At 34.7% G+C, this 48,069-nt stretch carries 49 protein-coding genes and 1 riboswitch; of the genes, 28 read left to right on the top strand and 21 right to left on the bottom strand.

Annotation, left to right across the window (positions count from 1 at the left end; genetic code table 11):
• Together ACEWK1_RS16520 and ACEWK1_RS16515 are read right to left on the bottom strand one after the other, a co-directional pair.
• The coding region (locus ACEWK1_RS16520; RefSeq protein WP_416636488.1) for a protein-glutamine gamma-glutamyltransferase at positions 1 to 537 on the bottom strand (537 nt) is incomplete at its 3' end.
• Positions 538 to 674: 137 nt separating this feature from the next.
• A complete protein-coding gene (locus ACEWK1_RS16515) occupies positions 675 to 1,472 on the bottom strand; it encodes an MBL fold metallo-hydrolase (RefSeq protein WP_231309788.1) in 798 nt (265 codons plus the stop codon).
• 182 nt (positions 1,473 to 1,654) lie between these two features.
• Between ACEWK1_RS16515 and ACEWK1_RS16510 the strand changes: the two genes are divergently transcribed.
• Complete coding sequence (locus ACEWK1_RS16510; protein WP_121663243.1) at positions 1,655 to 1,960, top strand: antibiotic biosynthesis monooxygenase family protein; 306 nt, start codon at positions 1,655 to 1,657, stop codon at positions 1,958 to 1,960.
• The gene (locus tag ACEWK1_RS16505; RefSeq protein ID WP_121663242.1) at positions 1,957 to 2,325 is read left to right on the top strand and encodes a hypothetical protein; all 369 of its coding nucleotides are present in this window, start codon (positions 1,957 to 1,959) and stop codon (positions 2,323 to 2,325) included. Before ACEWK1_RS16510 ends, ACEWK1_RS16505 begins: the two co-directional genes overlap by 4 nt.
• Before the next feature lie 23 nt (positions 2,326 to 2,348).
• On the opposite strand, the gene ACEWK1_RS16500 is transcribed toward ACEWK1_RS16505, so the two are convergent.
• Positions 2,349 to 2,585 carry a hypothetical protein gene (locus ACEWK1_RS16500; protein ID WP_121663241.1) on the bottom strand — a complete coding sequence of 79 codons (237 nt, stop codon included), beginning with the start codon at positions 2,583 to 2,585 and terminating at the stop codon, positions 2,349 to 2,351.
• A gap of 196 nt (positions 2,586 to 2,781) precedes the next feature.
• Between ACEWK1_RS16500 and ACEWK1_RS16495 the strand changes: the two genes are divergently transcribed.
• From ACEWK1_RS16495 to ACEWK1_RS16485, 3 genes are all read left to right on the top strand, one after another.
• Positions 2,782 to 3,243 carry a MarR family winged helix-turn-helix transcriptional regulator gene (locus ACEWK1_RS16495; RefSeq protein ID WP_121663240.1) on the top strand — a complete coding sequence of 154 codons (462 nt, stop codon included), beginning with the start codon at positions 2,782 to 2,784 and terminating at the stop codon, positions 3,241 to 3,243.
• A gap of 2 nt (positions 3,244 to 3,245) precedes the next feature.
• The gene (locus tag ACEWK1_RS16490) at positions 3,246 to 6,368 is read left to right on the top strand and encodes an MMPL family transporter (RefSeq protein ID WP_416636487.1); all 3,123 of its coding nucleotides are present in this window, start codon (positions 3,246 to 3,248) and stop codon (positions 6,366 to 6,368) included.
• A 161-nt stretch (positions 6,369 to 6,529) separates the two neighbouring features.
• Positions 6,530 to 8,170 carry a diguanylate cyclase domain-containing protein gene (locus ACEWK1_RS16485; protein WP_212137731.1) on the top strand — a complete coding sequence of 547 codons (1,641 nt, stop codon included), beginning with the start codon at positions 6,530 to 6,532 and terminating at the stop codon, positions 8,168 to 8,170.
• A 32-nt stretch (positions 8,171 to 8,202) separates the two neighbouring features.
• Here ACEWK1_RS16485 and ACEWK1_RS16480 read toward each other — a convergent pair whose 3' ends face one another.
• Positions 8,203 to 8,766 carry a CBO0543 family protein gene (locus tag ACEWK1_RS16480; protein ID WP_121663237.1) on the bottom strand — a complete coding sequence of 188 codons (564 nt, stop codon included), beginning with the start codon at positions 8,764 to 8,766 and terminating at the stop codon, positions 8,203 to 8,205.
• A gap of 274 nt (positions 8,767 to 9,040) precedes the next feature.
• Here ACEWK1_RS16480 and ACEWK1_RS16475 point away from each other — a divergent pair, with 274 nt between their 5' ends.
• From ACEWK1_RS16475 to ACEWK1_RS16450, 6 genes are all read left to right on the top strand, one after another.
• Entirely contained in the window at positions 9,041 to 9,238 is a 198-nt protein-coding gene (locus ACEWK1_RS16475; RefSeq protein ID WP_026558957.1) for a cold-shock protein, read from the top strand.
• Positions 9,239 to 9,507: 269 nt separating this feature from the next.
• Positions 9,508 to 10,398: a peptidylprolyl isomerase gene (locus tag ACEWK1_RS16470; RefSeq protein WP_212137733.1), complete on the top strand. Its 891-nt coding sequence runs from the start codon at positions 9,508 to 9,510 to the stop codon at positions 10,396 to 10,398.
• 157 nt (positions 10,399 to 10,555) lie between these two features.
• The gene (locus ACEWK1_RS16465; RefSeq protein ID WP_212137735.1) at positions 10,556 to 11,197 is read left to right on the top strand and encodes a hypothetical protein; all 642 of its coding nucleotides are present in this window, start codon (positions 10,556 to 10,558) and stop codon (positions 11,195 to 11,197) included.
• A gap of 6 nt (positions 11,198 to 11,203) precedes the next feature.
• A complete protein-coding gene (locus tag ACEWK1_RS16460) occupies positions 11,204 to 11,863 on the top strand; it encodes a response regulator transcription factor (protein WP_231308152.1) in 660 nt (219 codons plus the stop codon).
• Between the two features lie 28 nt (positions 11,864 to 11,891).
• The gene (locus tag ACEWK1_RS16455) at positions 11,892 to 13,220 is read left to right on the top strand and encodes a PAS domain-containing sensor histidine kinase (RefSeq protein WP_121663234.1); all 1,329 of its coding nucleotides are present in this window, start codon (positions 11,892 to 11,894) and stop codon (positions 13,218 to 13,220) included.
• 141 nt (positions 13,221 to 13,361) lie between these two features.
• Positions 13,362 to 14,081: a Crp/Fnr family transcriptional regulator gene (locus ACEWK1_RS16450; RefSeq protein ID WP_212137737.1), complete on the top strand. Its 720-nt coding sequence runs from the start codon at positions 13,362 to 13,364 to the stop codon at positions 14,079 to 14,081.
• A gap of 452 nt (positions 14,082 to 14,533) precedes the next feature.
• Here the strand turns inward: ACEWK1_RS16450 and ACEWK1_RS16445 are convergent, their stop codons facing one another.
• The 4 genes from ACEWK1_RS16445 to ACEWK1_RS16430 all read right to left on the bottom strand — a co-directional run bounded on the left by ACEWK1_RS16445 (position 14,534) and on the right by ACEWK1_RS16430 (position 17,265).
• Complete coding sequence (locus ACEWK1_RS16445) at positions 14,534 to 16,189, bottom strand: b(o/a)3-type cytochrome-c oxidase subunit 1 (RefSeq protein WP_251399095.1); 1,656 nt, start codon at positions 16,187 to 16,189, stop codon at positions 14,534 to 14,536.
• Positions 16,189 to 16,659: a cytochrome c oxidase subunit II gene (locus ACEWK1_RS16440; protein ID WP_251399098.1), complete on the bottom strand. Its 471-nt coding sequence runs from the start codon at positions 16,657 to 16,659 to the stop codon at positions 16,189 to 16,191. The genes ACEWK1_RS16445 and ACEWK1_RS16440 overlap by 1 nt, the downstream gene beginning before the upstream one ends.
• 15 nt (positions 16,660 to 16,674) lie before the next feature.
• Positions 16,675 to 16,797, bottom strand: a complete 123-nt coding sequence (locus ACEWK1_RS16435) for a cytochrome c oxidase subunit 2A (RefSeq protein ID WP_306821488.1) — start codon at positions 16,795 to 16,797, stop codon at positions 16,675 to 16,677.
• A 150-nt stretch (positions 16,798 to 16,947) separates the two neighbouring features.
• Positions 16,948 to 17,265, bottom strand: coding sequence for a winged helix-turn-helix transcriptional regulator (locus ACEWK1_RS16430; protein ID WP_121663229.1), 318 nt, complete (start codon positions 17,263 to 17,265; stop codon positions 16,948 to 16,950).
• Positions 17,266 to 17,430: 165 nt separating this feature from the next.
• On the opposite strand from ACEWK1_RS16430, the gene ACEWK1_RS16425 reads away from it, so the two are divergent.
• From ACEWK1_RS16425 to ACEWK1_RS16415, 3 genes are all read left to right on the top strand, one after another.
• Positions 17,431 to 18,378, top strand: coding sequence for an aldo/keto reductase family protein (locus tag ACEWK1_RS16425; RefSeq protein ID WP_251399101.1), 948 nt, complete (start codon positions 17,431 to 17,433; stop codon positions 18,376 to 18,378).
• 13 nt (positions 18,379 to 18,391) lie between these two features.
• Complete coding sequence (locus tag ACEWK1_RS16420; RefSeq protein WP_416636486.1) at positions 18,392 to 19,243, top strand: NAD-dependent epimerase/dehydratase family protein; 852 nt, start codon at positions 18,392 to 18,394, stop codon at positions 19,241 to 19,243.
• A gap of 322 nt (positions 19,244 to 19,565) precedes the next feature.
• Complete coding sequence (locus ACEWK1_RS16415; RefSeq protein ID WP_416636485.1) at positions 19,566 to 20,456, top strand: 50S ribosomal protein L11 methyltransferase; 891 nt, start codon at positions 19,566 to 19,568, stop codon at positions 20,454 to 20,456.
• 62 nt (positions 20,457 to 20,518) lie between these two features.
• On the opposite strand, the gene ACEWK1_RS16410 is transcribed toward ACEWK1_RS16415, so the two are convergent.
• Both ACEWK1_RS16410 and ACEWK1_RS16405 read right to left on the bottom strand, forming a co-directional pair.
• Positions 20,519 to 21,199: a response regulator gene (locus tag ACEWK1_RS16410; RefSeq protein WP_416636484.1), complete on the bottom strand. Its 681-nt coding sequence runs from the start codon at positions 21,197 to 21,199 to the stop codon at positions 20,519 to 20,521.
• A gap of 22 nt (positions 21,200 to 21,221) precedes the next feature.
• A complete protein-coding gene (locus tag ACEWK1_RS16405) occupies positions 21,222 to 22,799 on the bottom strand; it encodes an ATP-binding protein (protein WP_416636483.1) in 1,578 nt (525 codons plus the stop codon).
• Positions 22,800 to 22,919: 120 nt separating this feature from the next.
• On the opposite strand from ACEWK1_RS16405, the gene ACEWK1_RS16400 reads away from it, so the two are divergent.
• The 4 genes from ACEWK1_RS16400 (at position 22,920) to ACEWK1_RS16385 (ending at position 27,692) form a co-directional block, all read left to right on the top strand.
• The gene (locus tag ACEWK1_RS16400; protein WP_212137745.1) at positions 22,920 to 23,981 is read left to right on the top strand and encodes a DctP family TRAP transporter solute-binding subunit; all 1,062 of its coding nucleotides are present in this window, start codon (positions 22,920 to 22,922) and stop codon (positions 23,979 to 23,981) included.
• Positions 23,982 to 24,155: 174 nt separating this feature from the next.
• A complete protein-coding gene (locus ACEWK1_RS16395; RefSeq protein WP_416636482.1) occupies positions 24,156 to 25,454 on the top strand; it encodes a dicarboxylate/amino acid:cation symporter in 1,299 nt (432 codons plus the stop codon).
• A gap of 130 nt (positions 25,455 to 25,584) precedes the next feature.
• A complete protein-coding gene (locus tag ACEWK1_RS16390; protein WP_416636481.1) occupies positions 25,585 to 26,661 on the top strand; it encodes an NAD(P)H-dependent flavin oxidoreductase in 1,077 nt (358 codons plus the stop codon).
• Positions 26,662 to 26,762: 101 nt separating this feature from the next.
• The gene (locus ACEWK1_RS16385) at positions 26,763 to 27,692 is read left to right on the top strand and encodes a manganese-dependent inorganic pyrophosphatase (RefSeq protein ID WP_121663221.1); all 930 of its coding nucleotides are present in this window, start codon (positions 26,763 to 26,765) and stop codon (positions 27,690 to 27,692) included.
• Between the two features lie 46 nt (positions 27,693 to 27,738).
• Here the strand turns inward: ACEWK1_RS16385 and ACEWK1_RS16380 are convergent, their stop codons facing one another.
• Positions 27,739 to 28,926: a YhgE/Pip domain-containing protein gene (locus ACEWK1_RS16380; protein ID WP_416636480.1), complete on the bottom strand. Its 1,188-nt coding sequence runs from the start codon at positions 28,924 to 28,926 to the stop codon at positions 27,739 to 27,741.
• A 181-nt stretch (positions 28,927 to 29,107) separates the two neighbouring features.
• Here ACEWK1_RS16380 and ACEWK1_RS16375 point away from each other — a divergent pair, with 181 nt between their 5' ends.
• The 4 genes from ACEWK1_RS16375 to ACEWK1_RS16360 all read left to right on the top strand — a co-directional run bounded on the left by ACEWK1_RS16375 (position 29,108) and on the right by ACEWK1_RS16360 (position 35,481).
• Positions 29,108 to 29,740, top strand: coding sequence for a TetR/AcrR family transcriptional regulator (locus tag ACEWK1_RS16375; protein WP_416636479.1), 633 nt, complete (start codon positions 29,108 to 29,110; stop codon positions 29,738 to 29,740).
• Between the two features lie 147 nt (positions 29,741 to 29,887).
• Positions 29,888 to 31,483: a histidine kinase N-terminal 7TM domain-containing protein gene (locus ACEWK1_RS16370; RefSeq protein ID WP_416636478.1), complete on the top strand. Its 1,596-nt coding sequence runs from the start codon at positions 29,888 to 29,890 to the stop codon at positions 31,481 to 31,483.
• A 210-nt stretch (positions 31,484 to 31,693) separates the two neighbouring features.
• On the top strand, positions 31,694 to 32,266 hold the full coding sequence (locus tag ACEWK1_RS16365; protein ID WP_121663217.1) for a TetR/AcrR family transcriptional regulator: 573 nt from the start codon (positions 31,694 to 31,696) through the stop codon (positions 32,264 to 32,266).
• 140 nt (positions 32,267 to 32,406) lie between these two features.
• A complete protein-coding gene (locus ACEWK1_RS16360; protein WP_416636477.1) occupies positions 32,407 to 35,481 on the top strand; it encodes an efflux RND transporter permease subunit in 3,075 nt (1,024 codons plus the stop codon).
• Positions 35,482 to 35,777: 296 nt separating this feature from the next.
• Here ACEWK1_RS16360 and ACEWK1_RS16355 read toward each other — a convergent pair whose 3' ends face one another.
• The 4 genes from ACEWK1_RS16355 to ACEWK1_RS16340 all read right to left on the bottom strand — a co-directional run bounded on the left by ACEWK1_RS16355 (position 35,778) and on the right by ACEWK1_RS16340 (position 37,855).
• A complete protein-coding gene (locus ACEWK1_RS16355; RefSeq protein ID WP_251402725.1) occupies positions 35,778 to 36,050 on the bottom strand; it encodes a YkvA family protein in 273 nt (90 codons plus the stop codon).
• A 27-nt stretch (positions 36,051 to 36,077) separates the two neighbouring features.
• Positions 36,078 to 36,470: a sporulation protein gene (locus ACEWK1_RS16350; protein ID WP_232273834.1), complete on the bottom strand. Its 393-nt coding sequence runs from the start codon at positions 36,468 to 36,470 to the stop codon at positions 36,078 to 36,080.
• Positions 36,467 to 36,610: an FbpB family small basic protein gene (locus ACEWK1_RS16345; RefSeq protein WP_121663213.1), complete on the bottom strand. Its 144-nt coding sequence runs from the start codon at positions 36,608 to 36,610 to the stop codon at positions 36,467 to 36,469. The genes ACEWK1_RS16350 and ACEWK1_RS16345 overlap by 4 nt, the downstream gene beginning before the upstream one ends.
• Before the next feature lie 309 nt (positions 36,611 to 36,919).
• Positions 36,920 to 37,855, bottom strand: a complete 936-nt coding sequence (locus ACEWK1_RS16340; RefSeq protein WP_251402723.1) for a LysM peptidoglycan-binding domain-containing protein — start codon at positions 37,853 to 37,855, stop codon at positions 36,920 to 36,922.
• A 321-nt stretch (positions 37,856 to 38,176) separates the two neighbouring features.
• On the opposite strand from ACEWK1_RS16340, the gene ACEWK1_RS16335 reads away from it, so the two are divergent.
• Positions 38,177 to 38,347 (top strand): hypothetical protein, encoded by a 171-nt coding sequence (locus tag ACEWK1_RS16335; RefSeq protein ID WP_162987447.1) that lies wholly within the window; start codon positions 38,177 to 38,179, stop codon positions 38,345 to 38,347.
• 93 nt (positions 38,348 to 38,440) lie between these two features.
• Here ACEWK1_RS16335 and ACEWK1_RS16330 read toward each other — a convergent pair whose 3' ends face one another.
• From ACEWK1_RS16330 to ACEWK1_RS16320, 3 genes are all read right to left on the bottom strand, one after another.
• Complete coding sequence (locus ACEWK1_RS16330) at positions 38,441 to 39,040, bottom strand: response regulator transcription factor (RefSeq protein ID WP_121663210.1); 600 nt, start codon at positions 39,038 to 39,040, stop codon at positions 38,441 to 38,443.
• A 12-nt stretch (positions 39,041 to 39,052) separates the two neighbouring features.
• Entirely contained in the window at positions 39,053 to 40,171 is a 1,119-nt protein-coding gene (locus ACEWK1_RS16325; protein ID WP_121663209.1) for a sensor histidine kinase, read from the bottom strand.
• A gap of 138 nt (positions 40,172 to 40,309) precedes the next feature.
• Positions 40,310 to 41,308, bottom strand: a complete 999-nt coding sequence (locus tag ACEWK1_RS16320) for a fatty acid desaturase (RefSeq protein ID WP_416636476.1) — start codon at positions 41,306 to 41,308, stop codon at positions 40,310 to 40,312.
• Between the two features lie 383 nt (positions 41,309 to 41,691).
• Positions 41,692 to 41,788: riboswitch (yybP-ykoY riboswitch) on the top strand.
• 108 nt (positions 41,789 to 41,896) lie between these two features.
• On the opposite strand from ACEWK1_RS16320, the gene ACEWK1_RS16315 reads away from it, so the two are divergent.
• The 3 genes from ACEWK1_RS16315 (at position 41,897) to ACEWK1_RS16305 (ending at position 44,360) form a co-directional block, all read left to right on the top strand.
• Positions 41,897 to 42,595 (top strand): TerC family protein, encoded by a 699-nt coding sequence (locus tag ACEWK1_RS16315; protein ID WP_212137766.1) that lies wholly within the window; start codon positions 41,897 to 41,899, stop codon positions 42,593 to 42,595.
• 364 nt (positions 42,596 to 42,959) lie between these two features.
• On the top strand, positions 42,960 to 43,484 hold the full coding sequence (locus tag ACEWK1_RS16310) for a hypothetical protein (RefSeq protein ID WP_416636475.1): 525 nt from the start codon (positions 42,960 to 42,962) through the stop codon (positions 43,482 to 43,484).
• A gap of 150 nt (positions 43,485 to 43,634) precedes the next feature.
• A complete protein-coding gene (locus tag ACEWK1_RS16305; RefSeq protein WP_416636474.1) occupies positions 43,635 to 44,360 on the top strand; it encodes a TIGR02206 family membrane protein in 726 nt (241 codons plus the stop codon).
• Positions 44,361 to 44,442: 82 nt separating this feature from the next.
• Here ACEWK1_RS16305 and ACEWK1_RS16300 read toward each other — a convergent pair whose 3' ends face one another.
• Positions 44,443 to 44,628, bottom strand: a complete 186-nt coding sequence (locus ACEWK1_RS16300; RefSeq protein ID WP_098798226.1) for a hypothetical protein — start codon at positions 44,626 to 44,628, stop codon at positions 44,443 to 44,445.
• A gap of 380 nt (positions 44,629 to 45,008) precedes the next feature.
• Between ACEWK1_RS16300 and ACEWK1_RS16295 the strand changes: the two genes are divergently transcribed.
• Entirely contained in the window at positions 45,009 to 45,863 is an 855-nt protein-coding gene (locus ACEWK1_RS16295; protein ID WP_416636473.1) for an AraC family transcriptional regulator, read from the top strand.
• Between the two features lie 49 nt (positions 45,864 to 45,912).
• Here the strand turns inward: ACEWK1_RS16295 and ACEWK1_RS16290 are convergent, their stop codons facing one another.
• Complete coding sequence (locus ACEWK1_RS16290) at positions 45,913 to 46,608, bottom strand: 3D domain-containing protein (protein WP_212137772.1); 696 nt, start codon at positions 46,606 to 46,608, stop codon at positions 45,913 to 45,915.
• Between the two features lie 208 nt (positions 46,609 to 46,816).
• Positions 46,817 to 47,146, bottom strand: coding sequence for a hypothetical protein (locus ACEWK1_RS16285; RefSeq protein ID WP_251402715.1), 330 nt, complete (start codon positions 47,144 to 47,146; stop codon positions 46,817 to 46,819).
• A gap of 145 nt (positions 47,147 to 47,291) precedes the next feature.
• Between ACEWK1_RS16285 and ACEWK1_RS16280 the strand changes: the two genes are divergently transcribed.
• Positions 47,292 to 47,882, top strand: coding sequence for a nitroreductase (locus tag ACEWK1_RS16280; RefSeq protein ID WP_251402712.1), 591 nt, complete (start codon positions 47,292 to 47,294; stop codon positions 47,880 to 47,882).
• Positions 47,883 to 48,069: the final 187 nt, after the last annotated feature.

Raw genomic sequence — 48,069 nt, 5'->3', positions numbered from 1 at the left:
ATTAAATTGAGGATTATCAAAATACAAGCAATCTCCTGGTAAGTAATCATTTCCCCGTCTCGTATAAATTGGCAAATCATTATCTGATTGCCAGTCGCGAAGGTAAATGCCCTGATAAATACGGTTGAATTGAGCGTTATTAATGGAATCTAAAACAGCTTTATAAAAGATGATCACCATCGCAGTAGCACATTCAAATCCATACTCTACACCATTCTGGAAAATATCGTTAATGGCATCAGCCGGATTAATTCCTTGCTTTAGTTTAAATCCACCTTGCTCTGTTAAATGCCAAAAACGTTCATTACAGTGAGCACGTTCAAACGTCGTAAATTTAGCCTTACTAGCTAATAAGTCGCGAGCAGCCTGGATGGTTGCATATCGTATTTGAAGTGTGAATTGAAAATGTTGCCTATTCATAAAAGAATAGGTTTCTTGATAACGATCCATTTTGTCGATCATTTCAATTTGTTCTGCCTTAAAAGCGGAGGATTTTAATTCGTTTCCATTCACTTCTCTGTTTCCTATGATAATCATGATGTCCCCTCCTTAATTTGTCATCATTTAAGTGTATGGTGAAAATTATGAGGTTAGAAATACATTATCAAGATTTTGTCGTGAAATCAGGCCATAAAAAAACGCAATAGCAGGAAACGCTAATGCGTTATAGACATTTATTTCTTATTTTCAGGTACTTCAGTTTCAGCAAACGTATCAACAAGTTTTTTTAAATTTGTTGTTAATTCATCATCAGCTATTGGAAGACCATGGCCTGATATAGCGATAGAAGGATTAACGGACTGTAGTTTTTTTACCGATTCTTCAGCAGCTTTCCAATCTGTTGTAAAGTATGCAGGTGGACCATGCATTTCTTGTTTTTGGGTCATCACGTCGTATAAGGATTCTTGTTCAACTGTTGTAAAAGCATCTCCGACAATTAGAGCTCGATCGGATTCTCTGAACAAAGAAATGTGACCAGGCGTATGTCCAGGTGTATGGATGAACCTCCAGTCTGCTAAAGAAGGAATAAAACCCTCCTCATTTAGCTGTTCAAGATTTGAGCTAACATCTATACTATGTCTTGGAAACATCGGTGACATTTTAGCAACCAGTCCTTCAGCCTCTTGGTTTGGTGGTGGATAGTCACTTCTTCCAGACAAATAAGGTGCTTCTAAAGGATGGGCATATACCGGAACATCCCATTTATTTAATAATTCTTTTAACGCTCCTACATGGTCAAAATGTCCATGCGTTAAAACGATACTAGTAGGTTTGCAGCCCTCCCCGAATCGCTTTTCAGCTTCAGATATAATGAGCTCGTGTGATCCAGGCATTCCTGCATCAACTAAGACAAATTCATTAGACTTCTTAGGATCTCCAATAAATACGACATTTACGATTTGAACAGATAAACAAAAAACATCTGGTACTACTTCAATTCCCATTCCACTAGTAACCGAAGTCATTGGCATTTTTTTCACTTTCTAACCCCCACTGTTTCAAATTCTATGATAGTATTTCAAAAAAAAGGAGAGAGTATGATATAGAGATACAATTTTCATTAAAAGGTAGGATAGTTTCCAGGTGGACCTATCTTCATCTATAATAGTGAAGGAAAGCATCATACACTATCTACGCGGGGAGAGAGTTTTACATGTATATTGTTCATTCAACCTTTAATGTCCCAATAGAGAAGGTGGAAGAGGTTATAGGAATATATCAGACACGTTCTAAACTTGTCGATACATATGAGGGGTTTGAATCGTTTCAGTTATTACAAAACGAAGTAAAACCTAATGAATTAACCGTTCAAATTAATTGGAAAACAAAGCAAGATTATCTAAATTGGGTAACAAGTGATGCTTACAAAAAAGTACATGAACTTGAGAAAAATTACCCTGATCAAGAACTTGCATCTATTAAACCAATTGTTCAAAGATATGAAGTGGTGGCAGAATGAAGCAGGAAGTCATTGCCTCTATGATTGATGAGATTGTTGAAGGAATATATGAAGCCTATCCAATTTTAGAAGAAAAATATGGAGAACTAGGTAGAAAAAAATGTGTTGAAGATAATTATCATCATTTTAAGCATTTAGATACGGCCTTTTCTCTTAATGAGGAAAAGTTGTTTATTGACTATGCACTTTGGCTAAATAATATTTTAACTTCACGTGGAATGAAGGAAGATCATTTGATTGATAATTTTGAAAGAATCATCAAAGTATTACATAATGAACAAACAGAGGAAGCAGAGAAATATAAGATGTATCTAAAGTCTGCAATCGTAACATTAAAGAGTGAGAAACAGAGGAAGGGGCAATAGTTGCTCCTTCTTTTTGTATTGGACTACCTTTTTGGTGTTAAAACAATTTTCCTTTCACCTTCACCTTTACTTTTAAGCTTGTAAACAATTCCGAGAAAAAGCGGAGCAAGAGAGGTGACATATAAAAATGACCAATCCTGAAAAACAAGATAATCTACGAAATAACCAACACAAAGTAAACCAAAAATAATAAAGAAAAGCAACGAAATGTGTTGGTATTCTTTATAAATGAATCGTCTACGTCCTATGAAAGATCTCATCTATACCTCTCCTTTTATTTTACTCCTATGTTTCCCTTTATTGGTAACTATATGCTAAATATAACTTGTTAGATGTTATGAATGATTTTTTTTAGAAAGAATAAGCATTATTTATTGACAGAAGAAGATAAAAAAATTATAGTTAAACACGTTAATAGTTAAATAGTTTAATTACTTTGAAAGGGTGGCTCCTTTTATGAAGGAAAAACAAATAGAAGAATTAATTAATCGGTATCTTGCAGTAAGCTTTTCTGTTACCAAAAAGGGGGAAAGCCTTGTTAAGGATAGTATAGGGGACTTTATAACGAACGATCAGCACTATACGCTCAGATATATACATAAAGTTGGTACGTGTACCTCTACTGAGCTATCTGAGATCTTTGATGTGAAAAAAAGTGCCATTACAGCAATCATTAATCGACTAACAGAAAAGGAGTTAATTAAACGAACAAGGGATGAAAATGACCGTAGGGTTATTTATTTAACCTTAACGGAAAAGGGAACAGAATTGTTTGAAAAAACAGAAGAGAAAATTCATAGGCTAGTTGAGTCGATCATTACCAGCTTTGATGAAGATGAAATAGTCTCATTTATTGAAACATATGAGAAATTAAACACTCTGTTGGATAATTTAAAAGACTGTAAAATGGAGGAGTAGTTGTGAACGCAATTATAAAAGGCAAATGGCTTGTTATCATTGGATGGGTAGCAATCGTTGTAGGACTATTTTTAGTTGCTCCTAACATGGCGGACCTAGTAAAGGAAAAGGGCCAGGTTAGTGTGCCAGATGGTTATTCATCATCGTTAGCCGACGAAATCATGAATGAAGTCCAGGAGAAAGAAAGTGTAGGAGATGAAATTTCAGCAGCACTCGTTTTTCATAATGATAATAAATTAACGAATGAAGAAATAAAGGAAGCTGAAAAAGCGATTCACTTGTTAGAAGAAAATGAAGAATTAGATGTTACGGATATTTTAACTCATTTTAATGAGGAAGCATTAGAAGAGCAGTTAGTTTCGGAAGATGGAAAAACGATTCTTGCTAATGTGACGATTAACAGAAATGATCGTGAAGCAAAAGAGATATCTGCATTACTCTATGAAACAATTGAAGATGTAAATGTTGAACATTATTATACAAGTGGCTGGATGATTGATCAGGATGTAATGACAAGCTCACAGGAAGGCTTAAAGAAAACTGAGGGAATTACAGTTGTCTTTATTTTAGCTGTCTTACTGTTAGTTTTCCGATCAATTATTGCACCAATTATCCCTTTAATAACAGTAGGTCTTACCTATTTAGCATCACAATCAATCGTTTCTGTGCTGGTTGATGTTGTGAATTTTCCAATATCCAACTTCACACAAATTTTCTTAGTGGCTGTGTTATTTGGGATTGGGACAGATTATTGTATTCTTTTATTAAGTCGTTTTAAAGAAGAGTTATCACATAGGGAGAGTGTTACAGAGGCAATAGTTGAGACATATCGTAACGCGGGAAGAACTGTTTTCTTTAGTGGCTTAGCTGTTATGATTGGGTTTGCTGCAATTGGCTTTTCACAATTTAAATTGTATCAATCAGCATCAGCTGTTGCAGTAGGAGTTGCCATTCTTTTAATAGCTTTATTTACTGTTGTTCCATTTTTCATGGCTGTACTAGGGAACAAAATCTTCTGGCCATCAAAAGGTACATTAGAGCACAAAGATAGTAAAATTTGGGGAGTCGTTGGACGTTTTTCTCTTGCAAGACCTCTTATTGCCCTTCTTGTTGTTGCGTGTGTATCTGTGCCGTTTTTAACCTTCTACGATGGAGAATTATCATTTAATTCACTAGAGGAAATAGGTGGAGATTATAATTCGATAAAAGCTTTTAATGCTATTTCAGATAGCTTCGGACCTGGGGATTCAATGCCGACTCAAGTAGTTCTGAAGAATGATGAAGAAATGGGTTCAACTGAATACATCGCGCTCGCTGAGAAAATTACAAAGGAATTAGAAAAGGTTGATTTAGTTGACACTGTGCGATCTGTAACAAGACCGACTGGAGAAAAAATTGAAGATTTTTATGTATCAAAACAAGCAGAAAGTCTTGAAGAAGGCCTTGGAGAAGGCAATGAAGGAATCGAAAAAATCAGTGATGGTTTAGCGGAAGCAGAGAGTGAAATGGCTGGTTCTGCACCAAAGTTAAAAGAAGCGACTGATGGTATCGGTGATTTAATTACTGGAACGACAAAACTTAATTCAGGTGTAACAGAGCTTCAATCAAGCCTGGCTCAAATTGAAGATGGAATCCGTCAAACTTCAACTGGTTCTGGGGATTTAAAAGCCGGATTAGCTGAGGCAAAAGCAGGGGCAGAAGAAATTCTTGCAGGAAGCGAACAATTATTGAAGGGATACCAAGAAGCTGAAACAAATATCGGTAAACTAAATAGTGAATATGTCAAAGTCGGAACAGGTATCTCTGATTTATCAGGTGCACTAAATTCGTTGAATTCAAATTTTGAGGCTTTAGAAAATAATGAGGCATATGTGGGGCTAGCAGAAGATTCAAATTATGCTGCAATAAAGGGAACCGTTCAAAATGTTGCACAAACACAATTACCAGAATTAGCAGGTGGTATGGAGAAGCTAAATGCTGGACTTGCAGCAATACAAGGCGGAATGAACACAGCAAATAGTCAATTCCCAAAATTAATTGAAGGACAGCAGCAAATTGTAAACGGACTCCAACAACTAATTCAAGGAATTGATCAGCAACAAGCTGGCTTAAATCAGCTTGCTGATTACCAAGGTCAAGCCGTTAACGGTATTCCGCAATTTTCAAATGGTCTTTCAGAGGTAACGAAAGGACAGCAGCAACTACTTGATGGATTTGGTGATTTAGACGGTCAAATGAGTCAATTAACAGATGGATTATCACAAAGTGTTGACGGTTTGAACAAAGTGTCTGATGGTCTTGGCTCTGCTCAGGATTATTTAGCTGACTTGTCTCAATCATCTGAATCAGGGTTTTATTTACCAGAAGAAGTGTTAGAGAGTGAGGACTTCGAACAGGCATTAGACACCTATTTGTCTGACGATCGTAAAGTCATGACGCTTGATGTTATCTTCAAAGCAAATCCTTATTCAAACGAAGCAATTAATCAAGTGGATGAGTTAAATGCTGCAATTGAAAGAGCTACGAAAGATACGAAGCTTGAAAATGCAAAGGTGGCTATTGGTGGAATTACAAGTACGAATGCTGACTTAAGTACAATGTCTAACAACGATTATTCACGTACAGTTGTTTTAATGCTTGTTGGTATTTCTATTATTCTTGTTTTCTTGTTCCGCTCAATTATTATGCCAATCTATATAATTGGATCATTAATACTAACTTATTATACAGCTATGGGAATTAATGAAGTGATCTTTGTTAACATCTTGGGTTATTCGGGAATTAGCTGGGCAGTGCCGTTCTTCGGATTTGTCATATTAGTAGCTTTAGGCGTAGATTATAGCATTTTCTTAATGGATCGCTTTAATGAATATAAAGATCTTTCAGTTGGTGAAGCGATGCTGCTTGCGATGAAGAAAATGGGAACAGTTATTATTTCAGCTGTTGTCATTTTAGGTGGGACATTTGCAGCAATGATTCCATCAGGCATGTTATCTCTTATTCAAATAGCATCGATTATTCTAACAGGATTACTGTTATATGCGCTCATTGTATTACCACTATTTATTCCAGTTATGGTAAAAACATTTGGACCAGCAAATTGGTGGCCATTTAAAAGAGCTTAATAGTAAGAGGAAGGCAGTTGACATCGTGTCAACTGCCTTTTTAAATAGATATTTTTTCTGAAATAGTTTAGATTTTTTTAAAGTTTACCGATATAACAAATAGGCTATAAGATAGATGAGTCTTGTGGTTAAATTTATGGTTGAAATAAGGAGAATCTCCTATGTCACATGTTAGTTTGCGGACATTTTTTTCATTAACATTTTTAATCTTTATTATATTGTTAACAGCTGTTTTAACTATTTCTGTAGGATCTAAATCAAGTGAGGAAATGGAAGAAGAAATTGGAAACTCATTATCAAATGTTTCCTATCAGATGGCTGATAAATTAGACTTTTTTATGTGGTCCCGATATAACGAATTAAAACTGCTTAGTGAACTAAACACGATAAAAGATGAGGGGAATCTTGATGAAAAGAGAGTCCTTTTAAACGAGTTACAAAAGAACATCTCTTCTTTTTCCTGGGTCGGAATAACCGATAAAGAAGGGGAAGTAATTGTAGCAACAAATAATATGTTAGTTGGAAATAGCATTAAAGAGCGACCTGTTTATCTTGAGGCAATTAAAAAGCCATTTGTTGGTGATGTCCATGAAGCGGTATTGCTTGCAAAATTAATACCTAGTCCCAATGGAGAACCTGTGGAGTTTGTTGATATTAGCTTTCCAATCCGAAATCAGAAGGGAGAGTTTTCGGGGGTACTAGCCTCTCACCTTAGCTGGGATTGGTCAAAAGAAATACATAGATCGATTATTGAGCCGTATAAAGCACACTTAAAAAGTGCAAAACGAGTTGAAGTTTTTATCATTCGTTCAGACGATAATCGTATTCTGTTAGGTCCAGGTGATATGATTGGTACAGCTTTGCCGACATCGATTACAAATGACGATTCGGTATCTGATGAGAACTGGAATATTAGGAAATGGCCTGATGGAAAGGACTATGTAACAAGTTATTCATACAGTGATGGATATTTAAATTATCCTGGTCTAAACTGGAAGATTATTGTACGAGAGCCTGTTGACTATGCCTTTGCCTCGGTTGAAAAGCTAAAAAGCTATACATTAACAGTAGGAATGATAGCTGCGATTTTGTTTGCAGTGATTGGTTGGTTTATTGCGGGTAGAGTTGCGAATCCACTTAAGGAAATTGCTATTGCAGCCAATCAATTAAAAAGGGGAGAACGTACAGAAATGCCTTATTTCACACGAATTAAGGACTTGAATGATCTTTCCTTATCCTTAAGAGAAATGGTTGAAACCATTATGGAAACAAAATCTGAGCTTGGCAGAATGAAAAAACTTGCTCTAAAAGACAGCCTTACAGGGCTACCAAACAGAGTAGCATTATACTCTTATATTGATAAAAAGTTAGAAAACGAAGCTAATGATGAAAATTATCTCTTTTTATTTATGGATTTGGATGGCTTTAAAGATATAAATGATACTTACGGCCATCAGGCGGGTGACGATTTATTAGTGAAAGTTGCGGAAAGACTGAAGACGTTTGTTAAGGAAGGGGATTTTGCTGCTCGACTCGGTGGAGATGAATTCATTCTAATTATTCGTTGTGAAACAAATTCCAGAATTGATGAAGGTATCAAATTAGGAGAAAGCATAATTAGTTCCATCAATTCACCGATCTTGTTAGGAGATGGAGTTGAGGTTGTTATTAGATGTAGTATTGGTGGAGCTATTTGGCCTGAATGTGGCATAGAACCTGATGAGGTTATTGATTTAGTAGATCAAGCCCTTTATCAATCTAAAGATAAGGGGAAGAACCAGGTAACCTTTTATCAAGCATAAACAGGCCATTTTTGAAATGAAGATGTAACATTTTAAAATGAATGATCAGTTTTTTGAAAATGTATTAAAATAACACGAATGAAATAATGAATAATCATTCCATATAGGATTAATCCAATAAATGAGCAGGTATGTGTCCACCACTTGTGATTGGCATACATCTCAAACTTTACAAAAGCAGGTTCAATAATAAATGCGAGTACACCAGCAAAAATAATATACTTCCACATATAAGAAGTAAGTGTTGGTGAATATTGATAGATTAGCATTGAAAAAACAGGGATAACGGCAAGATCAGCCGGTAAAAGTGGTGGAATAATTGGAATAAGCTTGTCAGGATATCCCCACAATCCAAGATAAACTCCTACTTCATCTAAAAATGAAGCAAGCAAAGAACTAATAAGTCCGAATATAATAAGCTCGAGTGATCTACTCCGATCTCTTAATTTATTCCATACTATAAAAGGTCCAATTGTTGATAATAATAGAAACCACCATGTTGCAGTAAACAAATCATCGTGATACCAATGGGAAAAGCTTGTGTTATTTAGGTTTTCATTTATTTTTAAAATATCCTGGTAGGTAGGGGTATTCATTTTACCACCTCATGTAAATCAGAATCTTTATTCACTATAATGGGCATTAGTGGTAAGAAATATGTAGGTTTTTATCGAACATTTTTGGATAAAAGCTTGTTTAGTTTCTTGATTTACACAAAAATAAGTGTTAAGATTGACTTAATTATTTTTGTTCGGATAAGACTGAGAGATGGAAGTTGCTTTAAAAAGTTTTTTCCTCTTGAAGAATCGTTGTCTAGCAAGAATAGTAATACAATGTGGACTTTTTAGATACCACACAGGAGGAAAAACAATGCTACAAGGTAAAGTAAAATGGTTTAATTCAGAAAAAGGTTTCGGTTTCATCGAAGTAGAAGGACAAGACGATGTATTCGTACACTTCTCTGCAATCCAAGGTGATGGCTTCAAAACTTTAGAAGAAGGCCAAACAGTTACTTTTGAAGTAGAGCAAGGAGCTCGTGGACCACAAGCTGCTAACGTTCAAAAATAATAATGACGCTGCAACAGCAGCTCTATAAAAGACTCCAAATTGGGGTCTTTTTTTCTTGGACTTAGTAAGCGTTTTATACTATTCCAAGAATAGATTCTCAGTAGAAACCATCCGACCATTCTTTAAGGATACAGAATGAACCACTGAAATGAAAATCATTTTCATAATTTCCCACAATTCGTACATATTTATCCCACACTTTCTCTTTATAGTAAAAGCTAGTCAGTATTAACAATCGAAAGACTATAAACATAATAGGGAGTTTTACAATGGTTCAGAGGTTATTAACAAGCAAAAAAACAATAGGCATCCTTGCAGTCCTCGTCGTTGCAGCAATTGCCATTTTTATTTTTCTTTCTACAAGAAGTGAAGTTGTCGCAAAGATAGGAAATGAATCAGTAACAAAGGACGACCTATATACGTATTTTGTTAAGCAAAATGGGACAACGGCAGTAGACACATTAATCACAAAAAGCATCATTGAGCAAGAAACTGCAAAAGAAAATATCACTATAACTGATGAAGAAGTAGATGCAGAGCTTGATGAGTTAATCAGCACATATGGTGGAGAAGAAACGTTTAAACAAACATTAGCTTCTAGCGGCTTAACGATGGAAGACGTAGAAGAAGACGTAAAAGTTAACCTTCAAATTGAAAAATTACTAGAATCAAAGATTGAAATTACTGAGGAAGAAATGCGAACATACTTTGATGAAAACAAAGATACTTTTGCTCAAACTAAACAGGTAAAGGCAAGTCATATTTTAGTTGAGGATGAAGAAACTGCGAAAGAAGTGAAAGAAAAGATCGATGCTGGTGAAGACTTTACAGAGATAGCCAAAGAATATTCAACAGATCCATCAACAGCTGAAGCTGGTGGAGACTTAGGATTCTTTGGAGAAGGAAGCATGGTAGCAGAATTCGAAGAAGCGGCATTTTCTATGAAGGTCGATCAAATAAGTGAGCCTGTAAAAACGGAATACGGCTATCATATTATTAAAGTAACCGAAATTCAAGAAGCGGCTGAAGCAAACTTTGATAGCAGTAAAGAAGAAATTAAAGATATCTTATTTGATGAAAAGCTGTCAACTGAATATCCAACTTGGTTAGAAGATAAGCAAAAAGAGTATGGTGTGAAAAACTATCTTTCAGAAGAATAAACGATAAAAAGAGCCCAAAGTGGCTCTTTTTTTGATTAATAATAAGCCAAGTTATCTACTCGTGATGAATATCACAGTTTCATAACGTGGCATTCATTAAAATAAGAGATAAGAGTAGCCTACATACTCTTAGATGCTTACGGATAAAGGTGAAAGTATGAACAGTGAAAATCACGATTTACTTGATACACATATGCTTCGGCATTATGAAAAGGAGCTAGAGGAAATTTCCTCTCTTTTACATGAAGATATTGCGCAAAAGATGTATGCATTATTTAACCATTTACAATATGTACAGCAATATATTGATGACCGACAAGATAGAACTCGAAATGAAGAAATGATAAAATTAACGAAGTGTACGATCGAGGATTTAAGGTTTATCTCTCAAGATGTGCTACCTTTTTGTCATAAAGGAATAAACGGGGCAATAGAAGCTTTTTTATTAAACTATAGCAAAAAGAATGGAGTAACAGTTCAAATTCATAGTTATGGAGAAAAGAAACGACTGCCGCAAATAGTCGAAGTGTTTTTTTATCGACTACTGAAAGATATGCTAAAGGAACTAGCAGACCTTTTTACCGTTAGCCACCTAGAAGTCACTTTCTTTTGGGAAGAGCTCGTTCAAATTAAAATAGACTATAAAATTGAACTACAATCAAAGAATAAACATGAGCAGTTTTTACATCATATTCAAGAATACAATGAAAAGATGGAGTTAGTTAAAGGAACAATCTGTTTAGTAAGAATTGATGAACATCATTGTCAACTAACCATATCCATTCAGAATGAGAGGTGATATTTTTTGACAACATCCATTTTATTAGTTGATGACCATGCTGTGGTTCGCTCAGGGTTAAAATTGTTAATAAATGATATCGAAAACATGGAGGTTGTAGGGGAAGCATCTGAGGGTGACGAGGCTATCAGAATGGTGGAACAGCTTAAACCAACAGTTGTATTAATGGATTTAAGTATGCCACATGGAAAAGATGGATTATCTGCAACCGTTGAAATTAAGAAAAGGTGGCCTGAAGTTCAAATTCTTATTTTAACTATGCATGATGATGAAGAATATTTATTCCGTGTTATCCAGGCAGGTGCATCTGGCTGCATATTAAAAAGTGCACTTCATAACGAATTAATTCATGCCATCTCAGTTGTTGCTGAAGGATCAGCTTATTTGTATCCAACGGCAACAAAGAAATTAATGGAGGATTATCTAGATAAATTACAAAGTGGCGCAAACGTTGATACGTATTCCCTCTTATCAGAACGAGAAAAAGAGGTTCTAACATTAATTGCCAAAGGGTTTTCGAATAAAGAAATTGCAGAAAAGCTCATCATCAGTGTTAAAACGGTTGAAAATCATAAGGCGAGGATTATGGAAAAATTAAAGTTAAAAACAAGACCTGAGCTTGTAGAATATGCTTTAAAAAAGGGATTGTTAGGTTATGGTATTTAATGGCCATTTGGAAAGGAATTTCACATAAATGATTCAAAATGATTCTCAAGTATACATCATCATTAATGAACAAGGTACAATAGAATCTTTTAACCTCTCATCAGAAAAACTATTTGGCCATAAGCAAGAGGATGTAAAAGGTAAAAAAATAAACATGTTATTTCCATATTTCGATGTTCAATGGTTGCATGAAAACGATTGTTCTGCGTTTGAAATGTTAGGGATTTTAAAAGATCAATCTATCACAAAATTTCAGGTTAATGGTAATAAGCTTTCACTATTAGATCAAGTATATTTTGTTTTACATGTTGAAACCGCAAAGGAGCAAGAATCATCCTTCAAAAAAATGAAAGCTGAACTAAAAGCATCTCTTTCGGAATTGATGGACTTTAAATTTGCTCTTGACGAGTCATCTATTGTAGCGATAACTGATCAAAAAGGGATTATTACTTATGTGAATGAAACATTTTGTAAAATTTCAAAATATAGTACTGAAGAATTGATTGGGAAAAGTCACAAAATCATTAATTCTGGTTACCACTCTCCTGACTTTTTTCGCAACCTTTGGAAGACAATCGGAACCGGAAAGGTATGGAAGGGAGAAATTAAGAATCGGGCAAAGGATGGCACGTATTACTGGGTTGATACAACAATTGTTCCTTTTTTAAATGGAAAAGGTAAGCCTTATCAATACTTGGCGATCCGTAATGAAATTACCGGTAGAAAGCGTGCAGAAAAAGAATTACAGAGAATGATGAGTAAGCTGATCGGCATACAAGAAGAGGAGCGGAAAAAAATCTCCCGGGAGCTTCATGATGGTATTGGTCAGAACCTATATAGTCTTCTTATCATGATTAACCGATTAAGAACCGACTCGAATCAACAATTCATTGAACAAATGGAAACCGAAATATCCAACATCATTGATGAAATACGTCAAATATCATGGCAATTACGACCGTCAATTTTAGATGACCTTGGACTTATTCCGGCTATTCGATCTTTTATAAATAAGTTTAATGAGCATTACGGTCTAAAAACAAACTTTACATATAAGCTTGAAAGACGACTTGATTCTGAGGTTGAAACTAGCATCTATCGCATTGTACAGGAGGCAATGACAAATGCAAGAAAATACGCTAAAACAAATGAGATTTCCCTGTCAATAATAGAAGGCGAAAATGAGTTAGAGGTTGTCATTGATGATCATGGAGTAGGATTTGATCAACAAGCAAAAAGGAATGGTGTTGGATTATTTAGTATGGAGGAAAGAGCCCGGTCCATTGAAGCAGATTTCCAAGTTCAATCCCAAATAAATGAGGGAACAAGAATAAAGGTAAAGGTACCTTTTAAATAAAAGAAGGAGCATAAAATTAAATGCTCCTTCTTTTTGCATATTGGGGGAATCCCGGAATGAAAATAAGGGAATTCCCTGATAACTTTCTCTTCATCATTGCTTTAAAATAAGGGTATAAGAAACGATACAGGGGCGATGATGATGACAACATGTGTAAAAAAGAGAAATGAAGATATCAAAAATACAACTTTCTTTTCCAGTAACAGTTTAAATTTAGTAAAAAAGAACATGAAGATGATGACGTTTAAAAGTGGAGACCACATCTTTTTTGAGGGAGATCCTGTGAATGCTCTCTATTATGTAGTAGAGGGAACAATTAATTTATATAAAGCAACAGAAGATGGAAAAATTCTGACATTAAATTATTTTGAAGAGGATGATCTTTTTGGTGATTATCCTCCAAATGCTAAAAATAAAGCAAGAGAGAACGCAAAAGCATTAGAAGATTCTGTTGTAGGTATGATTAATCTGCATGATGTTGAACGGCTTCTTTGGGAACACCGTGATTTTTCAATTGAATTTACAAAATGGGTTAGTCATTCTCAACAGCTAACACAAACAAAGCTACGTGATTTAATGTTTTTTGGTAAAAACGGGGCTATGGCTTCAGTAATCATTCGAATGACAAACACATATGGCAAACAGCAGGGTGATAAATGGGAAATTACAAAAAAATTCACCCATGATGAAATGTCATGTTTAATAGGAACACCTAGAGAAACAGTGACACGTATGCTAAGTCAACTGAAAAAAGATAGATTAATAGATTATGATAAAGGATATATCACGGTTATGGATTTAAATGGTCTTAAGAACATTTGTCACTGTGAGAATTGCCCTTTACAAATATGTCGCTTATAAAAAACAAAAGCTATTGTTGCTTTTGTTTTTTGTTTTGTTGCTTTTTTATGAAGTAATACGATCAAAGGGGGCGTTTCATTGCGCTCCAGACACTCGCTTTCCGCGGGGAGGAAGCTGAGCCTCCTCGGCTTTGCCTGCGGGGTCTCAGCCTTTCCTCTGCCTCCCGCAGGAGTCGAGTGTCTTCCGCTCCATTTCACTATCGTTATTATAATCTTATTCAAGTCAAATATTGTAGAGAAAATCACACACTCATTACCCTTTTGATCTAGTAATAACAGTCTTAATCTATCACTTTTATTCTTACAATACTAAAAGGACTCTCCATAAATCATTTAGGAGAGTCCTTTTCATTATTCATTTTCTTCTTTTGTTGTAAAATCTACTAAAAGAGCCGTTAAGATCGTTGTTACAATAAGCATTGAAAAGGTAACTGTAAACATAGTATCAACCTCCTACCACGTTTTAAATCCTGAGGAGCCAGGTGGTGCATGGTGGATCATCTCAGCTAAAGGAATGGTATAAGCAAATGCAATTAAAGCGAAGGCAATACCGATCCAGATCCACCAATTCTCCAAATATTTAGGAGTTTGTTCAAGGTCGCTCTCTGCCATAGGAAATTCAACACGTTCATTCTCGGTTGCTTTAGGCGCAAAGAACAATGTTTGAAACACAATATAGATTAAGATCATAGCAGATAAAAAGAGGATCGTCCCACCAATGGCCATTGTTACATGGTTAGATAATAGTCCATTGAACCACTCTAAAGCAGACGGATCATCCATATAGCCTGCGAAAGCTGTACGTCTCGGTGCCCCTAGTAAACCTAAAATATGCTGTGAGGTACTCATGAGCAGCATACCGATTGACCAAGTAATAATCTGAATGAAAGCTAGTTTTTGAATTGCCTTTGTTAGTTTTCTACCTGTTAAGTAAGGTATTAACCAAAAAGTTAGCCCCATAAATGTCATAGCAACAGGTGTTCCAACGGTAATGTGAAAATGTCCGACAACCCATAGTGTATTATGAACAACCTCGTTCAGCTGGAAACTTGCATTGATTATTCCACCAGCACCACCCGGGATAAAGAAGAACATAGCAATGAATAAAGATGTAAATCGAATATCTTTCCAAGGAAGTTTAAATAACCAACCAAATAATCCTGAAGCTCCTTTTAATCTTCCTGTTCTTTCGAATGTTCCAAACATAGAGAAGGCGGTCATTAATGATGGGATAATGACCATAAATGTTAAAACTGTCTGTAAAAACTTCCAAAAGCTTGAGATACCTGGTTCTGTAAGCTGATGGTGAAAGCCAACAGGTATAGAAAATAAAATAAATAACACGAATGACAAACGAGCAAGTGAATCACTAAAAACCTTTCCGCCAATAATTTTTGGAACAACTACATACCATGCCATATAAGCAGGTAACAACCAGAAGTATACGAGCGGGTGCCCGAAATACCAGAAAAGTGATCGGCTTAATTCAACATTAATAGTATCAACCCAACCGAACGCCCAAGGAATAAATTGAAATAATACAGTTGCTACTACACCTAGGCAAGCAATGATCCAAAGAATAAGAGTAGATATCGTCATATAGGCAAACAAAGGGCTTAGTTGCTTTTTATGTTCTTTTTTCCATTTTACATAATGACCAATAAGGGCAAAGCTGTATATCCAGGTTCCTACTACGAATAGGGCCAAACCTACATAATACCATCCACTTGCTTGAAGTGGTGCGTAAAATGTGTAAAGAACAGAAGCTTTGCCAGCGATGATCTCCACTGTCGCAAGAATGGTTCCTGCTGTTGTTACAATAAAACCAAGCCATGAAAATGAACGGACTTTTGGTCCAAAAGCACCAAGGGAATAGCTCATTCCAGAAATAAGAAAAGCAAAGATAAAATAGGTTGTAAAAATAAGTGCTAATAAAACGCCATGTGCTGTTAATATTTGATAATAGTCAAGCCATGGTGGAAGTGTAAGTGCATCATTTCTAATAAACACCTGCATTAAACCACAAAATGTTCCTATTAAAAAAGCAATATAAGCGACAACAATATTTGTAATAGCGAGCTTTCTATCGCCTAAACTGATCTGTTTCATTACTCAACCACCTCAATTGTTGTTTTCATAAAATGATGTCCTGTGCCACAGTACTCGTTACAAATCACTAAATACTGTCCAGCCTTATCAAACGTATATTCCTTTGTATTAATTTGACCAGGCACAACCATCATGTTTACATTTGTTTTTGCAATCGAGAAGCTATGAGTAACATCAGTACTAGCTACCTTAAAAACTACTTTTTTTCCAACTGGTACTTTTATTTCCACTGGATCGTACCCAAATGCTTTGGCAACGATAATAACTTCATATGTGTTGTCATCAATTTGATGAACACCAGGGTTGTCAAAAGGAGCTGTTTGCTCTACTTTATCAGGATCAATTGTATCCATGCCCCCTGAAGGATGATGATTGAAAGCAAACGCTGTTACACCAATAATACTTAGAAAAACAACTAAAGAAATAATACCGAATCCTAACCAGATTTTTTCAAATTTATGAAAATGCATTGAAAACCCCCCTAACTATCGTGATAAATAAAAGAAATAAACACCAAACCACATGACTATAATGAAAATACCAATGGCAAAAACACTAATTAAAGTACCTTTAAGTTCATGATCTTCGTGCTTTATTTTTTTGCTCATCATAATCCCCCTTACGTTTTGCTCTTCTTAAGGTAAGGTTAAGGGATTCCAAATATAATTGATGTGATAAATCTCACTTAAAAAAAGAAAAAAGTGAACTCAAATTGAAGTTCACTTTGCTTAATAATCCTTATTGTTATGAAAGCTCAGTTATCCCCACTGTGCTCCCCATTTTTTCATTTCTTTTAACATACTATTTAGAGCATGACCTTTTTCTGTTAAAGTATATTGAACTGTCACAGGTACAGTTGCAAAGGTTTCACGAGTTAGTACTTCATGGGTTTCTAAATGACGTAGTGTATCTGTTAGTGCTTTTGGACTTATATTCGGGATTGCGCGCTGTAGTTCACCGAATCTTCTTGTTCCATCAAAGAGTTGTTTAATAACAAGAAATGACCATTTTCCACCTATAATATTTAGTGCTTTTTCAATGGAACATTCAATATGTAACTCGTTTACTTTCTCCATAGTATCCCCCTTATAGCTACTATAAAAAGTATAGTAGATTACTTGTTTTTAATTATATCAAGAATATTTCAGTACTTGTATACCATTTCGCAACTATATATAATTTACAAATGTAAACGATACCACAAATACATGTTCATTCATTTTGTTAAAGGAGATGTTGAAATGAAATATAGACGCTTAGGCAGATCAGGATTAAAGGTGAGTGAAGTAAGCTTAGGAAGCTGGCTTACATATGGTGCTTCAACTGAAAAAGATAAAGCTGTTAAAACCATTGAAACAGCATACGATCTAGGGATTAATTCATTCGATACAGCAAATGTATATGCAACAGGTGAATCTGAAAAAGTTGTCGGAGAAGCACTTGGTGGGTACAGTCGTGATTCATATGTGCTAGCAACCAAAGTGTTTTGGCCAATGGGGGAAGGACCTAATGACCGTGGACTTTCTAGAAAGCATGTATTTGAACAGCTTCATGCTAGCTTGAAACGATTAAATACTGATTATGTGGACATTTATTATTGTCACCGTTATGATCCAGAAACACCTGTTGATGAAACATTAAGAACCATTGATGATTTAGTTCGCCAAGGAAAAATTTTATATGCAGGTGTAAGCGAATGGACAGCTCAACAAATTCAAGAAGCGGTTGGAACAGCAGAGAAATATTTATTAGATCGCATTGTGGTAAATCAACCGAATTATAACATGTTTCACCGTTACATAGAAAAAGAAGTGATCCCGGTTAGTGAGCAGTACGGAATTGGTCAAATCGTATTTTCTCCATTAGCACAAGGTGTTTTAACAGGTAAATATAGTTTAAATAACCGAGCTCCAAAAGGAAGTCGTGCAACAGATCCTAATTCGAACATGTTTATGGATCAATTTTTAAATGATGAAACTCTTACTAAGGTTGAACAACTAGGAAATATAGCTAAAGAGCTAGATATTAGTTTATCTCAATTAGCGATTGCATGGATTTTACGTTTACCTAATATTGCGAGTACACTAGTTGGTGCAACTAAGCCAGAGCAAATTATTGAAAATGCAAAAGGATCTGATGTTACATTAACAGCTGATGTGATTGCGAAAATTGAAGACATTTTAAAATAAGGTGTGTGACTTTATGAAGAAAGTTGTTGTAACAGGAGGGAGCGGCCTTCTTGGATATTCTGTTTTAAAAGAATTTCTTGATCATGGATATGAAGTTGTAAATGCAGATATTAAACACCCCGAGAATCCAATTTGTAAAACAGTGATAACAGATTTGCAAAACTTAGGTGAAGTTTATGGAGTGTTGGCCGGTGCGGATGCTGTTGTTCATTTAGCAGCAATTCCAGTTGCCTATTCTCATCCAAATGAAGTGACATTCCAAAACAATGTGATGTCGACCTATAATATATTAGAAGCTGCTGGAACTCTAGGAATAAAAAAAGCAGTGATTTCATCTAGTGAATCTTCATATGGATTAGTTTTCCCATTAAAAGAGCTGCTACCGAAATATGCGCCACTTGATGAAAATCATCCACAATTACCTGAAGATAGTTATGGGTTATCAAAAATTGTGAATGAACAAACAGCCGATATGATTCACAGGCGGACTGGTATACAGGTTGTATCAATGAGATTAGGGAACATCATTGCTCCACATATGTACGAAAACTTCCCTAGTTTTATCAATGATCCAGAACAAAGAAAAGTGATTATGTGGAGCTATATTGATGCAAGAGATGCAGCAGTTGCCTATCGCTTGGCTGTAGAAGCAGATGGCTTAGGCTCAGTTGCGTTAAATATCGCTGCGGATGAAACAAGCATGAACATTGAAAGTCAAAAGCTTATGGATACCATTTATCCGGGTGTTGAAATTCGTAAACCATTAGAAGGCTATGAGACACTATTTTCTAATGAAAAAGCTAAGAAGCTATTAAATTGGCAGCCACAGCATAAATGGCGTGACTATGTGAAGAGTGAAGAATAGTTAATGTAGGACCTAGTACAATGCTAGGTTCTTTTTTGGGTGTTCAAGAAATGATAATTTTATTAATTATGGATAATGCTTCGACATCCAGCTCCAGCAGTCAGACTTTTTGCTAAAAAAGTCAGATGCCTAGCCCCTCGAGGTCATAAGCCACAAATGAATTAAAGACAAAGAACGTCTTTTATTCATTTGCGTCTTATGCTTGTCGGGGCTGAACGAGGCGCTTGCGCTTTTGTTCAAACAATTTGCTATCTTAATACGATCTATATTAAACTGTGAATGGACGTTTTGAGCGTATTACATATAAAGAGAGGAATCAATCATGTTACATGAATTTTCAATAAATATACCTTATAAAAATGTTGAGGAAGTTACGGACTTGCTTAATGCAGCAGGCATCTACAATTTATATTATGAATCACCAATTGAAATCATTAAGGTCCAAAACGGATATGGATATGAGGAAAAAGAAGATCAGTATATAGACTTAAAAATCTATGCAAGTGATCTGGAGGTAGAAAGCCTACCAGAATCTTATTATCCACTAATTGAATCAACGCTATCTATTTCAAGAGAAGCCATCCATTATAAAACCTATGATGAAACAAATTGGGAGCAAACCTATGAATTTGAGGATATTGATTTAGGGAATGGTTGGGTTATTCAATATCCAAACTCCAAAGAATTGTATGAAGATAAACAAGTTCTAAAATTTGATCCTTTGGCAGCGTTTGGAACTGGGCTACACGAAACAACTCAAGGCTGCTTACGAATGATACTGGATAAAGATCTTACTGGGAAAAGTGTTCTTGACCTAGGTACAGGGTCTGGAATGCTTGCGATTGCAGCCTCTCTAAAAGGGGCTGACAAAGTTGTGGCAGTCGATTATGAGGATGTGGCACGTGAATTTCATCATAACGCAGAATTAAACAGCCTAACAAACGATCTTCAAGTTGTTCAGGCGGATCTTATCACTGGAGATTATCAAATAAATGACCATTATGATTTTATTATCATTAATATCGGGGCAAATGAAACAATGAGTATTATTGAAAAGCATGATCTATTAAAAAATAGTAACACTTTCTTTATTTCAGGATTAGTTGAATGGCATATTGATCAATTAATTGACGTATTTGCCAAAGGTGGTTTTGCTATAGAAGAAAAAGCTCAGACAAATGAATGGGTATCAATTCATTTTAGTAGAGCATGAAATAAGGCCTGTTGAGAATTGGTTGATTCTCTACAGGCTTTTATGTTTAAGTTCGTTTCCTATCATTTTATCATATAGCGATTAATTGGCCGACCAATCCCACCGTATTCAACATGAATCGTAACAACACCTGTTTTCTCCATGTATTCTAAATAGCGTCTTGCTGTTACTCTTGCGATCCCAATTCCTTCTGCCACTTCTTCAGCTGAAACAGGCTCCTGATTATCTTTTAAAAAGTGTAGGATTTTTTGTAAAGTCACAACATTAAGTCCTTTTGGAAGCTCGGTAGGATCTTGCTTACTTTCTTGAAACAGCAGTCGATCTAATTCTTGTTGTGTAATTGATTCTTTTTCATTCACTTTTAAAAAATATGATCGATAATTCGTTAACGCCTGTTTTATTCGCTCAAACTTAAAAGGTTTCATAATATAGTCTTTTGCACCAAGCTGAAAGCAATAACGAACGGTTTCGACATCACTTGCTGCCGTAATGGCAATCACATCTGTATCAAGACCTTCAGAGCGAATTTGTTTAATTGTTGTTACTCCATCTTGATTTGGCATATAAATGTCTACTAAAACTAAATCAGGTTTGTTTTTTTTTATAAGCTCAATTCCTTCTTTTCCATTGGATGCACATCCAATAACAACAAAGCCTTCTACACGTTCAACAAATTGTTTATTAATTTCTTGTACCATCGGGTCATCTTCAATAAGAAGAACACGAGTTGCTGGATGATTCATTTGCACTCCTCCAAAATATCTATCATGACGTAAAGGAAATAATAAAGGAAGTACCATGGACAGGTGATGATTCAATTTTAATTGTACCTCCTGCCTTCTTCACAATTTCTTTTACTAAAAACAAACCAATCCCATGATTGGAACGATCTTTTGTCGAAAAACCTTCTTGAAAAATATAGGGTTTTATTTGTTCGGGAATACCTTTTCCGTTATCTTCTATTAAAATGGAAAGAAACTCTTCCTCTTGTTCAATGCTTACATGAATTTCCTTATTCTCCTCAGGAGAATCGTTAAAAGAATCAAATGCATTTTCAATTAAATTCCCAAAAATAACTACAAAATCATGTTCATCCAATGGTGGTGGAAACGAGTATAATCGACTGTGTCGATCAATGGTAACAGTAATTCCAAGTTCTTTTCCTCGACTTACTTTACTTAAAAGAAGTCCTGAGATACTTTCGTATTTTATATTTTTTGTTAAAAATTGAGAAAGCTCTTCATGCTCTTCTGTAATTTGAAAAACATACTCCAAAGCCCTTTCTTTATGTCCGAGCTGGAGCAATCCTGCAATCGTATGAAGCTTATTCATATGCTCATGATTGTGCACACGTAGGGCACTAACAAATGCCTTAACACCTGTAAGCTCTTCAGCAAGTTTCTTTACCTCCGTCCGATCTCGGAAAATTGCTACGGCTCCTACTGTTTTTCCTTTTACTTTGATAGGTATACGATTGCTGACAATATTTAAGTTTCTTACTGTTAATTCTTTATTAAAGGAAGGTTGTTGTGATGTTAGAATTTCAGGCAATCGGGTATCTGGAATAACAGATTGAATAGATTCCCCAATTACTTCTCCGTTAATTCCCATCATTACTTTAGCTTGATCATTGAAAACGGTGATTTTTTGGTCATTATCAATAGCAATAATTCCTTCATGTATGGCATTAAATGTTTCTGTTCGTTCAACAAAAAGTCTTGCAATTTCATGAGGTTCAAGGTTAAACATTTCTTTTTTTATCCGTGATGCTAAAATCCATGCCCCCCAACCACCAAATAATAAAGAAATAGCAGCAGTAAAAATAATTTCCATGCGGAGATTTTTAATTATTTCTATAAAAGTTGGCATTCGATACCCAACAACAACAACACCCACTTGATGATGTTCTTGATTGATCATAGGATAAAATCCACGAATAATCGTACCGATCTCTCCTTTTGCTTTTGTTGTGTAAGAGAGCTCAGCAAAAGCAGGTCCCTCATCAGCACCCTCCGATTTTTGTCCAATTAGTTTTGGAACGGGATGAGACAAACGGATATGATTCATATCCATCACAACAATGTAGTCGGCATGGTGAATAATACGAATCGTTTCGACTCTGTTATTAATCTCGTTTCTTTCCTCCACACTACCAGTTATGTTGGTAGTAATATCTGATGCCTCAGCAACCGTTTGTGCTGTTAATAACGCACGTTGTTTTAATTGTTCTTCTTGTGAGTTTATAAAATTATGGATTATGACAATCCCGGCTAGAAATAAAGAGAAGCTAACAATAAAAAAGATTAACCCCATAATCTTTGTTTGAATTGTTACACGATTCATATAGTGTCCTTTCTAGATCAAAGAGTTATAATGAGTTTGAAGCAAAGAGTTGCTTTCATTTTACCATGGAATTTTATAGCATGTTACAATGTGTGAGAGATAGGGGGGAAAGAAAAGGATATGAAATATTTGATTGGATCTTGTTTAGTTGTACTTGGTCTTATTTTTTCCCTTTTTTTCTATCCCTTCCAGAATGCAGATCATGATGTAAGCTATGATGATGAACAAGAAGGTCTTTCTGAGCAAATCGTCATAAAATTTAGTCATGTTGTTGCTGAAAATACACCAAAAGGGCTGGCGGCTCAAAGGTTTGCACAACTGGCTGCAGAAAAAACGAATGGGATTGTAAAAGTAGAAGTCGTACCTAATGGGGCTTTATATACAGACGAACAAGAATTAGAGGCACTAAAAAACAACGATGTTCAAATGATTGCTCCGTCATTATCGAAAATGACAAAATTGGCACCAGAATGGGGGCTATTTGACTTACCGTTTCTCTTTGAAAACGATGAAGATATAGAAGAGATTCTTTCAGGAAAGATTAGTGAACGTTTCCTCAATTTACATACGAAAGAAAATATAAAAGGGATGGCATTATGGAGCAATGGTTTTAAGCAAATGACAAGTAATGTACATGCTCTACAAGTACCTGATGATTTTCAGGGACAACGCTTTAGAACAATGCCTAGTTCAATTATCGAAGAACAATTTCAGCAATTAGGAGCACGGCCAATTTCTATACCTTTCGACCAATTATATACGTCACTTGAGCAGGACAAGTTTGACGGTCAGGAGAATACAATTTCTAACATTTATTCACGACGTTTATATGAATTTCAAACAAATATGACGATAAGTAATCATGGATTTTTAGGCTATGTTGTTTTGATGAATCAAAATTTCTGGAATAGCTTACCAAAGGATATACAAGAAAGCTTAATATCAGCTATGAAAGAAACAACAGAATGGATGTTAGATGAATCAGTTAAAATGAACAAAGAGCAGCTAAAACTAATGAAGGATGAATCGACCATTGATATACACGTCCTTACTAGTGAGGAGAGAACTGAATGGGTAGAAAAACTACTGCCAGTCTATAAAACCTATCAACAAGGTATAACTGACGAGTTAATAAAGAATCATATAAGTGCGAGAATTGAGGAATTAGAGACACCTTTGTAGTGTCTTTTTTTTTGTTCCAAGAGTAACTAAGATTTACCGGCTATGATTTTCAAAACTTAAAAAAAGACCAAAAAGACCAAAAAGATCATTATCACCTTAAATATTAAAATTCTTAATTATCCGATAATATGGAGTCAGGTATTGAAAGCGTTAACAAGAAAGGGTGAATGATCGATGAAAATAAATTTTAAAAATCTTACAGTCCAAGTTATTATTGGTATTATTTTTGGTATTACGATAGGATTTATCTTTCCAGAATTTGGAGCGCAATTAAAGGTCTTAGCTGATATTTTTATTAAGCTGATTAAAATGGTGATTGCTCCCATTATCTTCTTTACGATTGTTATTGGAATCGGTAGTATGGGGGATTTAAAGAAGGTTGGTAGAATTGGTGGAAAAGCATTATTATATTTTGAAATTGTTACAACATTTGCATTAGCAATTGGTATTTTAGTTGTTACATTGATTCAACCTGGTAGTGGCTTTAATACAGATGGAGCAAAAGGAGCAGATGTTTCTCAATATACAGATCAAGCTGCGGAAGCTAGTCATGGATTTATGGATTTCGTTATGGGAATTGTACCGGATAATGCTGTTGCTGCTTTAGCTGGTGGAGAATTACTCCCAATCTTATTCTTTGCCGTTTTGTTTGGAATTGCGACAGCATCTTTAGGGGGAAAAGTAAAACCTGTCATTTCCTTATTTGAAAAACTAACAGATATTTTCTTCGCTATTGTAAATATGATTATGAAAATGTCACCTATTGCAGCATTTGGTGCAATGGCGTATACAATTGGTAACTTTGGAATTGGCTCTCTTGTATCTTTAGGGAAACTAATGGGATCTGTTTATATCACAATGTTTTTCTTTATTATTCTAGTTTTAGGTGGTATAGCAAAATTCTACAAGTTTAATATTTTTAGCTTTATTAAATATATTAAAGAAGAAATTTTACTTGTATTAGGAACATCTTCATCAGAATCTGCTTTACCAAAAATGATGCAAAAGCTTGAGAAATATGGTTGTTCAAAGTCAGTTGTTGGTCTTGTTGTTCCAACTGGCTATTCGTTTAACTTAGATGGTACCTCTATTTACCTATCAATGGCTGCCATTTTTATTGCTCAAGCATATGGCATTGATTTATCTTTCTGGCAGCTTGCCACTTTATTAGGTGTATTAATGCTAACATCTAAAGGAGCAGCCGGAGTAACTGGTTCAGGATTTATTACTTTAGCTGCTACATTAGCTGCGTTCCCTATGATTCCTGTTGAAGGAATGGCATTATTATTAGGTGTTGATCGCTTCATGTCAGAAGCACGTGCTATTACAAACTTAATTGGTAACGGGGTAGCAACAGTTGTTGTATCAAAATCTGAAAACGAATTCGATCCTAATGGATATGTTGAAACAGAAGAAGAAGCTGATATGGCATCAAGTCACTTTAATCCTACTGTTGAAGCAACTGTTAAATAAGGTTCAAAAGAGATTGACTGATTCTGGTCAGTCTCTTTTATTGTTTATAGGAATAAATTAACAAGGAAAAAAGAAAGAAAACTAGAAGATAGAAGTTAGTACAGTTCGTACATATTTAGGAGGGAAGACAATGAGCAAACGCCTTTGTGAACTAATAGATATTGAGTTTCCACTTATACAGGCAGGTATGGCAGGTGGTGCTACAACAGTGGAATTAGTAGCAAATGTTTCAGAAGCAGGTGCACTTGGTACATTAGGGGCTGCTTATATGAAGCCTGAGGATATAAGAAAAAGTATTAGAAAGATAAAAGAAGAAACAAACAAACCATTTGCTGTTAATCTATTTTGTACTTCAATGAGAGATGACTTTACTAATTTAAAAGAAGTAGATTCTATTTTGGAGGTGTTTCGAGAAAAGCTAGGGGTCATACAAAACGTTGAGGAGTTAAGAACAGTTGATCTTTTTGAGGAACAATTTCAAGTCTTGCTTGAAGAAGAAGTACCGATTATTAGTACCGCTTTTGGTTTACTTTCTCCGGATAAAGTTGAAAAATTAAAAAGTAAGCATATAAAAATTATTTCAATGGTGACAACGGTTAATGAGGCCATTCTTGCAGAAGAAAATGGAGTGGATATTATCGTTGCTCAAGGCAGCGATGCAGGAGGGCATAGAAGTACGTTTAATATAGAGGAACACCCAAACGGAGCAAATATAGGAACATTCTCACTTATCCCTCAGGTAGTGGATTCTGTGAACATACCAGTAATAGCAGCAGGTGGAATCATGGATGGGCGTGGAATGCTTGCTGCTATCGTGCTAGGGGCACAAGGAATTCAAATGGGCACTCAATTTTTATCTTGTAAAGAATCAGGGATTCATCCTGCTTATAAAAATGCATTACATGCTAGCACCGAAGAGAGCACAGTGATCACAAAAAGCTTTTCTGGAAGGCCGGCAAGAGGAATAAAAAATGAATATATAATGGCATTTGAAAATTCAGGTGTTTCTCCTCTACCATTTCCAAGTCAAAATACAATAACATCAGGTATCCGTAAAGTGGCAGCAGAGCAGAATAATCCAGACTTTATGTCATTATGGTCCGGTCAAGCCACAAGACTTCTTAAAAACGATCAAACTGCTAGAGAAATAGTGGGAGAAGTAATAAGAGAATGGAAGGAAGCTTTGACAAAGATTGGAATGCTGTAACATTTTTGATGAAATCAATATTTTTTTCATAATTCATGGTTAAATAATCCATAGTAATTATGATATGATAGAGTATATTTTAATGTGTAAAGGAGTTCATTATGGAAAAAGTACTTGTTTTTGGTCACAAAAATCCAGATACAGATACAATCTGTTCTGCCATTGCGTATGCTGAATTAAAAAATAAAATTGGTCAAAATGCTGAGCCTATTCGTTTAGGTGAAGTAAGCGGGGAAACTCAATATGCACTTGACTACTTTAAAAAAGAAGCTCCACGTCTTGTTGAAAAAGTAGCAGGTGAAGCAAGTGGAGTTATTTTAGTTGACCACAATGAGCGTCAACAAAGTGCTGATGATATTGATTCAGTTCGCGTACTTGAGGTTATCGACCATCACCGTATTGCAAATTTTGAAACAAGTGATCCTTTGTACTATCGTGCTGAGCCGGTAGGGTGTACGGCAACAATTCTTAACAAGCTTTACAAAGAGAATGGTGTTGCAATTGAAAAAGAAACAGCAGGATTAATGCTTTCAGCGATTATTTCTGACTCTTTATTATTTAAATCACCAACTTGCACTCAAGAGGATATTGATGCTGCTAAAGAATTAGCTGAGATTGCAGGTGTTGATGCAAACACTTACGGATTAGACATGTTAAAAGCTGGAGCAGATTTAAGTGATAAATCTGTTGAGCAATTAATTTCACTTGATGCAAAAGAATTCCAAATGGGTTCTAGCAAAGTAGAAATCGCACAAGTTAATGCTGTTGATACAAATGATGTTCTTGTACATAAAGCTGAAATTGAAGCAGCTCTTTCAAGCGTTGTTTCTGAAAAAGGCTTAGATTTATTCCTATTCGTTGTTACAGACATTTTAACAAATGATTCTGTAGCAGTTGCAATCGGTAATGAAACAAGCAAAGTTGAACAAGCATTTAACGTTACATTGGACAACAACCAAGCTACTCTTAAAGGTGTTGTTTCTCGTAAAAAGCAAATTGTTCCTGTATTAACAGAAGCATTTACAAAATAATAAATGGATAAAGCCACATTCTTAATTAGAATGTGGCTTTTAAAAATTAGACAACAACAGTCTTCCGTTTCTTTTCAGTTATACCTTTTGTTTTCTTAGGCTTTAAGGTAGCTAATACCATTACAAGTAATGAGCTTAAACCAATGATTCCAAGCATACCTATCCCTTCTTCAAAAATCTCCTTCTTGAAAAATAAGAAATCCCTAAATGCTTCTACACTAAAGCGGAATGGAACCCAAGAATATAACCAATCGCGTGTTATACTTGGAAGCATTTCCGGTGCCATTGTTAGTACAGGCATTGAAAAGAAAAATAACAAAATAATAAGTGGAGCAGCTAGATAACCTACCCAATTTAGTAAAGCATTTTGTATGAAGAAAAAGCATAAACCAGTAAAGATCATTAAAAGTAACATATCGCTACTATTAGGTATTGATACATTTAACAATTTTTCAGTTAGAAGCAATATAATAATTGAGATACTAGTAACAAATAAAGCCCCCGAAAGCAATTGACTACTGATCGAAGTAAGACTCCATTTTCCTCCCGTAACTTTATTAACAATTGTAAAGAGAATCATTGAACTGAAAAAAGTTGTTAACCAGAGTAATTGAGTAAATAATGCAGGTGTATTTCCATTTGCTGAATTTTCCCCTATAGGATTAATCTTCTCTGTAGTAACTGATATTGGGTTTGCAAGTGATTTGGCAAGATCAGAACTTATAGGTGCTTTTATTTCATCAATTGTATTGAACAATTGATCCTGAACTTGCTGACTAAACTGACTAATCACGCCAGTTGTAATTTGAGATGCCACATTTGCTCCGGTCATGTTCATACCTTCATTTATATAAATATTGATATCCGGCTTTGTAGGTGTATTTGTTAACAATGAATAAACATTTTTAGACAAATTCTTTGGTAGGATTAACATTCCATATACTTCTTTGTTCTTCATTCTCTCTAGTGCATCTTTTTCTGTTTCAAATGAGATCCATTCAACAGAAGATGTTTCATTATTTTTAATTTGTTCACCAAATTTCTTACCTAAATTAAGTTCTTCTCCATTTGGTAGTTGTACACCATTATCCTCTAACACAATTCCAATTGGCAGTTCTTTTGGAATAGGGTTTACTGTAGAACCCATAAAAGCAAAGGTGAAGATACACGCTAAAAGGGATATAAGTCCTAAACCAATCCAAAGTAATTTGTTTGTAAAGTAAGTTCGAAACATCGGGAATTGTCCTCCTTTATAGACATACTGTTAATTAATTGACAAAATGTCGAGTATAATGCAATTATAAAAAATATCCTGATTGATTCAATGATCAATAAAAGTGTATTTGTTTTTTATACAACATACTTAAGGAAATAGTTAATTAAATTACAAAGTTTATATATAAGGAGAGAGGAAGATGGGGAAGAAAACGGACCTTCGTGTTTTACGAACAAAAAAGTTAATAAAAGAAGCTTTATTAAAACTCATTCAGGAAAAAGGTTTTGAAAGCATTACTATTCAAGACATTGCGGATGAAGCACTTATAAATAGAGCCACATTTTATTTACACTATCAAGACAAATACGATTTGCTAGAGCAGGTAAGCAATACCTATTTACAGGAATTAATGGATGAAATAAACCCAGATTATCATATTCAAAATGGAAGAGTGGATCTGGACAGATTTCAAATTACATTAAAAAGAGTGTTTGATAACATAGAGAAAAATCGAGATTTTTATCAGGTTATGTTTGGTCCTAATGGAGTACAAGAATTTACTGTAAAAATTGAAAAACATATTTACCATAAATTCCAACAGAAATTTCATGATATTGTTGAGAATGTACAATCATTGGAGATTCCATCTGATTTTCTATTAAATTTCATAAGCTCTGCCTATATTGGTGTCACAAAATGGTGGGTGAAAGAAAATATGCATTACTCCACGGACTACATGGCTACGCATCTAGCAGAAGTCATTTCAAAAGGGCCTATGTATTCAATCTGGAAGAATGTAAAAGACAATCAAAAGCCTAGTTCTTCTAATTAACTGTTATTTTGCTTTAAAAGTGGATAGTGAAGAAAAGGTCCTATCCTATTGATAATTGAAAGGAAATTTAAAGATATTATTATCCATTTTTAAGCATTATATGGTAACATTTAACTAGTAAACAGCATATGGTGGAGTGTAAATCACATGAATTCTCAAATCTTTATCTATATTGTGTTTTTGGCAGTATCTGGAGTGTTAAGTTTATTCATAGGAGTATTTGCTTTTATTCGAAGAAAAAACTTTCTTGGAAGTACGATGTTTATTCTGATCTCTTTGTTCTCTTCTATTTATACATTTGGACATGCTTTTGAGCTATCTAGTCAAAGCCTGTCAATGATTGTTTTCTGGACCTACTTTCAGTATTTAGGACTTCCATATATTGCACCTCTAAGCTTGCTTTTAGTTACTCAGTATATTGGTGCAGAAAAATATATGACCAAAAAGAATGTAATAACTGCTTTTAGTATTCCAGTCTTAACAACACTAATTGTTCTGACAAATCAATTTCATCACCTTTTTTATCAAACCATTTATCTCAAACAAGGGATTGCACCATTATTGGGGTTTGTTTTAGGACCTTGGTATATCGTGCATGGTAGTTACACATTTGCTTGTTTACTAGTCGGAGGTATTTTATTACTTCATTATTGGAAGCAAACTAAGTCTACATATTGGAAACAAACATTAGTCATGCTCCTTGGCTTATATCTACCTATGATCGCTTCATTTTTTTACCTAATTGGACTTGTTCCTTTTAGTATTGACCCAGTACCGGTTGTGTTAAGTGTTACAGCAGCGTTATATATTTGGGCATTTTCATCTACTAATTTATTTGATTTAGCACCCATTGCAAGAGGTCTTATTTTTGATAGTATGCGAGATGGTGTAGTTGTATTGGATCAATCTAAGCGAATTATTGATTTTAATTATGCAGCTACGAGTTTGATAAATAAGCTAGATGATTCTATGGTAGGAAAGAAAATGGATTTATTATGGGAAGGCAACCATGATTCTTCAGCATTTCCGTTTCATTTATTAGATTCGAAGGACTACGAGTCAGAATTTGAACTAGAATGGCATGAGAGAAATCAGTATTATCAATTACGTTCTTCTCCGATTAAAAAAAGAAGTGGAGATGTTGTAGGAAATACAATCGTTATTCTAGATGTTACAGAGCAACGACGATTACAGAAAAGATTGGAGCGTCTGGCATATATTGATCAATTAACAAACATATTAAATCGATCTGCGTTTCTTGAAGAAAGCATAAAATTAGTAAAAGAAATGAGAAACAAGGACCAAACAGTTGTTTTAATTCTGTTTGATATTGACCATTTCAAACAAATTAACGACACTTATGGACATCATATAGGAGACGAAGCAATTCGTCACGTTGTACGTATTTGTAAGCAATTGTTGCAGCCTAATGATTTATTTGGACGTTATGGTGGAGAAGAATTTGTGTTATGTTTACCTTCTATGACATTGGAAGAAGCTGGAGAGTATGCAGACATGATGAGAAAAAGCATTGAAAATGAACCACTTGTTATAAAAAATGAAACCATACATATTACAGCAAGCTTTGGGGTCACGAAGGTGATTGAAGAAAATATGATAACCGATGCACTGAACTTAGCTGATAAAGCACTTTATGCCTCCAAGCGCACTGGCAGAAATAGCGTCTATATTGAAAATGGAAAACTTATTGACTATAAAACAAGAAATGCAGCACATGTATAAAATGCAAAAAAGAAAATTTTTGATTTTTAGCATGATGGTATAGGTGAGAGGGAGATAATAATATCTGAAAAGGTAAGCACTAGTGGGCTTATCTTTTTGATTTTTTAGTTGGAAAAATTGACGGAAATAAAAAGCACATTCAAAATTGACGATTTTCAAAAGACCTTATATATTAATAATGACCAACCGGTTCTGAATGGAGGGTAAGTTTTGACACGTGGGCAAGATCAGAAAGATAAAATAGTAGATGCTGCTATGCAAATATTCGGTAAAAAGGGATTTTATGATACAAAGATGCTGGATATTGCTGAGAAAGCAGGAGTGTCAAAAGGTACAATTTATTTGTATTTTTCATCAAAGGATGAATTATATATAGAAACACATGAAAGAAATTTTCAGAGGTATTTGGATATGCTTGAAGCAAAGGTAAATGCTTTTTCTTCTTTTAAAGAAAAACTGATTTGCATTGCAGAGGAACAACTTGCTGTATTTTATAGAGATAAGCATACTCCAAATAAATATTTGCAGGCATATACTAATAATCCTAAGATGATTCAATCTTTACATGATTTCTTAGATAATTATCATCAGTATGTTACATCAGTTATGGCAAAAGAAAACATTACTAATGCAAGCGACCATGCGAAAGCGTTTATTGGTATGCTTGAAAACTATAAAAGAGATATCTTTTTTAACAAAGAATTTGATTATTCAATGTTACTTAAGACTGTCTTATTTGTAGTAGATCTTTTTTTAAAAGGATGTCAAAGGAACAATTCATAATCGTTCCTTACTTTGTCTTTTCAGTACCCATTGGTCAGTAGGGATTTAGTATAAATATTTATTTAAAAGGACTTATCGTAATATTTAAGTACCCATTGGTCATAAAATGGTTGATATTTTAAAAAAGAAGGAGATTACGAATGTTCAATTCATTAATTAAGAGACCAAAAGTTACCCTTACTTTTATCGTGCTTTTTATACTGGTAGGAGTACTAACAGCCTTGCAGCTGCCAAAGCGTGAAATTCCTGAAATATCAGTAAATGTGGCTACAATCACAACAATCTTTCCTGGTGCTGAGCCAGAACTTGTTGAAAGAACAGTTACGAATCCTTTAGAAGAAGAACTCGAGGGTATTAAAGGGATAGCAGAATTTTCATCTGTATCCGGAGCTGGAGTTTCTACTATTGTTCTTGAATTATTAGATAATGAAGATCGTAATCAAGTATTATCACAAGTAAGGCAGGCTGTATCAGACACTAGCCAAACATTCCCTGAAAATGTGTTGAAGTCAGAAGTTAATTCGGATATTCAAACAGGCACTCTTTCTTCATATCATCTACTAAGTGATGACAGAGAACTATTACAGAACCAGAGAGAATTGTTACTTGGATGGCAGAAAGAATTGGAAAAAATTGAAGGAGTTCGAAAGGTATCATTTAAAGGGATTGTAGAAGATGAATACATGTTAACCCTTGATCAAGAAAAGCTAAGTGATTATTCCCTTATCTTCCCTGATGTCATGAACGCCATAAATAATGAACTTGAGATTACACCTTTAGGCAGTAAAGAAGTAAATGGTGAAAACAAGCAATTGTTGTTGGAGCATATTAAGACGGTTGAAGAGGTAGAAAAGATCTTTTTAAAGGTAGATGAAAAAGGTAACGACATTTTGATTGGCGATGTAGGCGAACTAAAGTTAGTTCCTTCAGAAAAACCTAAAATCGTTAACTATAATAACACACCAGCTGTTTCAATGACGATTTTACAGGAAGAGGGAGTGGACATTCCTTCTCTTCACGAAACGGTTGATGAAAAGGTAAAAAAACTTGCGAGTGATTTGCCAGAAAATATTACTTTGGACACTTATTACACTCAAAATACAATTGTAGGGAAAATTTTTAAGGATTTAGGTCTTTCTTTTCTCATTTCGATTGCAGTGGTTGTGCTAGTAACTCTTTTAGGATTAAATGTTAGTTCAGCTTTTCTTGTTGCCATTGCAATACCTGCTTCAATTGCACTAGGGCTAATACCTTTGCCATATATGAATGTTGATTTAAATCAAATTTCGATTATCGGAATGATCATTGCACTAGGAATTCTTGTTGATGATGCCATTGTTGTTAACGACAACATAAGAAGAAGATACAAACTAGGTGATGGTCCTTTACAAGGAGCTCTACAGGGAACGAAAGAAGTGAGAGTTTCTGTTATCACCTCAACCTTAGCGATCGTTTTCACTTTCTTGCCTTTAACCTTTATTGGGGGATCAAATGGAGCATTTATACGCGCGTTACCTTCTGTATTAATTACAACGATCATTGGATCAACGATTATCGCTTTAACACTAGTGCCGATCTTTTTAATGTGGAATCAGAAGCGCTTAGTAAACAAAACAACTGTTAAAAATCAAAAAGATGGTTTATTAGGAAAAACGCTAGAAGGTCTTGCAGCTTTTTATAGCAACAAGATCTTAAAGAAAGTTGTCAAATATCCGATGAGAATTGGATTAACCGTATTAGTGTTTTGTACCTTCGTTTATGGGTTAGTTCCATTTATTCCTGTTGTGTTTTTCCCTAGTGCAGATCGTGAAGAAGTAACAGTTACTGTTACATTGCCACCGGAAAAAACGATTGAACAAACAGAAGATTTTCTGGAAGAAATGCAAGAGTATATGAAAAAAGAAGATTCAGCGATTTATGAAAGTACAATATTTGCCGGTACTGGTGAACCAGGGATGTTTGGAAGTGTTATTTCTAATCCAGGTGAAAATAATGGGCAAATTGTCCTTAGAGTCGATAAAGAATCACAATCAGCAACAGAAACGATCGATAAATGGCAGGATTCTTTAAGAGAGAGGTACCCAGAAGCAATCATTTCAATGTCGACGATTGAGGCTGGTCCACCTGTTGGCGCACCAATTGCTATTACTGTATCGGGTAGTGATATCAAAGAACTTACCGAAACTGTTGACCAAATGAAAGGGAAAATCTCAAAAATAGATGGAAGTGGAGCAGTCATTGATGATGTTGGTCAACCACGTCCAACTATTGTTTACGAACCAATTCGTAATAAAATGCAAGAGCATGGAATTACATCTAATGAGATTAGCCAACAGATTAGATTAATAACAGACGGAGTTCCAATGGGAAGTTATGATGATGGGACAACAAGCCGTGATTTCACTATAAAGGTTTCAGGTGATCGTGATGAAAGTGATATAAACCTAGAGGAAATAAAATTACCTTCCAACACGATGTCACAGCAAGGACCACCTGTTCTTGTACCTTTATCCGAGCTTGTAACTGTAGAGGAAGGTCAAGAAATTCAATCTGTTCCACATAGTAACGGAGAAAGAACCATTACCATTCGAACATATCCAACTGACGACAAAAAAACAGATGTAGAATCTGAAATTAAGACGTTAGCGGAACAATATACGTCAGATTCAATTAATGTTTCTGTAGGTGGAGAGTCTTCGGCTCGTTCAGATTTCTTTGTAGAAGTAGGAAAGCTTTTTATTATTGTTGTGTTTCTTATTTATATTTTAATGGTTGTTCAATTCAACTCACTAAGAATTCCGTTGCTGATTATGAGTTCTGTTTATCTTGCAATTTCAGGAGCTGTTATAGGTTTATTCCTTACTCAAACAGGCTTAGGCTTTATGGCGATGATGGGAATTGTCTCCTTAGCAGGAATAGTTGTTAGAAATGCAACGGTGTTTATTGAGTTTATGGAGCAAAGACTTCAAGAAGGTGCTACTTTACTGGAGGCTGTAGTTGAGTCAGGTGAAGCAAGATTAAGACCTGTAGTCTTAACAGCAGTTACATCTATGGGTGCTTTATTACCAATTGCATTTAGTGGAGATGTATTATTTACCCCACTAGCCATTTCAATTATTTCTGGTATTTTCTTTTCAACCATTTTCACATTGCTTTTTGTTCCGGCTTTTTATACTGTGATTAAAAGAAAGAAAGTAAAGCAAATACAGGAATAAAAATGAAGCCTACACAGTAGTTGTGTAGGCTTTAATTTTTTATAAGGATTTAAGATGCCTGAGATATAGTTCGTTCCATTACGCTGCAGTCACTTGCTTTCCGCGGGGAGGAAGCCAAGCCTCCTCGGCTTTGCCTGCGGGGTCTTGGCCTTTCCTCTACCTCCCGCAGGAGTCAAGTGTCTTCCGCTCCATTGCACTATTGTTATAAAATTTGTTCATACAAACAATCTTAGAATAAGCAATAATCATCCAGTAACGCTTAGTTTTAGATTCTATCCGAACAAGTGGGTAAATATTTATAAATTGTATTTCTCCTTAAGTGATTCAGGTGCCATCTTAATTAATCGTTCTAAAACGAATGTTGCGATCACAACATCGTCGACAATTCCTAAAACAGAGAGGAAGTCAGGAATTAGGTCGAATGGAAATAGTGCGTAGGCTGCGATGAATAACAGACCGATTACTTTTTTAGTCGTTTCAACCTGTTTAGATAAAAAGAACTCTTTTAAAAAAGGGAGAAATCTCCAAAAAGTAAAGATGAATTTTATTCGTTTTATAATTTTGAACATTTAAGCTTTCCTTTCTGCTTATCAATCTTATGATATTATCTGTATTATATCTTGATCTTTACTTTCTACACCTTCATTAAAAGTAAGTCTTGTTTTAAAGCGATAAGAAATATGCTCGCAAGATAGCGGGATATTTTCTGGCAACTTAAATGTAAATGAAATTTTGTTAGCTTCTTCTGATCGGAGAAGCTTTGTTGACAAGATAGTCGCAGTATCAATCACTTTTTCAGTTTTTGTCGTAGAATCAATTAATACTAGATCACTATCAATTCTTCTTAATTGCTGTTCAATAGTTCCACCTTTAACATGAAAGTAACCATTGATAAGTTCTCCACGTTTATACGTTTCCTTAGGTAAGATAAGATCAATTATCGCAGATCCTACACCTAAAAGTGACATATATTTCCTCAATAACATCATTTATCTCCTCCTATTTGTTTGCTTTGTGATAAATACTTTTGATCAATGCGTTTCTCAATTCTATCCATTTGCGTTTTATCTTTAAGAAGTTCTTCTTTGTTTTTTCTAATCAAATCTTCCATTGATACTTTTTTTACCATTATGGTAATCTCCTTTTTTACGTTTCCTATAGGTAGTCAAATAAAAAGACCTTTACCGTAGATGGTAAAGGTCTTAAAAAAACACATAAAGACCTTTACTTAACAGTAAAGGTCTTGCTAACAACGAAAAGGTTGCCAACGAAGCCGAGAGTTCGAAACTCTGTAATGACGACTTTGTTGTAAAAGCTACTCCCCTTTAGGAGAACGTTTTTATTTACTTGATATAATAGTAAAATATTTTTTTATTATAGTCAATAGATGGTTCATAAATTTATAGGAAATTTATTTACTAAGAGAAACAGGAGATCATTATTTAACTGATGTGGTTTGAAGTATCTTGATCATTTTGGGCATAATTGCTTCAGATTCTTCTTTATTTAGGTAGTGAATGGTGAATCTTATGAATACCCCGTCAATCTCTTTTACAACAATTGTTGTTTGGATATTCTTGTTATATCCATGTAAATAAAGCAAAGCGTCATGATAAAGAGGATGTGAAGTGGCTTTTGGATCATACTCAGTTACTTCATTTCCGTTTAAGTACATCATTGAATTAGTCTTAATTTCTTCTAAGTTTACTTTGCTATCTAAAACCTCTAATCTAGAAAAATATTCTTCTTCACTAGTAGATTGTAAGATGAATTTCCGTGGCTCTTCTTCGTCAAATGTAAATCCTTTTGTTAGTGAGACATTCACTTCCTTCTTAGACGCATCATAACTTTTTGATGAGTCTGCAGTCTTTTTAGCATATGCAACATTAAGTGTTTGACCAACTCTAATCCAGTTAGAAGTTAAGTAATTAATGGACTTCAACTCACTAACAGTTAAACCGTAATTCTTAGCAATGCTATAAAGCGTATCACCTGCTTTTACAGTAATATTTGTAGGGATAACAAGTTTTTTTCCGACAATAATGGTGTTTGATGTAAGGTGGTTAATGAATTTCAATTGTGAAACAGAGGTGTTATATTTTTTGGAGAGGCTATATAAGGTATCACCTTTTTTTATTGTAATGGTTGTGGGAATTGTTAGTTTGTCTCCCAGGTAGATCGTTGAAGAAGAAAGGTTGTTTAGTTGTTTTAATTGTGCAACTGTTAGTTCATGTTTTTTGGCAAGGCTATATAAAGTATCACCTTTTTGTATTTCATATGTTGTTGAAGCACCAGCTGAACTAGCTCCAAACACTCCGCTTATTCCTAAAGTTAATATAGCTACTTTAATGAGATTATGCTTATGTTTTTTCATGATGTTTTCCTCCCAGTAATGATATCTAACACGAAAAACGTTTCCGTATTACTACATATGACGGAATGAAAACAGAATAGTTGCGTATGGAAAAGCCTAATTTTAATTTATAAAAAAATGTACTAAGAGCCCAAGAGTTCCTATAAGACTTTTTTGTTCTAAAGGGTTATAATTGTGAATATAATAAATCTCACTATTAGAGATGGTATTATATTTTGTTTTACTTATTATTTCACTTTGTTGAAACACATGTAAAATTCGTTTCACACAAACCTATCCAATATTAAAAAACTAATATTATAGTAGAAAGGTGTGTAATAAATGGAAGCAAATATGAAAAATCCAATTTCTGTTGATTCAACAATATCTCTAAAAGGAATTGTGAAAGCTATTTTTCAAGATACAGTTCATGTTCAAATAGGTGGAAAAATTATTACAATGCCTATTAAAGATTTTCACCTTTTAAAAGGTGAAACGAATAAAAGCGAATAAATAGATGCTTTGGTTCAAGCGTACTCATTATGTGCGCCTGAGTATTAGCCGAAAAGAGGTCACCTTTATCCAAAAGGAGACCTCTTTTTTATATTATTTGAACCAACCCTTTTCCTTTGATTGAGTAATGGCTTCAATTCTATTTTTCACATCAAGCTTTTCTAGTATAGTGGAAATATAGTTTCGTACCGTCCCGGTTTTAATACTAAGTTGATCGGCAATTTCTTTTGTGTTCATGCCATCTGCGACTAAGCCTAGTACTTCCTTTTCGCGCTCAGTTAAGGGATTTTCTTCACTATATACGTCGTCCATAAGTTCAGGTGCATATATACGTCTGCCTGACATTATGCTTCTTATTGAATTCGCTAACTCATCACTGGGACTATCCTTTAGAAGGTATCCTTTGACACCAGCTTTAATGGCTCTTTGAAAATAACCTGAACGGGCAAACGTTGTAAGGATGATTACTTTACAATCGCTGCTCACAAGCTTTTCTGCAGCTTCAAGACCAGTCATTTTAGGCATTTCTATATCCATTATACATATATCAGGACTGTGTTTTTGAACAAGTGCAAGGGCTTCCTCTCCATTATTAGCCTTGCCAACAACTTCCATATCGTCCTCCAAGTTAAGAAGTGAACCTAAGGCACCTAAAAGCATTTGTTGATCTTCAGCAATGACAATTCGTATCATAGCAAGCCCCTCCTAATCTATCTGTTTTACAACATTAGGTACTCTTATCGTTAAAGATGTACCTTTTTCAGTTTTTATTTCAAGATTTCCATTAACAAAATCCAGGCGTTCCCTCATCCCGGACAGGCCGTTTCCTTTTTCGAATGTAATGTCTTCACAACCGATTCCATCATCCTTAATGGTCATGATTAATTCGGTCGAATTTTGTTCGAGAGAAAGATAACAAGTAGAGGCCTTACTATGTCTCACAACATTTGTCACAGCTTCTTTTAAACACATACTTAAAATGTTTTCGGTTAACAATGGGACGTTTGATAAGACCATTTCTTGGTCACAAACTAAATTGATTTGAGCTGCTTTTAATATTTGCTTAACATGAATCATTTCCTCTTTTATTCGAATACCTCTCATTTGCGACACCATTTTTCTAACTTCGTTTAATGCTGTTCTAGCTGTTTGTTGAATTTCTTTCATTTCATTTTTTGCCTGCTCTGGATCTTTATAAATAATTTTTCGCGCTAAGTCACTTTTCAGACCAATCATGGATAACTTTTGACCTAATGTGTCATGAAGGTCCCGGGCTATTCGTTGACGTTCTTCAAGTATAACTAGTTCAGATATTCGTTTATTTGCATCTTTCAGCTTTTCTTGGAGTTGATCACGTTGTTTACGATTATAAATACTAAATGGAAGAAAAATGACACTAAGTGAGCTTATAATCACGAAGGGAGCCTGACGTAATAGCAACTGCTCATGTAAAACGATACTAAAGTTTATGGCAACAGCTGTACTGACTAAATGGATAATATATAGTGTTAAAAAGGCAGCACGGTCCTTTATATTTCCAATGAAATAAGCAATATAAAAGGAAAAATAAAAATAATTAAATAGATAAGTTGAAGTAAATGATATCCCAATCAGGATCAGTGTTAGCACATAGATTCTCCAGCTTTTAGCAAGAAAGGCGTAACGAAGTGTAATGAAAAACGATATAGTTAGGATTATGCCTGTAATAATTTCTGCTGTAGAGGATGATTGGAAAATAAAATAAAAAGGCAAAATGCTTAAAAAAGCCCAAATATAAGGGGAGATCCCATTGCTTTTTTGAAAAATGTTAACTCTTTTTTTCATGATAGAACCTACTTTAATTAAGATGAAATTACATCATATTTTAACATATATTTACTTAAAACTTTAAGAGGATGACAAAAATTAGTACGCTTCATTCCCGACAGTTTGTACTAATACGTCATCCTCTAAAGAAGAATATTACTTTTGTAGTTTTGACAAATAATTAAAGCCAACAAACCTTTTATTCTGTGCGTCCCAAAGACGGAACTTTAACGACTTCAAGCTTGTTGCTAGTGTAATTGTTGGAACGTTGTGTAATGGTTCTGTATTATTGTGTACCGCTTCTAATTTATAGTTTGGTACTCTCGGACTTAAATGGTGAACATGATGATAACCAATGTTACCGGAAAGCCATTGTAACAGTTTTGGTAGCTTATAATACGAGCTGCCTTCTACAGCTGCCATAACGTATTCCCACTCTTCATTCTTTTCAAAGTAAGAATCCTCAAACGTATGCTGTACATAAAATAGCCAGATTCCTAATGAGCCTGAAATTAAAAAGATAGGCAACTGTACTAATAAAAACGGGATCACTCCAAGCATCCAGCACAACAGTCCTGCAAATACAACAATTGCTATGTTAGTAAGGTACGTATTGTATCTTTCGTTACGTCTAGCTCCTTTTTTGTTAAAACGATTTTTAATAAGAAAAACATAGATGGGACCAAGTCCAAACATAACGATTGGATTTCGATATAAACGATATTTAATTCTTTCAAATAATGAAGAGGAAAGGTATTCATCAACTGTAAGTACCCATATATCTCCAGTTCCTCGTTTGTCTAAATTCCCGCTAGTAGCATGGTGGATGGAATGGTCATGCTGCCATTGACTGTAAGGGAATAAAGTAAGGATTCCTGTTATTGTTCCAAGTATTTTATTTGCATTTCTATTCTTAAAGAATGAGTAATGACAGCAATCATGGAAGATGATAAAAATTCGTACAAGAAAGCCACCAGCAATAATGGTAAAAGCTAATGTAAGAAGATAGGAAATCGCTAAGCTTTGATAGGCAAGAATCCATAGAATAATGAATGGACCGATTGTTGTGATAAGTTGAATGATACTATCCTTCGAGCTTGACTGTTCATAAGGAGCGACTTGCTTCCTTAAATTACGTTGTAATTGTTTACTCATTTTTTAATTCCCTTCTTTAAAAACGTTAAAAAGACAAAGTAGTCTGTAGTTAAAAAAATTGAGTGGAATGAATAGGAAGGAACGTTTTATGTTGTCTCCCATTTCAATCAAGGGTTTTCTATCCTTAACTAAATTATAAAAATAGTCTCTTGAAATTTGTAGACATAGGTGTCATAGAATGAGTATGACAAGTGTCATATAGGAGAAAGGACAAGTAGTAATATATGGAATTTATAGATTGTAATTTGGATGTTTTTCATATTAAATAGGAGAAAAAAATTGATTCGGCAAAATCCGGGTGGTGCCTGTCACTTAAACAAAATCATAGACACACGCCCATAAAATAAAGTATAATGACAAATAGACAAATCGATAGTAAAATTTCCCACCGTAAAGGGGAGTAGCGTCAGGTTTAACCTGAAATAAAGTCGTCATTACATGAACGAGGTTCATCGGCTTTATTGGCATAATGTTTGTGCTTAGCGAGACCTTTGCCACTATGGCAAAGGTCTCTTTATTTTTGTAAAAAGCAATCTTTCAATCTTTTAACTTTCAGATTGAAAACAATATCAGAAGGAGGTAATCAAGATGGAAATGGAATTTCTCACTGCACTTTTATCTATTATTGTGATTGATTTGGTTTTAGCTGGAGACAATGCCATTTTAATTGGGCTTGCGGCAAGAAATTTGCCTAAACATCAACAGAAAAAAGTTATTTTATGGGGATCTATAGGAGCAATAGCGATTCGAATTGTTGCGACTTTAGCAGTTGTTTGGTTATTAGCTATCCCTGGTCTTCATTTAGTTGGTGGACTTCTATTAGTTTTCATAGCTTATAAACTGCTTGTGGATGATAATGATCATGGTGATGTTAAAGCTGGAGATAGTTTTTGGGCAGCGATTCGTACCGTTATTATTGCGGATGCGTTAATGGGACTTGATAATGTATTAGCTGTAGCAGGTGCATCACATGGTAACATGCTACTAGTTGTTATCGGATTACTTATTTCTGTACCAGTTGTTATGTGGGGGAGTACGTTAATTCTTAAATGGATTGACAGATATCCAATCATCGTTACAATCGGCGCCGGTGTTCTTGCTTGGACAGCTTCAAAAATGATTGTTGGTGAACATTTCTTAAGTGGATTATTTGAAAATGGCTTTGTTAAGTATGGTTTTGAAGTTCTTGTTGTTGCAGCAGTGATTTTAACAGCAAAATATGTTAAATCAAAATCTGTAAAACTTGAAGATGAACAAGAAGTTCTATTGAAGACAGGATCTAATTAATGTTGGAAAGAGGCAGCCCTTGTAAGAATGGGGGTTGCCTCTTTTTTTATGTTTTGGGAATTTTAAAAATTTTTCAAAAATAATGTAAAATTTTTCTATTAAAGGGTATTTTTAATATGAATATTTTCTTGTAACCTTTTATAATATAAGTACGACTAATGTTTATTAAGCTAAAAAAATTAAGTGTTTACTCGATAAAATAGGAAATATATGATTATATATTTTCGTAAAATAACAGTTGATATTCTTTTATTAGAATCCTATAATACATAGGTGGAAGATCATTCAGAATATGGAAAATATTATTAGGTTGAGTGATCTGGTTATCTATACATATGTTAGCAATTAATTGGAGGGGAAATCGATGAAAAAGGTTTGGTTTTTAATTTCAGTGTTAATGTTGTCTATTGGATTAGCGGCATGTTCTGAAGAATCAGAGGGAACAACGAAAGAGCAAGATAAAGCAGCAGGTGAGGAAGCAACTGAAGGTGCTGACAAAGAACAAAACGCAAAAAGTGCAATGATGCAAATTTACATGACCGTTTCAAAAGCAATTAATGAAAATGATGCAGATTTAAATGCGTATGAAGCAGAAGAAGAGCCAACTGCAGAAATGAAAACAGCAGCTGAAGCTTCTGCAGCAGCAGTCGTAGAAGGACTTAATGGTGTAGAGGTACCGGAGGAATTAGCAGATCATAAAGCTGACTTAGAAGCAGCGATTAAAGATTTATCTGATTCTTATCAAGCAAAAGCAGATGAGTTGAAGAAGGATGCACCTTCATTAGATGCTACGAATGAAACATTCACACAAGGTGATGAAAAATTCGGTAAAGTATTTGAAGCAGTTGGATTAAATCCGTCTAGCTTAGGTACAGAGGTAAATGGGTAATGAATATAGTAGCCAGTCTCAGATTGAGGCTGGTTTTTTCGTTCAAGAAGACAAAAAACATGACTGTTTTTGCTTTTGAAAAGTGATAACCTTCCTTTTAAAGAGATACACTAAATTAAAACATCATTTCTAAGAAAGAGGTGACATGTAATGGAAGGGATTTTTTTTCCACAAACAGATCATGCCTTTACATTATTTTCACCTGTTCATTTAGGAACTCTCTTTATCTTTATCCTACTTATTGTTTTCATTTATTTAGTAAGAGATGTTCTAAGACAAGAACCTTATAATAAAATTGCGCGTATGACTTTATTTTTTATTATGATATTTTCAGAAATCAGCCTACATATATGGCTATACTGGTTTGATACTTGGACATATACTCATTCTTTGCCTTTGCATCTTAGTAGCATTACGATTCTATTATCTGCTGTTATGTTGTTGACCAAATCATATTCATTATTTGAGTTCACATTCTTCGCTGGTGTTGGTAGTGCGATACAAGCTATGATTACACCTGATATTAGTCATTACACATTTCCTCATTTTCGATATGTCCATTTTTTTGTATCACACGGAAGTACTGTTCTTGCAAATTTATTTATGGTGTTTGTTAGTGGATTCCGTCCTGAATTTAAATCAATTTGGAAGGCTTTTATATGGTTAAATGTTTATGCAGCGTTCATCTTTGTCTTAAATCTAATTCTTGGTGGTAATTATATGTACATTTCTAGAAAGCCTGTTAATCCATCTATGATTGATTATTTTGGACAATGGCCGTGGTATATCATTCCTCTAGAGTTTGTGGCACTAGGAACATTTTTTCTGTTATTTCTCCCTTTTTGGCTTGTAAAATTGACTTCTAAAATCAAGTGATTTTTTATGCATTATGGAATAATTCCATAGAAAAAGAGCCTGGGTAATGGCTCTCTAAATAAGAATGACTCAAAAAGTTAATTTACGAACGTTGGATACCTGATGTTGAGAAGCTTTTAATTAGTTTTTGAAGATTTCGGTGTCCTTCACGTAATTTAATTGTTTCTTCAATAATATGCTGGAAGCCTTCTAAATCTTTATCTGATGCATTAAGAAGTGATTTTGGAATTCCTTCTGCTAGTTGTTGTAAGGTCAAATCGTCTCTCACGAAAAATGACCACCTTTCCTTTAGTTTCTTTATCTGCTATGTTAAAACTCATTATTCATTTTGCTCCTTCCTTTGAATAAAGGAGGATGAAAATGAACAGATAAGAGTAACAAAGCTCTTTTATAAATAAGTTTTAGAAAAGTGGAAGATTTCCTGCAAATATTTATCTACATTTCTCTGCACAATCTATTAAAATATGGCGGATAAACTAGATTTCTTTCAATTAACGACAGTAAAAGCTAAAATTTGGTATAAGACACTATAAAAAAAGGTTATTGAATAGATTTTAAGAACAAGTGAATTTAATCTGTCATTATTGTGCAAGCAATGACAGGTAAATTAGTTTACTTCTTTGTTATTGTATGGATGAGGGGGAGCATATGGAGAGCTTACAGAAAATAAATGATTCTATTGCATTTATTGAAAACAATTTAGCTTCACATTTGTCTATTGAAGAAGCAGCAAAAATTGCCTGTATGTCTAGGTTTCATTTTCAAAGAATGTTTCAAATACTCACCGGATTTACTGTGGCCGAGTATATTCGAAAAAGAAGGTTAACATTAGCAGCACAAGAACTAATTCATTCAAATGTAAGAGTATTGGACATTGCTTTAAAGTATGGCTATGAAAGTCCTGAATCCTTTTCGAAAGCATTTCGAAAAGCACATGGAATTAGTCCAATAGAAGTGAGGCACTCAGGCAAAACCGTCAAAGCCTTTCCTAAGCTTTCCTTTCAAATCCAACTAAAAGGAGAAGAAGAAATGAATTATAAGATCATTCAAAAAGAAGCATTTCATGTTGTTGGTAAAGGGATCCGGGTCTCAATGGAGAATAATAATGAAAAAATTCCATTATTTTGGAAAGGATCAAATGAGAATGGGTTTACTGAGAAGCTTGCACAACAAGCTGGAGAAATGGGAATATTAGGAGTCTGTGCGGAAGGTAATCAGCAAAAAAATGAATTTACCTATTATATTGCGGTTGAAAAAACGACTGATAAGATATCCCAAGATTTAGAGGTCAAAGAAATACCTGCTTCTACGTGGGCTGTTTTTGAGTCTGTTGGTCCTATGCCTCACGCTATTCAGCATGTTTGGAAACGAATTTTTTCTGAGTGGTTTCCTGCGACAGGGTACGAGCATGCTCCTGCACCGGAAATAGAGGTTTACCCTGAAGGAGATGCTTATTCAGAAGATTATCGAGCAGAGATATGGATTCCGGTTATTAAAAAATAGTAAAACTACACCCCCTTGGTACTCTTACTCACCAAAGGGGTGTAATTGTTTATTCTTCGATAATTTTCACTTCTACTTGCTGTTTACCCCATTGTAGAGCATCTGATTCTGAGGGGATAAAAACATCAATCTTATTTCCCTTAATAGCTCCACCGGTATCTGCCGCAATCGCTGTCCCATAACCTTCAACCTCTACAGTTGATCCTAATGGAATCACATCAGGGTCGACAGCTATTACCTTTTTATCAGGATTGGCATGGAGATCAATTCCCATCTTAGTTGTACCAGAGCAGCCTTCACAATTTGCTGTATAGGCTGTAGCGGTAACAGTTAATTCTTTACTATATTCTTTATTTGATTCGGTTTCTTTATCTTCAGAAGACGTTTGTGCCTTTTCGGTTTCTTTAATGATTAACTCGTCTCCTGGTTTAATGATGTGTGAATCAATTTCGTTCCAGGCTTCAATTTCTTCAACCTCAACATCATATTCTTCAGCAATATCCCATAATGTTTCTCCTGTTGATACTTCATGTGATTCATGGAGTTTTAATTGATCTTCTGGTTGAATCATATCACCAGGAAGCTTATTCCAATCTATTATATTCTCTACTTCTACTTCATTTAACTTTGCGATTTCCCATAAAGTGTCACCTTCTTTTACAGTCACCTCTTCTGCAGCTGCATGTGCTGAAAATCCAGCTGTTAGTGATACGAAGGTAATTAAGGATAGAATCTTATTTTTCATGTTGTATAACCTCCTTGTTAGCACCTGAGCTAATCAATGAGTTCATCTTACCACGAAAAAAAGAGTTTAAAAGAACAAGCACTTAACAGTTTGTTTACGTTATTACAATAAGATGATAGGAACGTTACAAACCTTCCATATCATTCTAGTCTATCTAATAATTTCCTAGTAAGGAAAAATCAAAAAAACGAGAGTCATGTTTGCTCTCTTAAACATGACTCTCGTTTACTTCTGTTTCACTTACTTTTTGAATTTTATCAACAAACATTTGATATACTTTTCGTTTTTCTTCCAAAACTCGTATGTATTGCTTCAATTGTTCGTATTTTTCAACAAAGGGTACTTGATAAGTTGATTTGATCGTTTCAATAATTTCATCATTTATTGTTAATTGAATAACTTGTTTTGTAATACCTGACTTATAAGAATAGATTTGTAATTCACTTTTGATTTTTTCGTATTCTTCATCTAAATCAAGCTTTTGTTTTAACATTTCCTCTTTCCACTCATCTAGTGCATCTTTAACATAAGATTCCACTCTAACCCCTCCTATGTTTATACTATTCATTCTCGCTATTTATTTAATGGGGGGAGTAGGTGTGATTTAGAGAAGGTTATTCTAAAGAGTCATTTCTCATGTTTTTGAATAAGATGAAATAACTTAAAAAATGGGAGTGAAAATAATGGACGTCCTTTCAGCTATTGCAACTAGAAGGAGTATTGGAAAAGTAAAAGAAGATCCTGTCCCTAGTGAGTTGATTCATCAAATACTTGAAGCAGGAACCTGGGCACCTTCACATTTCCGAACAGAGCCATGGAGATTTTTTGTATTAACAGGTGATGCGAGAAAAGCACTTGGTAAAACACTCGCATCTCTTGTGGAGAAAACACTAGAAGATGCAAATAGTGAAGAAAGTCAAAAGCGATTAGAAAGAGAAGAAAATAAACCTTTGCGAGCACCCGTTATAATTGCTGTTGCTGTAGAACCAACAACAGCAAATAAACGTATCATGATGAAGGAGGAAGCGGCAGCTGTCTGTGCTTCTGTTCAAAATATGCTGCTCGCAGCCCATGCTCTTGGCCTGGGTGCCATTTGGAGAACAGGTGAAAGCTGTTATTCAAACGAGGTAAAGAAATTGTTTAAGTTATCTTCTGAATCGGAGATGGTTGGATTATTATACATTGGTTACCCTGATATGAAAGAAATAAAGGGGAAAAGAAAGGCAATCTCAGATGTAACAACTTGGTTTAAAAATGAAGAGGATTTTGCTTGATTTTTAATATTGAATGCAGTCCAATTAATTGAAGTTGGGCTGTTTTTGAATGGAGTTACAATTGTCGTTCATCGCGAGTATGAACGACAAAACGATCGAGAAAAGCAAGAGAAGTGTCGTTCATCGCGGGAATGAACGACAAAACGATGGAGAAAAGCAAGGGAAGTGTCGTTCATCGCGGGAATGA

It is taken from the genome of Metabacillus sp. YM-086 (genome assembly GCF_048059995.1).
Lineage (GTDB): Bacteria > Bacillota > Bacilli > Bacillales > Bacillaceae > Metabacillus > Metabacillus litoralis_B.
Note: the sequence above shows the minus strand (reverse complement) of the source record. Positions and strands in the feature narration are given on the sequence as shown.

Coding starts and splice junctions, on each gene's coding strand:
- ACEWK1_RS16515 (WP_231309788.1), bottom strand. CDS start 1,472: ATGCCAATGACTTCGGTTACTAGTGGAATGGGAATTGAAGTAGTACCA.
- ACEWK1_RS16510 (WP_121663243.1), top strand. CDS start 1,655: ATGTATATTGTTCATTCAACCTTTAATGTCCCAATAGAGAAGGTGGAA.
- ACEWK1_RS16505 (WP_121663242.1), top strand. CDS start 1,957: ATGAAGCAGGAAGTCATTGCCTCTATGATTGATGAGATTGTTGAAGGA.
- ACEWK1_RS16500 (WP_121663241.1), bottom strand. CDS start 2,585: ATGAGATCTTTCATAGGACGTAGACGATTCATTTATAAAGAATACCAA.
- ACEWK1_RS16495 (WP_121663240.1), top strand. CDS start 2,782: ATGAAGGAAAAACAAATAGAAGAATTAATTAATCGGTATCTTGCAGTA.
- ACEWK1_RS16485 (WP_212137731.1), top strand. CDS start 6,530: ATGTCACATGTTAGTTTGCGGACATTTTTTTCATTAACATTTTTAATC.
- ACEWK1_RS16480 (WP_121663237.1), bottom strand. CDS start 8,766: ATGAATACCCCTACCTACCAGGATATTTTAAAAATAAATGAAAACCTA.
- ACEWK1_RS16475 (WP_026558957.1), top strand. CDS start 9,041: ATGCTACAAGGTAAAGTAAAATGGTTTAATTCAGAAAAAGGTTTCGGT.
- ACEWK1_RS16470 (WP_212137733.1), top strand. CDS start 9,508: ATGGTTCAGAGGTTATTAACAAGCAAAAAAACAATAGGCATCCTTGCA.
- ACEWK1_RS16465 (WP_212137735.1), top strand. CDS start 10,556: ATGAACAGTGAAAATCACGATTTACTTGATACACATATGCTTCGGCAT.
- ACEWK1_RS16455 (WP_121663234.1), top strand. CDS start 11,892: ATGATTCAAAATGATTCTCAAGTATACATCATCATTAATGAACAAGGT.
- ACEWK1_RS16450 (WP_212137737.1), top strand. CDS start 13,362: ATGACAACATGTGTAAAAAAGAGAAATGAAGATATCAAAAATACAACT.
- ACEWK1_RS16445 (WP_251399095.1), bottom strand. CDS start 16,189: ATGAAACAGATCAGTTTAGGCGATAGAAAGCTCGCTATTACAAATATT.
- ACEWK1_RS16440 (WP_251399098.1), bottom strand. CDS start 16,659: ATGCATTTTCATAAATTTGAAAAAATCTGGTTAGGATTCGGTATTATT.
- ACEWK1_RS16435 (WP_306821488.1), bottom strand. CDS start 16,797: ATGAGCAAAAAAATAAAGCACGAAGATCATGAACTTAAAGGTACTTTA.
- ACEWK1_RS16430 (WP_121663229.1), bottom strand. CDS start 17,265: ATGGAGAAAGTAAACGAGTTACATATTGAATGTTCCATTGAAAAAGCA.
- ACEWK1_RS16425 (WP_251399101.1), top strand. CDS start 17,431: ATGAAATATAGACGCTTAGGCAGATCAGGATTAAAGGTGAGTGAAGTA.
- ACEWK1_RS16420 (WP_416636486.1), top strand. CDS start 18,392: ATGAAGAAAGTTGTTGTAACAGGAGGGAGCGGCCTTCTTGGATATTCT.
- ACEWK1_RS16415 (WP_416636485.1), top strand. CDS start 19,566: ATGTTACATGAATTTTCAATAAATATACCTTATAAAAATGTTGAGGAA.
- ACEWK1_RS16410 (WP_416636484.1), bottom strand. CDS start 21,199: ATGAATCATCCAGCAACTCGTGTTCTTCTTATTGAAGATGACCCGATG.
- ACEWK1_RS16405 (WP_416636483.1), bottom strand. CDS start 22,799: ATGAATCGTGTAACAATTCAAACAAAGATTATGGGGTTAATCTTTTTT.
- ACEWK1_RS16400 (WP_212137745.1), top strand. CDS start 22,920: ATGAAATATTTGATTGGATCTTGTTTAGTTGTACTTGGTCTTATTTTT.
- ACEWK1_RS16395 (WP_416636482.1), top strand. CDS start 24,156: ATGAAAATAAATTTTAAAAATCTTACAGTCCAAGTTATTATTGGTATT.
- ACEWK1_RS16390 (WP_416636481.1), top strand. CDS start 25,585: ATGAGCAAACGCCTTTGTGAACTAATAGATATTGAGTTTCCACTTATA.
- ACEWK1_RS16385 (WP_121663221.1), top strand. CDS start 26,763: ATGGAAAAAGTACTTGTTTTTGGTCACAAAAATCCAGATACAGATACA.
- ACEWK1_RS16380 (WP_416636480.1), bottom strand. CDS start 28,926: ATGTTTCGAACTTACTTTACAAACAAATTACTTTGGATTGGTTTAGGA.
- ACEWK1_RS16375 (WP_416636479.1), top strand. CDS start 29,108: ATGGGGAAGAAAACGGACCTTCGTGTTTTACGAACAAAAAAGTTAATA.
- ACEWK1_RS16370 (WP_416636478.1), top strand. CDS start 29,888: ATGAATTCTCAAATCTTTATCTATATTGTGTTTTTGGCAGTATCTGGA.
- ACEWK1_RS16360 (WP_416636477.1), top strand. CDS start 32,407: ATGTTCAATTCATTAATTAAGAGACCAAAAGTTACCCTTACTTTTATC.
- ACEWK1_RS16355 (WP_251402725.1), bottom strand. CDS start 36,050: ATGTTCAAAATTATAAAACGAATAAAATTCATCTTTACTTTTTGGAGA.
- ACEWK1_RS16350 (WP_232273834.1), bottom strand. CDS start 36,470: ATGATGTTATTGAGGAAATATATGTCACTTTTAGGTGTAGGATCTGCG.
- ACEWK1_RS16345 (WP_121663213.1), bottom strand. CDS start 36,610: ATGGTAAAAAAAGTATCAATGGAAGATTTGATTAGAAAAAACAAAGAA.
- ACEWK1_RS16340 (WP_251402723.1), bottom strand. CDS start 37,855: ATGAAAAAACATAAGCATAATCTCATTAAAGTAGCTATATTAACTTTA.
- ACEWK1_RS16335 (WP_162987447.1), top strand. CDS start 38,177: ATGGAAGCAAATATGAAAAATCCAATTTCTGTTGATTCAACAATATCT.
- ACEWK1_RS16330 (WP_121663210.1), bottom strand. CDS start 39,040: ATGATACGAATTGTCATTGCTGAAGATCAACAAATGCTTTTAGGTGCC.
- ACEWK1_RS16325 (WP_121663209.1), bottom strand. CDS start 40,171: ATGAAAAAAAGAGTTAACATTTTTCAAAAAAGCAATGGGATCTCCCCT.
- ACEWK1_RS16320 (WP_416636476.1), bottom strand. CDS start 41,308: ATGAGTAAACAATTACAACGTAATTTAAGGAAGCAAGTCGCTCCTTAT.
- ACEWK1_RS16315 (WP_212137766.1), top strand. CDS start 41,897: ATGGAAATGGAATTTCTCACTGCACTTTTATCTATTATTGTGATTGAT.
- ACEWK1_RS16310 (WP_416636475.1), top strand. CDS start 42,960: ATGAAAAAGGTTTGGTTTTTAATTTCAGTGTTAATGTTGTCTATTGGA.
- ACEWK1_RS16305 (WP_416636474.1), top strand. CDS start 43,635: ATGGAAGGGATTTTTTTTCCACAAACAGATCATGCCTTTACATTATTT.
- ACEWK1_RS16295 (WP_416636473.1), top strand. CDS start 45,009: ATGGAGAGCTTACAGAAAATAAATGATTCTATTGCATTTATTGAAAAC.
- ACEWK1_RS16290 (WP_212137772.1), bottom strand. CDS start 46,608: ATGAAAAATAAGATTCTATCCTTAATTACCTTCGTATCACTAACAGCT.
- ACEWK1_RS16280 (WP_251402712.1), top strand. CDS start 47,292: ATGGACGTCCTTTCAGCTATTGCAACTAGAAGGAGTATTGGAAAAGTA.